We start from the raw sequence: 53,976 nt of genomic DNA, 5'->3' as shown, positions 1-53,976 counted from the left end.
GGTTAGGTACTTGCGCACGGTGTTGCGCGATAAACCCGTTCGTCGGGATATTTCCCGAATGCTCATTCCATCTCTCAGGTGCCACCGCCTGATCACACTTAATAACGCCACGTTGATCACTCCTGTGCCTCCTGCTCAATGCTGAGCAGGACAGTTTGACTACGTGGGTCAAATTTGGATGCAAATACCTAGGTTTAGTGGCTCACTATTGGATGCAATTCAACAAGCAGAGAATCTTTTGATTAATACGCTTTCATACATTGCTACTTACTATGAGGAAAATGGCTGCAATGATCCAAGCCTAAACGTGCCTACGAGCACTTCAAAAGTTTGGAGTCCCCCTGCTGAATGGCTAAAGAAACACCCAGAAGAAATAGAAAAATAGCGTTGTGCATCAACAAAGAAATGAATTGAGGCAAGCAAGGTGATGAAAAAGAAATTGTCGACTCTTGAAATGAAAGCATTGGTTTTTATTGTTTTGGAGAGTCAAGCTTTTGCAAAGAATCAAAGAACTCACTTTGTAACAACAGATGAAGTCACCAAACACATTAAGCTTGAACACAGCGAAGGAATGAAGGTAATTGATTCTTTGAGAGCAGAGACCTATGTTTGGTTACGAAAAAGACTATCAAGTGGATTAACTGGCAACGGATATGACGGCTCATTGTTCGCTGAGATAAACCCAACTGAAGTAGGCACATCAAGAGCAATGAAATATCTACGTGTTGATAAATGAGGTCGAATATGAATGGACGAGTTGTGCGTGTTGAGCAGTTAGTTAAAGATGTTGACGTAGTGGTGCAACCGTCCTTCATGATTAGGGAAACGTTTAGAGATCCAGAGAGTGTTCATATCGACCAACTTGGGATGGAGCCACTACCTGATGATGTTGTCGATGCGTTGCTTGCAGAGGCGGATCAATTATTTAAAAAGTAGTTCCAGATTCACTCAAGAACAAATAGATACAGTCTGCAACGACCTTAAGGACAACTTCTGGAATGAAGATGCCAGAGTCATCTGTAACAGCTTTGGTGCCTACATATTCCTTCACGCTCAGGCACAACTCGCAGAACCATACATAGGCAATGTCTTGTTGCTATCACCCATAGTTGGTGAGTTTGCCAACAACGATGAAGCCATGCCCATGAATTTCCTGCCGCCACGCTCCACACGATTGATGGAACTGGCTCAAGCAGGTTCCTATCCAACACCAAGACATTGTGAGGTGCACGTTGGTTCTGAAGATTGGCAAGCCAATCCAGACAATGTGACCAAGTTCGGAGAGTTGGTTGGTATCCCAGTTCACGTGGTGCCCAATGGTGGTCATAACTTGCCCCATTCCTATGTGGGAGCAATATTGGACAAGTTTCTTAAGTCTTAACTTGCTATCTATGTGTGTTGTCGCACATCACTAGCCAAGTTGGTATGACTTATTGGGGCAGGTATCGATGCATCTAAGTTATGGCATCAGCCCATGGGAGCATTGATATCAAGCACCAATGACACCGTATCCACTGTCAAAGGCATCAGGGAGTGCTTCCCACAGTTGATTGATATACCAGTGAGTGATGCTATGGGGTTCTCAACGCTGGAAATCGGTCAGGAGCCGTGGAGCAGCGTGTTGATGAATGATGACTTCCACATTGGTATCAGCGTCGAAGCAGTCAAGGGATGTTATGTAGCCATCTGGCGTATCAGCCACATTGGTATCACTGTGGGACACGCTGTTTGTATGTGTTGTATCTGTGCCGGAGCAATCAAACTTCCGGCTTGCCTGTGGTAATTAATGTGGGAATAATTCACATATCTCACGGGAAGCCTTGAAACATAAGGCAGCTGGTGCCCCCGACATGCTTTGTATAGCAACATAACAAGCACACGCTGAAGATAGCAATAGAACCTTAATATCACCTCTTGATGATATTTCTTGGTTGTTGTTACTACTTGAAGCGTAGCCTCTACTGTTGCCCAACAAGCGTCTGAATCAGTTTTCAGAACTTTGTGTCTCGACTAGGTCTTTCTGCGAGGTTTCACCGAGGCAGAAAACCTGCCATTGGTTCATGAGTAAGCGTCGACGTTGAACCATTTTTGCTCGGTTGTAGGCAAGAACTACCGCATCTCCCGCTTGATGAGCCAACGCAGCTTCTGCAAGTTCGGGACTAAATTCAGTTTCATCACTCACCCAAGTTCTAAAGGTCGCACGTGCAGTTCCATGGGTTGTGAGCCCCGACTTATACCGTCGGCACAACATCAACATAGTCATGTTGGAAAGCGGTTGACCACTGATTGAAAACAAATATTCACTGTCTGGGTCAAACAGTTTTGCCTCTTCAAGGATTTCTAATGAACGTGAGCACAGCGGCACTTGATGCTCCTTTCGCATCTTCATTCGAAATTTGGGAATGGTCCACAAGTCATCCACGATTTCTGTTCGTTTGGCATACAAGGTTTCTCCTGTTCGACAAACATTAAGAAGCGTGAATTGCAACGCTAATGAGCCAACTGAACTCTTATGGCGTAAGTAACTCATAAACGCTGGCATCTCTTGATACGGCAAAGCCTCGTGATGTTTTACATCACGACGAACGGACGGAAGAATATTTTCTAAATGGTTCTTTAGGTCAGCGGGGTTGGCTTTTGTCCTTAAACCCCGAGTTATCGCCGCCGAAAAGATGCGTTGCAGACGTGCACGAAGTTTGGATGCTGTCTCATTCTTGGTGATCCAGATTGGGGTCAAAATTTCAACTATGTCGTCTGTAGTGATTTCCTCCAGAGTCATATGCCCAATGGTCGGAAGTGCGTATGTTGCTATTGAATTTACCCAACGCTCATACTGCCTTGGACCACTCCACTCTGGTGAAATCGACTCAATATATTCATCCGAAAAACGTCGAAATGTGATGGAATGCTGAACCTTGCGTTTTGCCTCTTTGGAGGCTTGAGTCCTCGCTTCGATGGGGTTCACTCCATCCATAATCATTGCTCTCGCCTTTAGTGCCTTTTCCTTTGCTGCGGCAAGCGTAACAGTTGGAAATGACCCCATTGAGTAGTCATATCGACGACCATGAAGACTAAATCGAAGCACCCAATACTTCTTTAAATCTGGGCGAACCCAAAGTAACATCCCTCGCTCTCCAGGTATTGAGTAGCGTTGGGGTTTATCGAGACCGTTGAGCGTCCGTGAGTCAGTTGATTTCTTCTTCATCTCTATCCATGTCAAAAACGAGTAATCGTTCCCACAGGAGTCGAGACACAAAGTTCTGAAAACTGATTCAGACGCTTGTTGGGCAACAGTAGAGGCTACGCTTCAAGTAGTAACAACAACCAAGAAATATCATCAAGAGGTGATATTAAGGTTCTATTGCTATCTTCAGCGTGTGCTTGTTATGTTGCTATACAAAGCATGTCGGGGGCACCAAGTTCAAGTTTGTAACTAAACAGAATTCATTTTTGTAGCCTTTGTCTCAGAGTGGTGCACGATCAGGGAATTTCCTAGGCATCGTTTGCACAAAGCAATTGCGACAACCGCGAAAACACTGAGCAAAACTGGCACAATGCACCCGTTTTAATAAGGAAATGACATGAACAAAACTGAATTGATCGAAGCAGTGGCAGCACACACCGAATTGACAAAGGCCGACGCTGGCCGCGCTGTCAATGCCATTCTCGAAGTGATCACACACGCTGTGGCCAAAAAAGACGACGTGCAATTGATCGGCTTCGGCACGTTCAAAGCTGCTGCTCGCGCTGCACGCACTGGCAAAAACCCACGCACTGGCGAAGCTTTGAAAATCGCAGCTGCTGTGGTGCCTCGCTTCACTGCTGGCGCAGCGTTCAAAGCTGCTGTGAACACCAAGAAGAAGTAATTCTTCGCGTTCACGCACAAAAGCGGCATCGGGCAACCGAGCCGCTTTTTTCTTTTTCCAAATGAATCAAAAGACAAACATGTTCACACACGTTTTTTTAGGTGCTCAAGACCTCGAAGCCTCACGCAAGTTTTATGACGCAGCCCTCGGCGCGCTGGGCCACGCGCCAGGCGCAGGTGCAGGCAGCCGTTACGTGTACCGCACACCCACGGGCACCTTTGGCATCACCACCCCCATCAACGGCGAGCCAGCTACCTTTGGCAATGGCAGCACCTTTGGGTTTGCCGCCAAGTCGCAAGCCGAAGTGGATGATTTTCACGCCGCAGGCGTGTCCAACGGCGGCGTGACCTGCGAAGACCCACCAGGCCTGCGCACCAACCCCGCGTTTAGCTACTACATCGCTTACTTGCGTGACCCATCGGGCAACAAGATTTGCGCGATGTGCCGTAGCTAAATCAATCGTATCAAGCCTGACGCATCTCCCGCAGCTCTGCGTTGGCATGGCGCAATCGGTCGGCAATGGCCAAGGCCACCGCACGCATGACGCTGATGCTCATCACCGGATCGCCTGCCGCCACGGTGGCAAAGGCTTTGCGGTCGATGGCAATCAGCTCGGTCTCACGCGTGGCATACACATCGGCCGAGTGGGCGCGGCCATCTAAGAACGACATCTCACCAAAGAACTGACCACGACTGAAGGTGGTCAAGTGAATGGTTTTGCCATTGGCCAATGGCAAGCTCACCTTCACCTCGCCTCGGCTGATCAGCATCAGCTCATGGCCCGTTGAGTCTGCGCCAAAGATCAACTCACCCGCCTCAAACACATGGTGTTGGGCACAACGCTCCAGCGCGGCAATTTCGTCATCGTTTAAGCCATGGAAGAGTTCAAACTTGCCCAAGGGGATGCCCTCTTTAGACACATGGGCGTGGCCGGCCAGCACCAAGGTTTCGTCTTCAATCCATTCCAGCGCTTCGTCAAACTCATCAAAAATCTTGGCTGTACTGTCAGACAACAAACCGATGTGGTCCACATACGAGCGTAAGTCGCGCCCACTGGGCAAACGCTCGGGCACACGGGTCAGCACCAAACGCGCATGACGCTCAGACAGCATGTTACGAATGCGCTCAATCATGTGGCCTGCGGTCATGTCCATGGACTGCACGCGCATGAAGTCGAGCACCACAAACTTGGCCTTGCTCAACTCCGGCTCGATCGCGGTGTAGAGCTGATCGGTGGTACCAAAGAACAAGCTGCCTTGCAATTCAAAAATCACCGTGTGGCTACCCGTCTCGGCCAACACGTCACGCTCACGCTGGCCACGCACGCGTGACGAGAACATGGTGTTGCCAAACGATTTACGGCGAATGGTGGTGGTATGAATTTGCTCACGCAAGAACAACATGATGGCCATGGCCACGCCCACGCCTGAAGCGGCAATCAAACTCACGGTGTTGGCCACGATGACCACAATCAAGATGACCGCGAAGTCGAGCATCGTGTCTTTGGCTTTGAGCAGTTGCAGCGAATGCCAGTCGATCATCTTGAAGCCGATGACGATCAACAAAGCAGCCAAAGCAGCCACCGGCACCCAAGCAATGAGCGAGGTCAATAACAAGATGGCCAACAGCGACCACACGCCTTGGAACACACCCGACAAATAGGTGGTACCACCGCTGGCCTTGTTCACCAAAGTCGCGCCCATGGTGCCAGCACCGGGTGCGCCGCCAATGAGAGAGGAGGCCAAATTGCCCAGGCCTTGGCCAATGAGTTCTTTGTTGGAGTCGTGGCGTGAACCGGTCATGGCATCGAGCACCACACAGGTCTTGAGTGTGTCGATGGACAGCAACACGGCCAGCGTGATGGCAGGAAATGCAATCTGTGTCCAATGTGGGAAACCAGATTCGCTCAAGCTACGGAAGGGGTCGAGCAAGGACTCAAAGAACCCTTCGCCCCCCACCGCCAATGGGCCAATGATGAATGGGTTGTCGTGCAAGTTGCGCAATTCAGGCCAAGCGCTGAACGCCAACAACCAATACGAGGCCATGCCACCCAACAAACCCACAATCACGGCGGGTACCTTGGTGGAAATGCGCGGTGCCAACAGCATGAAGGCCGCCGTTGCCGCCCCCACGATCAAGCTAGGCGCTTGCCATAGCTCCATCGCGTGCAAACCTTGCCACCAGTTCATGCCCTTGGGCAGCGCCATCCACTTGGGCAATTGGCTCATGATGATGATGAGGCCCACACCGCTGAGGTAGCCGCTCACCACGGGAAACGGCATGTACTTGATGAGCTCACCAATGCGCAGCAAACCAAACGAGATTTGCACCAAGCTGCTTACAAACGCCACCAAGAACAAAGTGAGCACCACCGCCCCCACACCGCTGCCCTGCTGCGTCATTTGAATGGTCAGTGCAGAAAGCACTGCAGCTGCTGGTGCACAAGGTGCCGAGATGAGCCGTTGCGTACCACCAAAGGTGGCGGCAATCAAGCCCAGTGCGGTCACACCCAGCATGCCTGCCAACGCCCCCTTGGCACCAAACTCGGCACCCAGCGGCGAGAAGATGGTCACACCAAACGCAATGGCCGATGGCAGCGCCACCAACATGGCAGCAAAGCCGCCCCAAATATCGCCAGATAAATTGGCGCGCGATAGTTTCAATTGAGCGGTAGTCATTCCTCAAGGTTATCACCATCCATCAAGCACTTTTCAGTCGCACAGAAGACTGCTTGCGGGTAATCACGCAAGTCAGTTGTCACAACACAGGCACCATATGCATCACGCCTTTAGGCGCGCAACCCCCTCACTTGAAAGACACGATAGATGGAACGGTTCAAACAAATCACCTATGAAGAGTTGGCACCTGAGGTGCGCCCACTGGCCGACGATATTTTGAAAGTTTCAAGCGCCGCTTTAGGCGGCCCCTACAACGCCTTGCTGCGCAGCCCTGACATGGCGCGTCGTTGTTTTGATTTCTTAGATTACCTGCGCTTTAGAACATCGGTCAGCAAACGCCTCAATGAATTTGCCATCCTGATTCAAGCCCGCATTGCCAACGCACAATACGAATGGTGGGCGCATGACCCCATCGCGCAACGTGCGGGTCTGTCCACACACATCATTGAACAGCTGCGCCAATGCAAACGCCCAGAAGGCATGCAAGAAGACGAAGCTTTGGTGTATGACTTTTGCATCCAGCTCACCCTCAACCACCGCGTGCCCGATGCGCTGTGGCAAAAGGCCGTCGCTGAAATGGGTGAGCAAGCCGTGGTCGATCTCACCGTGCTCTCTGGCACCTATGTGATGGTGTCGATGTTGCTCAACGCCACACAAGTGGGCATCCCCAACGGAGGTGCTGAGCCCTTAGAGGTGTTCTCACCGCTCGACACTCGCCAGCGGTTGTTGGCTTAAATTGGTTTTATCCATCAGGAGATTTCTATGATTTCACGCCGTCACATCGCGGTTGCTGCCAGCATTCTTTTGGCATCCTTCGCCACCTTTGCACAAAACAACACCGTGCGTTTGGTGGTGCCTTTTTCCACCGGCGGCCCCACTGACATTGCCGCACGCGTGATTGCACCCTTGTTGTCAGAAGCCATGGGCAAGACGGTCATCGTGGACAACCGTGTGGGAGCGACCGGGGCAATTGGCGCAGAGTTTGTGGCGCGTGCACCGGCTGACGGCAACACGATTTTGTTTGGCACCAGCAGCATCATGGCGGCCAACCCCGCGCTCATGCAAAAACTCTCGTATGACCCCGTGCGTGACTTCGCAGCGGTCAGCACAGTGGCCACGATTGAAAACATTTTGGTGGTCCACCCGTCGGTGCCAGCCAACAACGTGCAAGAGTTGGTGCGCTATGCCAAAGACAATCCGGGCAAGTTGTTCTACGGCTCATCCGGCATTGGCAGTACCTACCACTTGGGTTCTGAAATGTTTGCCAACATGACCAAGACACAACTGGGTCATGCACCCTACAAAGGACAAGGCCCCGCCGCACAAGACTTGTTAGCTGGCCACATTCAAATCATGTTTGATGCCTTCAATTCGGCTGTGCCCAACATCAAGTCGGGTCGGGTCAAAGCATTGGGCATCGCCAGCGCCAAACGTCACCCCGAGTTACCCGACCTGCCCACCATCAGCGAGCAAGGCGTGCCAGGCTATGCCACCACGATTTGGCTGGCCTTCTTCTTACCAGCTAAAACACCCACTGCCATCGTCGACAAAATGAACCAAGACCTGCGCAGCATCATGCAGCGCCCCGATGTCAAAGAACGCTTCAACAAGCTAGGCATGCAAGCCACTAGCTCGAGCACAGGTGAACTGGATGCATTGCTGAAGCAAGAACTGACGCAATGGACCAAAGTGGTGAAAGACGGCAACATCAAACCTGAGTGATTGCAAAAGACGCGTTGACCTACATCAAGCACGAATAGACGATACGAGTGTCTAATGCATCATCACTTAGGAGAAACATATGACAGCAAACGTTGGCGGCATTGACCGCATTCTGCGCATCGTCGCGGGCTTGGTCCTCATCGCATTGGCCGCCACGGGTGTGGTGGGTGCTTGGGGTTATTTGGGCGTCATCGTGTTGGCCACGGGTGTGTTCCGCTTTTGCGGCGCGTACACCTTGCTAGGGCTGAACACTTGCCCCATGAAGCCTGCACAAGAAGAGCCAGCCAAGTAAAAGGCTATCGCTTCACACCAGCCTCAGCGCCTTCAAGCGGCTGAGGCTTTTTTACGCGCCAACCACAGCAAGCCTGCACCCGTGATGAGGACAGGCACCAACGAACCCCAGTTGAGCCAAGCCCAACCTTGCGTGGTCACCAACGCACCCGAGGCAAACGAGGTGAAAGCCATGGTGGCGAACACGCAAAAGTTAATGGCGGCTTGGGCGCGGTTTTTCTCTTGCGGTGTGTAGGCTTGCATCGACAACGTGGTGCTGCCCGTGAATAAAAAGTTCCAACCCACACCCAACAAAAACAAAGCCACCAAGAACTGGTGCAAGTCCACGCCTGAGAGGGCAATGGCAATACAAGCGATGTTGAGCAACACGCCCACGCCCATGATGGGCAACACGCCAAAGCGTTTGATCAGATGCCCCGTCACAAAGCCCGGTGCAAACATACCAATCACATGCCACTGCAACACCCACGCGGTGTCTTCAAACGGGAAACCACACACTTGCATGGCCAGCGGTGTAGCTGCCATCAACAAGTTCATCACGCCGTAACCCAGAGCAGCCGCCAAGGCCGCTACAAAGAACACAGGCTGACGCATGATTTCGCCCAATGGACGACCACCCGTGTCATCCGCTTTCACAACGGGTGCGGGTGGAAAGTGGATGAAGCTCATCACCGCCATCGACAGCACGGCCACCCCCATCAACGCCACATACGCACCTGCGAACGGCATGCCAAACAAACTCTTGGTTTGAATGGCGAGGTTCGGGCCAATCACAGCGCCAATCAAACCACCCGCCATCACCAACGACACGGCCTTCTCGCGGTAGTCGGGCTTGCACAGCTCAGCAGCCGCAAAGCGATAAAGCTGGCCATTGGCGCTGTAGTAACCGGCCACCACCGTGGCCGTGACCAACAGCCAAAAGGATTGCGACAGCACTGCGAACGCACCCAATGCAGCTGACAGCAAAGCCACCAACAAGCCCAATTGAAACGAACCTTTGCGGCCAAAACGTTGCTGTGATTTGGCGACCAAGCCCGTGCTCAACGCGCCGCCCACCACATAGCCCATCACGGGCAGTGTTGCCATCCACGCCTCGGGCGCCAAACTCAAACCCACCAAACCATTGATGGCAATGAAGGTGACGTTGTTGGTCAGGAACAAACCCTGCGCGATAGACAGCAAAACGAGATGACGGTTCATAACGACCCAAACAATGAAAGAGAAACCAAGCCAGCCGACATGGCCAAACCATGCAACACAGCCGCTGCAATCGTCAAAACAATGGCAGGTGCCAAACGTACAGGTTGCTCTGCATTCTTTAGAAGCATCACAAATGCCGCCAGCGACAGGGGCATAGACACCAAGCCCCACAACGCAGGCTCAGGATGGATGAACAGCCGCACCCCGACCAACAACCATGCATACGCCAAACAGGCAAACGCAAGATACATCCAAGCAACACGGCGTGGACCGAAGCGAACCACCAAAGTCCGCTTACCCACTTGTGCATCAGCCTGTGCATCTGGGAAACCGTTGATGACCAAGATGTTGCCTACCAACAAAGCAAAGCTCAGCGCCACCGCCGCAGGAATGACAAAGAATTGGCCGCGCTGCACATAGTCAGCGCCAACCACCACCAAACCCCACGTCAGGGCCACCGTCAGCTCGCCCAAACCTCGCTTCATCAAAACCAAAGGCGGCGCAGAGTAAGCCCACCCCAAAAACAAACCTGCCAGCCCTAACCACACCAGGCCACCACCCGTCTTCACCGCCAGCAACAAGCCGCAGGGAATCAACACCATGATCAAGGCGCCTGCCAAGTTGTGGGTGTCTTGCGTGGTCACATGTCCGTTTTGAATGAGGCGTGCACCACCCGTGAACGGAAATAAACCGTGACTGTTGGCATCGTCCGCACCATTGAGGGCATCGTGGTAATCGTTCAGCACATTGGCCGCCGCATGCATGAGCACAGCCAACACCAAAGTGGCCAAAGCGGTCCACACGTTGGGGCCGTGTCCGCAAGCCGCAGCCACAGAGGCACCCAACACACACGCCACGGCTGTGATCACCAAGAAGCCGGGGCGCGTCATCTGCACCAGCGTGCGCCAGGGCAAGGACTTCTGATCGGTCATGGCGCCATGGTTTCCCATGCCTTCAACGCCTCCGAGGCATACATCAACGCAGGGCCGCCGCCCATGTAGACACACACGGCCAAAGTTTCTTCCAACTCTTCACGTGTGCAACCCACGCGATGCAAAGCTTTCACATGAAAACCAATGCAGCCCGAGCAGTGCTGTGTGATGCCAATGGCCAAGGCCATCAACTCTTTGTGTTTCTCGCTCACAGCACCGGTGGCCATAGCCGCTTTGGCCAATTGACCAAAGCCTTGCATGGCCTCGGGTTGCGCCTTGCGCAACTCAGTCATCGATTGGCTGATGTTCTTGATGAGGGTGGGATGGTCAAACGTGCTCATGGTGACTCTCGTTGCGTTTATTCAAAGGAAGGCTGTGCGGGCTTGAACACGTCATGGCCTGCAGCCTGCCACGCATCAATGCCACCTGCGATGGATTGGATATGGGTGTAGCCCATCTGCGCCAAAGACTGTGCACACAGAGCAGCACGACCACTGGTTTTGCAATACAACACGATGGTCAAGTCACGCGATTGCAACTTGGGATTACCCGCCATCTTGAACTCCAACATGCCACGTGACATGTGCATGGCACCGGGCAAATGACCGGCAGCGTATTCATCCGCTTCACGTACATCAATCAAAACATCACAAGCTTGAATCGCTTCAACAGCTTGATCCACAGAAATTTCTTCAACTGATTTTTTAGCTTCAATCACCAAATCGTGGGCTGTTTTCATGCGACTCTCCTTGCTGTGGTGGAACGTTTTTTGGCAACCGTGGCCAAAGGCCAGGCTTGCGCTAAATGCTGCTGGGTGATGCGATCACACACCAAATCGCACAAGGCGTAAATGGTGGGATCTGCAATTTGGTAATACACGCTGGTGCCACGGCCTTCACGCTTGACGAAGCCTTGTTGCATCAACACCGCCAAATGGCGCGACATATTGGCTGCGGTGTAGCCGCAGGCCTCGGCCAGTTCGCCTACGTTGTGCTCGGCTTCGCGCAGCAAATTCAAGATGCGCAACCGTGTGGGCTCTGCCAAGGCTTGGAAGTAGCTGGCCACACGGTCAATGGCTTGTTCTGGAAGTTGGTTCATGTTTTCGATTGTAGACATAATTCAGTTATTGATTATTTAATTGTTTGGTTAAATAATTGATGAATTATTTATAGAATGAGCACCATGACTGATTCAAACCTTCGCATCTCTGGCCGTTTGGCCCGTTTGTTCCAAAGCGCGCAAATCACACCGCTGCTGGCTTTGGTGTGTTTTCTGCTCGGCGTCTTTGCCGTCATGGTGACGCCACGTGAAGAGGAACCCCAAATCAACGTGACCATGGCCAATGTGCTGATCCCCTTCCCGGGCGCATCGGTGAAGGATGTGGAGCAAATGGTGTCTGGCCCTGCCGAGCAGGTGCTGTCGCAAATTGCCGGCGTCGAACACGTCATGTCAGTCTCACAGCCCGGCATGTCGGTGGTGACCGTGCAATACAAGGTGGGCGTGCCGCGCACCGAAGCCTTGGTTCGTTTGTATGACACGGTCAACTCACATGCTGATTGGCTACCCAAAGGTTTGGGCGTGTTGCAGCCCCTCATCAAGCCCAAAGGCATTGACGATGTGCCCATCGTGTCGCTCACCTTGCACGGCAAGGACACGGATCTGAGTGCCTTTGAACTTGAGCGCATTGCGCAAAACATTGAGATCGATTTGAAGCGCGTCAAAGGCACACGCGAGGTCACCACCGTGGGCGGCCCATCACGCGCCATTCAAATTGACATCGACCCTGCACGCATGCAAGCCGCTGGCATCACCGTACCTGAGCTGCGCATGGCTTTGCAAGCGGCGCATTTGGGCGCACCGGTGGGTGATTTGTTGGTCGGCCAACAAGCCATTGCGATTGAATCCGGTCCGTTTTTGAGCAGCGCCAAAGATGTGGCCAGCTTGGTGGTGGGCGTGCGTGCGGGTACACCTTTGCACGTGCATGACATTGCCCAAGTGCGCGATGGCGGTGCTCAAGCCAACACCGCCGTGTGGCACGGTGTGGCAGGCGCCAAGCCTAGCGAACGCACCGCAGTGACCATTGCCATCACCAAGAAGCCAGGCGAAAACGCCATTGAGGTGGCTGATGCTGTGTTGGCACAAGTGGCCACACTCAAGCAAAGCAAGATTCCACAAAACGTGGAAGTCACCACCACGCGCAACTACGGCGAAACCGCGAATGACAAAGCCAAGAAGCTGATTCAAAAGCTGCTGTTCGCCACAGCCTCTGTGGTGGCCTTGGTGTTCATTGCCTTGGGTCGTCGCGAAGCTGCCATTGTGGGTACTGCTGTGATCTTGACCTTGACGGTCACTCTGTTTGCCTCGTGGGCTTGGGGCTTCACGCTCAACCGCGTGTCGTTGTTTGCGCTGATTTTCTCGATTGGTATCTTGGTGGACGACGCCATCGTGGTGGTGGAGAACATCCACCGCCACCAAGGTTTGTTCCCTCACAAAACCCTCACACAAATCATCCCTGGTGCGGTGGATGAAGTGGGCGCACCCACCATCCTTGCCACCTTCACCGTCATTGCCGCTTTGTTGCCCATGGCGTTTGTGACTGGTTTGATGGGGCCGTACATGAGCCCGATCCCAATCAACGCGAGCATGGGCATGTTGTTGTCGCTGGCTGTGGCTTTTGTGGTCACACCTTGGTTGGCACGCATTTGGATGAAAGCCACACCCGTGCACGGCGCTGAGGATGACAGTGCATTCAAACAATGGCTCAAGCGTTTTTTCCATGGCGTGTTTAACCCCTTTTTGAACGACGCCTCTGGCCAGCGCAACCGTTGGAGCCTAGGTGCTGCTGTGCTCGGTGCGATCGTGGTATCGGTGGCCTTGCCAGTGGCTGGCTTGGTTGCCTTGAAGATGCTGCCGTTTGACAACAAATCTGAATTCCAAATCGTGGTCGACATGCCTGCGGGCACCCGCGTGGAGGAAACCGAAAAAGTCTTGCGTGCCTTGGGTGCTCACTTAGCCACCGTGCCAGAGGTGACGCACTACCAAGCCTACGCGGGCTTAAGCGCCCCCATCAACTTCAACGGTTTGGTGCGCCAATACTATTTGCGCAGTGGCGGCAACGTAGGTGACATCCAAGTCAACTTGCAAGACAAGCACTTGCGCCAAGCGCAAAGCCACATCATCGCCATGCGCGAGCGCCCTGCCCTGCAAACCATTGGCCAACAGTTCAACGCCAATGTCAAAGTGATTGAAGTGCCACCAGGCCCACCCGTGTTGGCCCCCATCGTGGCCGAGGTGTATGGCCCCACAGACGAAGGCCGTAATCAAGTGGCCAAATCTGTGCGCGCGATGTTCAGCGCACAACAAGGCGTGGTCGATTTGGATGACAGCACCATCAGCGCAGCGCCTCGCCAAGTGCTGTTGATCAATCGCCAAAAGGCCGCGCAAATGGGCGTGTCGCAACAAGCCATCGTCAGCACCTTGCGTGCGGCATTGGCGGGTGAGTCGACCGTGTACGCACACGACCAAAACAAATACGCAGGTGCCATCGTCATTCGCTTGGCCAAGAGCGAGCAAGACTCGTTGGACAAACTGCTCAGCCTTGGCGTGCGTAACTCGCAACGCGAAATCGTTCCCATTCGCCAGCTCGTCACCATCAGCGACACCCAGCGCGAACAGCCTATTTATCACAAAGACTTGCTGCCCGTCACCTACGTGGTGGGCGACATGGCTGGCAAGGTCGACAGCCCGCTGTACGGCATGTTTGGCATGCGCAGTGGCTTGAGCCAAATCCAAGCCCCCAATGGCAAACCTGTGGACGAATACTTCATCCAACAACCGACCGACCCGTATCAACACTACGCCGTGAAGTGGGATGGTGAATGGCAAATGACGTATGAAACCTTCCGCGACATGGGTGCTGCCTATGCCGTGGGTTTGGTGCTCATTTACTTGCTGGTGGTGGCGCAATTTGGCTCTTACCTCGTGCCACTCATCATCATGGCACCTATTCCGCTCACCATCATTGGTGTGATGCCAGGCCACGCTTTGTTGGGTGCCCCGTACACGGCTACCTCGATGATTGGCATGATTGCCTTGGCTGGCATCATCGTGCGTAACTCGATCTTGTTGGTGGACTTCATCCGCTTGCAAGTCTCGCAAGGTGTGGCGCTGAAAGACGCGGTGGTGGCCTCGGCCATCACCCGCGCTCAGCCCATTGTGTTGACCGGTTTGGCCGCGATGATGGGTGCGTTCTTCATCTTGGATGACCCGATCTTCAACGGCTTGGCCATCTCGCTCATCTTCGGTATTTTTGTCTCGACCGCACTCACCTTGTTGGTGATTCCGTTGCTCTATTTCATGGCTTTCAAGAACAAGCCTGCTTCTGTCATTTCTGGAGAACACGCATGAAACGCTTGCCCCTCATTGCCGCACTCGCCTTGGCTGGCATCACCTCTGCTGCACACGCCGCCGACTTGATGGGTGCGTGGCAAGCAGCCCTTGCCCGTGATCCGGAAATCGCAGCCGCACGCGCCTTGCACGAGCAGGCCACGTTCAGACAAGAACAAGCCAAAGCCTTGTGGGCACCCATGGTGTCCGCTGGTGGTGCTGTCGGCATAGGCGGCGCAGACAGCCGCACCAAGGGTGCAGAGGCCATGGGCCAAAGCGATGTGACATTCAAAACAAATGTGAATGCAGGCGCTCTGACACGTGCCAGCATCGGCGCACAAAAAGCATGGATCAGCCCAGAGCGCGAAGCGCAAAGCAAGCAGCTCGAGCTGTCCGCACAAATCGCACAAATCCAATGGCAGCAAGCCCAGCAAGCCCTCATCATGCGCACGGCACAACGCTACTTTGATGTGGTGGGCGCTGAGCAAACCCTCACCGTGCTGCAACGCCAGCAAAAAGCCATGCAGCAAGCTGCGGCTGAAATCAGCAAGCGTCAATCCGTGGGCGACGCCAGTGTGATGGACGTGCAAGAGGCCAACGCCCGTGTGTCTGAAATTCGCGCCCATGTGCTCACACACGAGAACAACTTGGCCAACAAGAAGGTGGCCTACCGCCAATTGACAGGCCAAGAGCCCACTCAATTGCTGCCCATCGGCAATATCAATCTGACACCACCCAACTTGGCTGATGCCAACACCTGGGTGCAACGCGCCAAACAGCAATCCCCCAGCCTCCAAATGATGGGCTTGCAACAGGCCATCCAAGGCCAAGAAGCTAAACGCGTCAAAGCAGGCAACGCAATGACTGTGGATTGGGTGGCACAAGCGCAAATGGACCGACTATCAGGCCAAGGCATGTATGGCAACGCCAGTAACCAAATGGCGCAATACATGGTGGGCATTCAGCTCAATGCCCCACTCAGCACGGGCGGCATGGTGGCATCACGCGAGCGCGAAGCCTTGAAGCAAGTCGAAAAATTGCGCTACGACCAAGATGCGGTTGAGCAACAAGTCGAGCAACAGGTGCGCGACGCGTGGCAAAGCCTGAGCACCGCGCAAGCACGCTTGCAAGCCTTGAGCCAATCCGAGCAAGCCAGCAAAGCGCGCCTCACATCCACCCGTCAAGCACACCGCACCGGTGCGCGCACCACCAATGAACTGTTGGGCGCTGAGCATGATGCGGCACAGGCCGAACTGGCCGTGGTGCAACTGCGCATTCAAACTGCGATGGAGCAGCTGCGCTTGTCTGCCGCGAGTGGTGAATTGGGCGAAGCCCAGCTACGCCAAGTGAATGCTTGGCTGAAATAAATACGCTTGCTGCGTGTTGGGTCACTCACAGCAGGGAAATCCCTTGAGACTCTGACAAGTCGGGGTTGCTAGAATTTATACATAAGCAACTAGTGAATTACCAATTTCAGAGGATAGACATGAAAAAAATAGCCGCCGTCGCGTTCATCGCTTTTGCCTCAACAGGCGCCTGGGCCAACGCTGACTTAGCCAAAAAAAATAACTGTCTGGCTTGCCATGCAGTCGATAAAAAAATTGTCGGCCCAGCCTACCAAGACGTGGCCAAGAAATACGCGGGTCAAGCAGATGCCGAGGCCACATTGGCTAAATCCATCAAAGCTGGCGGCAGCGGCAAATGGGGCCCCATCCCAATGCCCGCACAAGCTCAGCTGAGCGATGCGGACGCAAAGGCCCTTGCTGCATGGGTCTTGGCCGGCGCTAAGTAATACGACAGATACACGTACCTTGATGAGCTTCCCTCGGGAAGCTCTTTTTTTAGCACCTTGCATAGAAAGAAGAAGATGAAACTCAATATCACCCACCTCCTTGCCGCCCTCGGCTTGGCCGCCTTGAGCCTCAACAGCGTAGCCGCTGAGCCTGAATACCTGCGCATCATTGGCACTGACACCAAGTTCGTTGTCAAAAACGCCAAAGGCGAAGAGCGCGAGATCCGTCGTGTGATGACGCCATGCGCCAAAAACAAAGGCTGGTTACAGCCCTTGGTCCCAGTGCCAGGCGTGAACCCTGTGACTGAGATTGAAATGCTCAACGCCATGAATGACCGCGATGCCATGTTGGTCGACATGCGTGAACCCGAAGACCGTGCCAATGGCACCATCCCCGGCTCACACCACATCGTCTACACCGAAGTGGCCGCACGCATGGACGAGCTGGGCTGCAAGAAAACAGCCAAGGGCTGGGACTGCGCAGGCGCCAAGAAAGTGTTTGCTTTCTGCAATGGCCCCGTGTGCCCACAAAGCCCTAGCGCCATTCTGGCTATGACACGCGATGGCTTCCCAGCCTCCAAAATTTATTACTATCGCGGTGGTATGTTGGACTGGTCAGCATTGGGCTTCCCAGTTCTTAAAGGCGATTTCTAAAGAGGCACTTCATGCACACCAATTGGATCCAAGACACACAGGCCCTGCTCAACAGCAAGGATGAATCAGCCCCCACACGCCGCTTGGCGCTGCAAACCGCATTGGGTTTGGGTTATGCCGCATCGGCCGCACCGTTGATGGCACAAACCGCCGTCAAAACATCCAGCGAAGGCTTGATCGAAGGCGAAGTGGTGATTGATGTCAACGGTTTCAAAATGCCAGCCTACCGCTCGGCCCCCAAAGGCAAAACCAATTTGCCCGTGGTCTTGGTGATTTCTGAAATTTTTGGTGTGCATGAATACATTGCCGACGTGACGCGTCGCTTTGCCAAAGCAGGCTACTTGGCCATTGCACCTGAGTTGTTTGTTCGCCAAGGCGACCCCAGCTCGTATGGCGAAATGGGCAAGCTGATCGCTGAGGTCATCTCTAAAGTGCCAGACGCCCAAGTCATGGGCGATCTGGACGCCACTTTGCAGTGGGCCAGCAAAAACGGTGGCAACGCCAACCGCGCAGCCATCACCGGTTTTTGCTGGGGTGGACGCATCACATGGCTCTACGCCGCGCACAACCCCAAGCTCAAAGCTGGCGTGGCTTGGTACGGTCGCGTAGAAGGCCAAACCAATGCCAACAACCCCAAGCATGCGGTGGACTTGGCCGTCCAATTGAAAGCCCCTGTGCTGGGCTTGTACGGTGGTGATGATGCCGGCATTCCTGTGACATCCGTCAACAACATGAAAGAAGTGTTGGCCCTGTCTGCCAGCCGTGGCAACAAAGCAGCCAAAGCCTCAGAGTTTGTGCTGTACCCCGATGCACCGCACGCCTTCCATGCAGACTATCGCCCCAGCTACCGCGCCGCACCTGCGACGGATGGCTGGAACCGAGCGCTTGCTTGGTTCAAGCAATACGTCTAAGTCCAAGGCTTAGGCGACAAACACCCGCGCTTTGCGCGGTGTGAGCACCAAGGTCTCACCCTCTGTAAATCCCTGCTCGTAAAACTGCGATGCAGGGATTTGCGCTTCAATGATCTGCTGATCTGAGGGCCCGTCGCCCTCTGCGGCCACCAGCTCTAAGCGCGCAATCGGCCCCACGACGATGGCACGGGTCAGTTGGGCCACGATGCCTTCATCACCGGATGTGTAGCGGCGCACATCCAAGTCATGCGGACGCACATACGCAAATGCTTTGGCATCTTGTGTGTCATGGTGCTCAGGGCTAGCCACGCGCACGGTTTGGTCTTCCACACCGATGTGCATTTCGCCTTCGTGGGCACGACCATGAAACAAGTTCACATCGCCCAAGAAGCCATACACAAATGGGCTGGCAGGGTGCTCCCACACCTCTTGCGGGCTGCCCACTTGCTCGACATTGCCCTTGTTCATCACCACCACACGGTCGGCCAACCAATCGGGTTTCACGAGACTCAGCAAGTCGTGCACTTTTAAATTAACTGTGGCTCACCATAAGTTCGCCACTGTCTACACCGTTGATCGGTGAACTCATTCTGGTAGGTACTGAACATACGCCCTGGCATTCCCCCAAGTACTTTAGGCATAGGTTAATGTTGAAGATTTTCAGCTCAACTTTGCCAAGCTTTAACGATTGAATTCTTAAAGAAGCACATAAACCAAATACGTGTTAAAGTAATTCATCAATTACTTAACTAATGAGGGGTGACTTTTGCGACCCAAGCTCAAAACTGAAGATCGGCAAGCCGAGTTAGTAGCCGCTGCTTTGCTTTTGGCTGCAACTAAGAGTCCCAGTGAAATTACTACGGGTGACTTGGCAAATGTCATTGGAATCACTCAAGGCGGTGTGTTTAAGCACTTTGACAGTAAAGAGGCTATCTGGCTTGCTGCTATCAAGTGGGCGCATCAAGATCTAATGAAAAAAATGATGCTGGAAGCCAAAGTAAGAAATCAAACGGCCCTCAGCTCCCTAAGAGCTGTGTTCATGGCTCATATCAGCTTTGTTCAGCAATATCCAGGCGTTCCTAGGTTGATCTTTCAGGAGCTTCAGCATCCCGAGCAGACCCTTCTTAAAAAGCGGGTTCAGCTGCTTATGACTGACTATCATCAATTGATTTCTGGCCTCCTTGCACAAGCTCGCAAGGATGCTGAGATTTCACCTGAAGCTGATTTGCAAGCAGCTGTGGTTCTGTTTATTGGCGCAATTCAAGGCTTGGTGATTCAGTCACTAATTACTGGCAGTCTCGAAAAGATAAAACAGCAAGCAAAAACAGTATTCAGCATTTATGAGGCGGGACTTCTTGCTTCTTCCGCGAAAAAAGCAGGGACGTCCAAATGAAAATTCCAAAATTAAGCAAGCAACAGGTCGTAATGGTTGCAGCAGCTGGTCTGGTGCTGATCACGATTGGTTTCGTGGCTTTTCGCATGGGACCGTTAGCACCAACAAAAATTACTGTCATCCAAGTTAAAAAAGAGAGCCTAACCCCCTCTGTATTTGGAATCGGCAGTGTGGAGGCTCGTCAAAGTTGGCTTATGGGGCCAACCGTAGCTGGTCGTGTGTTGCGAGTACACGTGGATGTGGGGCAGGCGGTAAAAGCAGGTCAGTTGCTGGCAGAAATGGACCCAGTCGATCTAGACCAACGCTTGAATGCACAAGAAGCTGCTTTGTCGAAAGCATCTAGCGTAGAGATGGCCGGTAAAGCTCAAGTCGCTGACACCAAGGCAAGACGAGAACTTGCTAACGCAAATTTGAAGCGTTATGAAGAATTAGCAAAACAAAATTTCATTAGTCCTGCGGCTTTAGAGGGACGAGATCAAGAGTTGCAATCTGCGGATGCGGCGTATCAAGCTGCTCAAGCTAACCTGCAAGCCGCTAAGCAAGAAACCTTGCGTTTGCAGGCTGAACGAACAGCGGTTGCTTTGCAAAAGCAAAACACCAAATTGTTAGCACCAGCTGATGCCGTCGTAATTAGCAGAGATGCTGAATCGGGTAGCACGGTTGTCGCTGGGCAACCTGTTCTTAGGTTGGCTAATCCATCCAGTTTGTGGATCAAGTTGCGTGTAGACCAAGGGCGATCATCTGGTCTTGAAGTTGGGTTGCCTGCGCAGATCGTACTGAGATCTAGTCCTCAGAACTCGCTCTTAGGCAAGGTTGAACGGGTGGAACTACAAGCGGACGCTGTAACTGAAGAGCGAATTGCTCAGGTCGCCTTTGAGCAAATGCCGCCATCTTTATCTATTGGTGAAATGGCTGAAGTCACACTTAACTTAAAGGAAGCAACGGACGCAATAGCTATACCGCAAGCCAGTGTGCAAACTTATCAAGGTCGTTCAGGTGTCTGGCGAGTCATTGATGGCCGACTTGAGTTTGTGCAAGTGCAATGGGGCGCTGCCAGCCTTGATGGTCGAGTTCAGGCAATTCAAGGGCTGGCTTCAGGTGACACCGTGGTCGTTTATAGCGAAAAGGCACTGTCTGAAGGTGCTAACTTTCGTGTGGTGGATGCTTTAGTTAAAAAGATTAAGCCATGATTAATCTCGCTGCACGCGACATTCAACACAGCTGGGCTAAGTTCGTTTTAACAGGCCTAGGTCTAGGCTTGCTGATTGGCGTCACGCTAACAATGGCTGGTGTATTTCGCGGCATGGTTGATGATGCGCAGGCGTTGCTCAACAACAGCGGCGCTGATTTATGGGTAGTTCAAAAAGACACCCAAGGCCCTTATGCAGAAGCCTCTAGTCTCAAAGACGATGTGGTTCGAAGCATTACGGGAATGCCGGGTGTCGACATGGCATCCAACATCACTTACTTCACCATGCAGGTTAAAACTGTTGGGGGTAAAGAAGCGAGAGCCATGGTTGTTGGTATCGAGCCAGGAGCCAAGGGGTTACCGGGGCAACCCAGCTATTTGTTAGCAGGGCGTCACCTCATGCTTAGTCACTACGAGGCGGTTGCTGATATTAAAAGTGGGTTGTCTATAGGTGACAAAGTTGAGATCCGACGCCACACCTACGAAGTAGTAGGACTGACACGTCGCATGGTGTCATCGGGCGGGGACCCTATGGTCTTCATTCCACTCAAGGATGCGCAAGAAGCGCAGTTCCTCAAAGACAACGAGGCAATCGTGAACGACCGTGTGCGAACTGCCGTAAATGGTGCGTTCAATAGACCAGCAGTGCCCGGTTTGCTAGAAGCTGTACAAAACTTACAAACCAGTAGTCGTAATGTCAATGCGGTCTTAGTGCGAGTGTCAGATGGGTGGTCTGCCGATCATGTGGCTGAACCTATTCGCCGCTGGAAGCATCTGACCGTATTCACTCGCGCAGACATGGAAGAAATCCTGATTGAAAAATTGATTGCAACATCAGCCAAACAAATTGGTATGTTTCTAGTCATTCTTGCTGTCGTGAGTGCAGCAATCGTGGCTTTCATCATCTACACGATGACACTTGGGAAAATTCGAGAGATTGCTGTTCTGAAATTGATTGGTACACATAACGTCACCATCGCGGCCATGATCTTGCAGCAAGCATTGGGTTTAGGTGTGATCGGGTTTGTGGTGGGCAAAGTTGCTGCCACGATTTGGGCACCGGTATTTCCTAAGTTTGTTTTGCTTCTGACGCAAGATGCGATTGTGGGTTTTGGGGCCACGATGCTTATCTGCGCATTGGCTAGCACGATGGCTATTCGTGTTGCCTTACTTGTTGATCCGGCTCAGGCCATCAGTTGAGGTGTACGAAATGACATACAAAACAGGTGGCATCCATATTGAAAACCTACGCAAAGTCTACGGGCATGGAGACACTGCGGTCGAGGCTTTGAAGAACGTCAACATGCAAGTTTCTGCGGGTGAGGTGGTTGGACTTGTTGGCCCTTCTGGCTCAGGTAAAAGTACGCTTCTCAAATGCTTGGGGGCCATCATTGAGCCCACGTCGGGGCGAATGACTTTGGGCGATGAAGTTATCTATGACAACGGATGGAAGATTCCAGATTTACGAACCTTGCGACGGGATCGTATTGGTTTTGTGTTCCAAGCGCCTTATCTGATTCCTTTTTTGGACGTGACAGATAACGTTGCTTTATTGCCAATGCTGGCTGGTGTTCCCAATGAACTTGCAAGACAACGGGCGCTTGAGTTGTTGACATCTTTAGATGTGTTGCACCGCGCAAAGGCTGAACCATCTCAGCTATCTGGAGGTGAGCAGCAACGAGTGTCCATTGCTCGCGCGTTGGCCAACAAGCCGCCTGTAATTTTGGCTGATGAGCCTACAGCCCCTCTTGATAGCGAGCGTGCTCTTTCTGTGATTCGAATTCTGAATGACATGGCCCGTCTTGCACAGACAGCCATCATCGTCGTAACACACGATGAAAAGATCATCCCAACCTTCAAACGCATCTATCACATTCGTGATGGACAGACGGTTGAGGAAAAAGGTGAGGGACGCTCTCTTGAATAATTTATGAGAGCACAGTTTTATTTTTAATTGGAGTGAAAAATGACCGTCAATAAACTAATCAGCATCATGGCAGGCTTCATGGTGACACTGGGTTTAGCCCTTGCTCATTTAAATGGACAAGTTGATCTGAGTTCGCCTGGCTGGCTGTGGCTTTGCGCATTTGTTGGATTGAATTTGTTTCAATCTGGATTTACAGGATTTTGTCCAGCTGGGAAGATATTTAAGGCACTAGGAATTAAAGAGGATGGAAATTCCTGCTGCGTTTAATCAGTACACCATAGGCCAGTTTTGCTGCTACCTAAATGGTCCATATTCCGTTAATCGCTAGTCATCTCAGCTTTCAACATGTCGTTGGGTAACTGACGCAGGCACTCCTCCATGACTTGCTGAAAAAGCTTGAGCGTGGTGGAATGTTCCTTGCGCGTTTGCGCAGAAGGGCCATCCCATAAAAGGGATTACTCATGGCTGGCGTATCAGGCAAGCAATCGACTTTATAGCTGGGTGAGTTGTCGTTGGCGCGGGGTGTGAAAACCGTTTCTCAAAAACAGCTAATTATTAGAATGTGTTTACGTTGAATCATTGTGTTCCCTTTGAATCCATCTAAATTTGCGATGGCTGGATTCTTGGCGCAGCTACGCCAAAAGGAAACGACAGAGTTATTGGTAGTTAATTACCGAAACATCTAAGCCAGTGTCAAAGCGCGTTCAAAGGGATTTTGAGGTACGACACGCCGTTGTCGTCTTTGGGCGGAAACTCACCCGCACGGATGTTGATTTGCACCGCAGGCAAGATCAGCACGGGCATGGCCAAGGTGGCGTCACGCGCGGTGCGCATGCGCACAAACTCAGCCTCGTCGATGCCGTCGTGCAAATGGATGTTGTGGGCCCGTTGTTCAGCCACCGTGGTTTCAAAGCGCACGGCACGGCCTTCAGGCGGGTAGTCGTGGCACATGAACAAGCGGGTGTTGTCTGGCAAGCTCAAAATTTTTCGCGTGGAGGCGTAAAGCGTTTTGGCGCAGCCACCGGGAAAGTCACAACGTGCCGAGCCCACATCGGGCATGAACAAGGTATCGCCCACAAACACTGCATCGCCCACTTGGTAGGCCACGCACGCGGGCGTGTGTCCCGGCACATACAAAACTTTGGCGCTTAAGTTGCCAATGGCAAATGCTTCATCCACTTGCAGCAAATGGTCAAACTGTGTGCCGTCTTCTTTGAAATTGGCTTCTAAGTTGAAGACACCTTTGAACACACGTTGCACCGCGGTGATGTGGTCGCCAATGGCTGTTTGTCCGCCCAACTGCGCTTTGAGATAAGGCGCTGCGGTGAGGTGATCTGCATGGGCATGTGTTTCTAGTATCCATTGCACTTGCAGATTTTTCTCACGCACAAATGCAATTGCTTTGTCAGCCGACTCGGTGCTGGTGCGGCCAGACTTTGGGTCGTAGTCGAGCACCGAGTCAATGATGGCGCACGCGCTGCCTTCTTTCTCGTACACCACATAGGTCACGGTCCAAGTGGCGGCATCAAAGATGCCGTGGACGATGGGGTTAAAAGCTGCAGGCATAGAAAGGCTCTGGTTCATAAGGGCACAATAATATAGGTAACTTTAGATATACGAATAAACCATGCACATCGACTGGCTTCATTTCACACCTGGGTCGTCCCTGCTGGGCGGCATTCTGTTGGGTATCGCGGCAGGTGCGCTGTTTTTAAACAGCGGACGCATCTTGGGCATCACCGGTATTTTGGAAGGCGTGCTCAAGCCAAGGTCTGACGACGCGCCATGGCGTTTTGCTTTTCTGCTCGGCCTGCTTGCAGCGCCTTTGGCAGCCAAGCTCATCTTGCCTGCCGACTTCTTGCATGCCCCTCGCATCGATGCCAACTGGGCCATGGTGATCGTGGCGGGCTTGTTGGTCGGTTTTGGCACACGTTGGGGAGCGGGTTGCACCAGCGGCCATGGCATTTGCGGCTTGAGCCGTTTGTCTGTGCGCTCATTGGTGGCAACCTTGTCGTTCATGGGCACAGGCTTTGTGACCGTGTTCGTCATTCGCCATGTGTTGTGAGGAGCCAGCGATGCAACGCGTGATTGAATTTGTGTTGGGCCTCACCTTTGGCCTCGGCTTGTTAATTTCAGGCATGACCGACCCCGGCAAAGTGCAAGGCTTTTTAGACTTGGCGGGCGCGTGGGACCCCTCGCTGGCGTTTGTGATGGGCGGCGGCGTACTGGTGGGTTTGCTTGGGTTTGGCTTGGCCAAGAAAAAGAGCATCAGCCTCTCGGGCGCATCTTTTCAATGGCCTGAAATGACGCAAATCGACCGTCCCTTGGTGTTGGGCAGCTTGATGTTTGGCATTGGCTGGGGCTTGGCAGGCTTTTGCCCAGGTCCGGCGCTGGTGGCTATGGCTGCGGGCAACGACAAAGCCTTGGTGTTTGTGCTGGCCATGATGGCTGGCATGGCATTGTTTGAACGTTTCAAAAAAAGAGACAATTGAAGGCTTTTACCGCCACTGACCACTGGGGATTTTTGTGAATTTGACCGACTTGATTGAAACCTTCGGAGACCACTCGGTCTTGGCCATGGGTGGCGCGCTCATTGGTTTGATGTTTGGTTTTTTTGCCCAACGCTCCAAGTTTTGCGCACGGGCGGCTGTCATTGAATGTTGCGAAGGCGCTTTGGGCTCGCGTTTGGCCGTTTGGTTATTGGGTTTTGCAGTGGCCATTTTGGCGGTGCAAACCATCGTGGTGGTGGGCTTCTTGAAACCGGAAAGCTCTCGCCATTTGGGCGCACCAGGGAGCATCTCAGGCGCAGTGGTGGGTGGCCTGATGTTTGGCATGGGCATGATCATGACGCGCGGCTGTGCCAGCCGTTTGCTGATTCTGTCGGCCAACGGTAATTTGCGCGCCCTGCTCTCGGGCTTGGTGTTTGCTGTGACGGTGCAAGCCTCGATCTCGGGCTTATTGGCACCAGCGCGTCAGTGGATCACGTCGTTGTGGATGGTGGAAGGCGGTCCTGATCGCAACCTGCTGAACCTGACCACATCATGGATGGGCTTGGTTGTCGGTGTTGCGATGGGAGCCACAGCACTTTGGCGCTTGCGCGTCAACGACGACAAGAACGGCCACACATGGAACTGGGCCGGTGCGTTGGTGGGCTTGGCCATTGCTTTGGGCTGGGGCTTCACACAGCTGGTGGCCAGTGTGTCGTTTGAACCTATTGCCGTGCAAAGCCTGAGCTTCAGCTCACCCTCTGCGGAATGGCTGATGCGCAGCTTGTCTACCGCGACTGCGCCGAGCTTTGGCTTCGATGCAGGTTTGTTGCCAGGTGTGTTTATTGGTTCGTTGGTGGCCAGCGTGATGTTTGGTGAATTCAAGTTTGAAGGCTTTCAAACTGAGAACAAACTGGGTCACTATTTGACAGGCGCCGTATTGATGGGCTTTGGCGCTGTCATGGCGGGCGGTTGCACTGTGGGCTCAGGCATGAGCGGGGGTGCTATCTTCTCGAACACCGCGTGGCTCACACTGGTGTCCATCATCTTGGGGGCTGGATTGACTTACAAAGCGCTCAAGTCAATCAACAGCCCCATTTAAAAATCGTTTACTGCGCGGGGCAGCAAGCCTCGCCATCTTTGGCACCGAGCTTGCGCAAGATGATGGCCATGGGGCAGAAATTGGTGAAACCAAACTGAAACAAATTCAGCCCCACAAAGGCTGTGAAGGCCAGGGCCCAACGGCTCACAAACACGGGGCTTTCCTCAATCCCCAAAGCCAGCGACACCATGATGAACAAGCCAGCGATGACTCGGATGTAACGTTCGACTGTCATTTCATTAACTCCAATTTTCAAAAATTTTTAGACCGCAGCAAAGCCGGGGTTAGGTAACACGCCTTCAAGCTTGGGCGTGTTGAGCTTGCGCTTAGACACTTTGCCGCCGCTGGCTTTGAGCCATTGCTCAGCCACTTCCCACACTTGCTTGAGGTTTTGGTTTTTCGCGTCTTCAGACACGGGTGCCCAGCCTGCCACTTTGTATTTCTTGTTGGCATCGATGAGCTTGCCCTTGAGGCGCATCTCACCGATGCGGCTGCCCATTTTTTCATTGGGTTTGCACACGTATTCGAGGCCACCCACGCGCACCATGTCACCACCTTGTTGGTAGTAAGGATCGGGGTTGAACAAGTTGTCGCACACGTCTTCGAGCACGGTCTTGATGGTCTCGCCCGTCATCTCAGTCACAGTGGCGTACGAGTAGGTGGTCGCAGTCATGTCCATCAGCCATTCACGCGTGATGGCTTGGCCTGGCAAGAGTGATGTGCCCCAACGGAAGCCTGGCGAGAACGCCATGTCTGCGCCTTGCACATCCATCAATGCATCGAGCAACAGTTGATCGCCCGTGCCGTTGAAGTTGCCACGGCGGTACAGCGTACCTTCTGTGATGGCCAAGGTCTCGTTCAACTTAGCCTCGTAGGGTGCGCGGATCTTGTTGATGAGCGCATCCATCTCTTTGTCGGCGGGCAACATGTTGGAGAAGATGGGCAACAGCTTGTAGCGGAAGTCCGTGATTTTTTTGTTCTTCACTTCAAAGTCGAGCACGCCCAAGAACTTGCCGTTAGAGCCTGCGTTGGTGACGATGGTCTTGCCGCCTTTGTTGTTCACCAAAGTCGCGACTGGCATGCCGTCGTGGGTGTGACCACCCATGATGGCGTCGATGCCGCTCACGCGGCTGGCCATCTTCAAGTCCACGTCCATGCCGTTATGCGACAGCACAACCACCACCTGCGCACCTTTGGCACGGGCTTCGTCAACCATCTTTTGCATGTTTTCGTCTTGAATGCCAAACGCCCAATCGGCCACCATGTAGCGTGGGTTAGCAATCGGTGTGTATGGGAAAGCTTGACCGATGATGGCGCAAGGCACGCCATTCATTTCGCGGATGACATAAGGCTTGAACACTTGGTCGCCAAAGTCATTGGTCTTGACGTTTTGCGCCACGAAGTCGACCTTGCCAGCAAAGTCTTTGTTCACAATTTCTTGCACGCGTTCCATGCCGTAGGTGAATTCCCAGTGGCCGGTCATCACGTCTACGCCCAGTAATTTACAGGCGTCAACCATGTCTTGCCCGTTGGTCCACAACGAGGTAGCTGAACCTTGCCATGTGTCGCCACCGTCGAGCAACAACGCGCCGGGGCGGCTGGCTTTGAGTCGCTTCACCAAAGTGGCCAAATGCGCGAAACCACCCACTTTGCCGTAGCGCTTGGCGGCCACTTCAAAGTTCAAATAGCTCATGCCATAGGCTTCGGCGCTACCAGGGCGAACGCCAGCAGTTTTGAACAAATGCTCGCCCACCAAATGGGGCAACTGGCCTTTCATACTGCCAATGCCAAGGTTGACACTGGGCTCGCGGAAATAAATGGGCTTGAGCTGCGCGTGGCAGTCGGTCATGTGCAGGAATGAAACCTGACCAAACTTAGGAATGTCATACAGACCCCGAGCGGCCACGCCTGCATCGGCCTGCGCAAAGGCATTCATGTTGAGGCCAGCCATGGAGCCAGCACCCATGACTTGCATGAATTCACGTTTGGTTAAGTTCATATCAGTACCTACTTATTTAACTTGTGTAAAAAAGCCGCAGATGAAAAGCTCATGCTGCGGCCATTTAGAGATTACTTGTTGACAGGCGACGCGGGGTCGAGCAACAACGCCATCACGTGTTTGATTTGCACTTCGGTCAAGATGCCTTTATGCGCAAAGCGTGGCATGTTGGAACACGCGTTGTAAGCACGCGCGTTTTGCAGCTTGCCCCAGGTGTATTCCACGATCGGCTTAGCCGCTGCGCTGTTGGGATCTGTCACACCACGGATCTTGCCGTAGTTGTACAAGCTTGGGCCCAAGGTGCCGTAGGACAACTCAGTCTTGCTGATTTGGTGGCAGTTGTAGCAATTGCCGCCATTGACCGAGTCGGCCTTGTCAGTCCAAGTTTTACCAGCACCGCTTTGTGCCACTTTTTCGCCTTCTTTGAAGTCGCCCAAGTATTTGCCATCGGCAGGTGCCTTGATGGTTTTCATGTTGCGGGCTTCAATCTCGGCAGACACTTTGGCATCCAAAGCTACGCCGGTACGGTCGGCTTCGGCGCACAAGCGGTTGTCTTCGTCGAGGTTCAAACGGTCGAGTTTGGCTTGGCCTTGATCGCGGAATGAGCGACCCAAGACGTCTTGAGTCAATTTATCGAGATCGGCGCTCGAAGGCATGGGCGTGGTGCATGCAGTCAGCAAGGCCACAGCGGCAGCGCCCAAAGCGATTTGATATTTGCGGTTCATTTTTCGTTGTCCTTATCGTTTGATCGCGGGCGCGATGGCTTCGCCACCTTTGCCGTTCACACCCATGTACACGCCCAAGGCGATGGTGGCGTCGCTGCCAAACAAGGGGTAAGGGAAACGTTGTTGACGGTAACAGTCGTTCAAGCGCAACTGAGCGCCCCACATTTGACCGTTGGACACTCGGTAAGCGGGCCAGGCACCGAAACCGTTGCCAGCGCCTGGGTTCTTGGTCAGGTTGGGCAAGTCTTGCAAGCGGATGCGTTTGTCATCTTGGCTGTGGCATGTGGCACACGCAAAGTCATGCGTGCCGCCACGCATGAAGAACAGGCGTTGGCCCACTTCATACATCTTGCGTTCTTCCACATGGCTTTGTGAGAGGTTGAACTTCATGCCTTTGGATTCGCCAGCAATCCAAGTCGCCAATGCGGTGACATTGCTTTGCTCGCCTCGGCCAAAAGGTGTCTTGGCAATTTCTTCACCGTTGAAGCCTTGCAACTCTTGCATGCACGTCACCAAACGTGACTCAAGGTCTTGCACTCGGCCGGTGTCCGAGAAGTAACGGGGCAACTCGACCCACGCACCTTTGACCACGCCTGCGCCTTTACCCAAATCACATTTTTCAAGCGATGCTTTTTTGGGGCCGCGTTTTTGCTTCCACAGGTCTTCACCTTTGGCTTCAAACAACTCAGCAGGGTTGCCGTCTTGCAACATGGCGCGGTATTCCGCGATGCTGTCGGTCGACGACTTTTGGGCGAACGCAGCGGCCGACAAGCCGATGAGCCCTAAAGCGATTACTAGATTCTTCATTCGTGTCTCCACTGCGTTCTTGTTGATTACGAAACGGTTGCTTCGTCAGAGCGTGTGTCGCCCTTGTTGTCTTTCCAAGTGATGCCCACTTTGTCGCCGGCTTTGGCGCCTTTGATGGTGAACTGCAAGAAAGGGTTCTTAGACACAGCGGGGCCCCACTCGGCGGTCATCACAACTTTGCCGTTCAAAGTCGCGGTCACGTCTTGGATGTGCCATGCGGGAATGATTTTTCCGGTGCCGTCTTTGCGTTGACCGGATTCCATTTCGTGGCTCATCAAGACACGGATGGTTGCTTTATCGCCAGCTGCTTGGGCGCGAATGCGCATTGGATCTGCCATGGTGTTTCTCCTGAAATTTCTAAATTAGCCGCCGCAGCCGCCGAGTGTCACTTTGACTTCCTTCTTGGCGAAGAAAGCTTTGCCGTCGTTGGTAATCGCAATGGCGTACACGTCAGACGATTGGCCCATCTTGGCACGTGTAGAGAAGTTGGCTTCCACTTCAGGCGACACGTTGAACATAGCGATCAAAGCAGATGGGTTTTTCTCAACCAACAACAAGACGCGCTTGACGTTGCCCAAGCTGGTGCTCACACCCAATGGCACCACAGCGCCGTTTTCGGCGATGTCTGGACCCGTGATGGTGACGTCTTTGCTTTCCACGGGGGCTGCGCCACCCATGGCTTTGACGGCTTCGGCCACGCTTTTGGCGTCGAAGGCTGCTTTGTCAAACGCTTGCGCGTAGTGTGGGAACAGGCCTGTAGAGGCCAAGAGGCCTGCCACAGCGGCGCTGTGCTTGAGGGTCTCGCGACGAGTTTGCATGTAGTGCTCCTAAAAATACTTAGATGTTATTTTGCCGCACCGGCAGCGAGCCAGTTGGCAATCAGTTTGATGTCTGCCTCGGGGGCAGATTGTGCAGGCATGGGGATAGGCCCCCACACGCCTGCGCCGCCTGCCTTGATTTTGCCTGTCAAGTACTCAGCCTTGCCTGGATACTTTTTGGCTATGTCGGAAAAGCTGGGACCCACCACTTTGGTGTTCTGTGCGTGACAGGCCGTGCAGTTGTGTTTACCTAACAAAGCCAACGCGGGATCAGCCACTTTGACTGCGGGTTTAGGCGCAGCAGGGGCCGCGGCTGAGGAACCCGTAGCGGCTGATTTATTTTCAGGCACTGCTGTGTTCGCACCATGTTGTTGTCCCACCAAACGATTTTGGTCAGCCAAGTTGCCGTGTGCGTTACGTGCGTAATCGGGCAGCATCGACGCCACTTTGGCTTCGGGAATGCAGTCTTTCATGCACGCCACGTTAGCGGTGTCGGGTTTGGTAGTGCCGTTGAACTCTTTGCCTGACCACATCGCATGCTGGGTGGTCATGCCGTTTCGGTTAGGCATACGCTTTTGCACTTCAGCGATGTTTTTGTCTGACAACACAAAGTTTTCAGGCACCACATCGGCCAAGCTCAACAGGTAAGCGGTGACCGCATACACCTCGTCAGGCTTGAGTGACTTAGGCGCTGTCCAAGGCATGGCACGGTTGATGTAGTCCCACAGTGTGGATACCGTGGCCACTTTCATCAGCGTGGTGCGGCCTGGGAAATCGGAGCGCTTCAAGTTGGCCACATTGCCGGTTTTGATGTCGTCTTTGGTTGTGCCGCCAATCAAAGGGCTGAACACTTCGTTGGACTCACCAAACACACCGTGACAGTGGGCGCACTTGGCTTCCCACAAGTCTTGGCCTTGAGCGACCGAACCTGAGCCCGCTGGCAAACCTTTGAAGTCAGGGCGCACATCGATGTCCCATGCCGCGACTTCTTTGGTTGTCGCTGGACGACCCACGCCTGGGTAGGCTGTGCTTTGTGCGCTGGCAAAACCAGCAGCAGCCAGCAAAGCTGTGGTCAAGATGACTTTACGAAACTTGGACATTCTTGACCTCGCCGTTTTCTTGCACCAACCAAGATTGGATGGCGTTGTTGTGATAAATCGAACGTGTGCCACGCGCAGCACGGAGGTGCTTGTATGTGGGTTGCACGAAACCCGTGTCGTCCGTAGCACGGCTTTGGATGATGGCGGGTTTGCCGTCCCACACCCAATCGATGTTGAAGCGTGTCAGCGCTTTGCTGAGCACTGGCGTTTCCAAACGGGCTTGACGCCAGTTGCGACCACCGTCCACAGACACGTCGACTTTTTGAATCTTGCCGCGGCCCGACCAAGCCAAGCCAGTGATGTTGTAGAAGCCTTTGTCCAGCAACACTTGGCCGCCAGAAGGCGTGGTCACCACGCTCTTGCATTCTTGGATGTTGGTGTACTGACGGTGCTGACCATCGGGCATCAAGTCCATGTAATGCACAGCTTCGTCTTTGGCAGCGTAAGGCTTGTCACCCACTTCAATGCGGCGCAGGTACTTGACCCAGCTCACACCTTGGATACCAGGCACGATCAAGCGCAATGGGTAGCCGTTTTCTGGACGCAGCATTTCGCCGTTTTGTCCATAAGCCACCAGCACTTCACCTGACAAGATCAGGCTCATGGGGATGGTGCGGGTCATGGATGAACCGTCGCCACCTTCGGCCAACACGAACTTGCCGTTCTTCAGATCTGCGCCAGCAATTTGGAGCAATGTGATGAGCGGCACACCTGTGAACTCGCTGCACGACACCATGCCGTGCGTGTATTGCACCGTGGGCACCGCCACGTTGCCCCACTCGACCGCGGTGTTCGCACCGCACTCGATGAAGTGGAAACGCGACACAGAAGGTAAACGCATGATTTCGTCCATGGTGAACACTTTGGGTGTTTTCACCATGCCGTTGATCATGAAGCGGTGCTTGGATGGGTCGATGTCCCACCAACCTTGGTGGTGACGCTCAAAGTGCAAACCGCTTGGCGTGACGATGCCGAACAACGACTGCAACGGTGCAAATGACACCGAAGCTTGCGTGGTTTGTGTCAAGCCTGGGCTTTGACGACGTTGCACGTTGGACTCGAACTTTGAAGGTACGCCGTAGCCGTTGTTGGCGGCCACGCCTTGGCCCAAGCCTGTGGCGTGCTCGGGCAGGTTCAAGATGTTTAGGTCACCGCCCTCTGTTGGCACAGGGTTGCCCTGAGCCAACGCCATCGGTGCCGCTGCACCTGCAGCCGCAGCAGCAAATGCGCTGCGAATGAAGTTGCGCCGGCCCGTCTTGCTCTCGGCAATGACGGTACGAATGCCGTCACGGTCTAAAAAATTTTCGGGCGCTTTTTGAATGCGACCCGATTGAGTGCCATCTGGTGTTTTCACAGACAGTCCTTCCACATCAGTTGTATATCAATACCCGCTAATATAAATCATCTCTGATAGGGCATCCATCGGGTTTACGCCATAAACCGAATTAGCTCAACGAAATTTGTAATGCTGTTTGTTCAGGACGGCTGCCACCGCATTGGTATCTTCAGGGAAAAATCCCAAGTTGAGCTCGGTGTTGCAGTACTCGACCATGCCACGCAAGGCACCCGCCGTGTTGATGCGGCCTTTGGGGTTATAGATGGCACTGCCATTGCCGCCCACGCGTCGAATGTGGCATTCGTTGCATTGGTTTTCGGCAATCAGCTTTTCGCCCGCTTTGAGGTCTGCATCTTTGAAGATTGGGTGCTGCTGTGCGTTGGCCGTACCTGCAGCTGTCAAAAAAATCAAGAACAAAAACTTTCTCATGACATCTCTCCTCGTTACTTTTCTTGCAAAAGCTCAGGTTGCAACACTTGGTAATGTCGGCCCAGTTTGTCGAGCGGCGTCATCACGCCGGCACGCACCAAGGCGGTCACTTCGCGGCTGACGGTTTCAAGCTTGAGATCCATCATGGCACCCATGTCGTCTCGACCAAACAAGGTGGCTGAGCCATCTTCTGACACTTCATGCATTTTGCGAATGAAGTGCAACACGCGTTGGCGCGCGCTGCCAAAATTAAGCTCGGCCAACCAATCATCCGCCAACTTCAGAGCACTTTGCCATTTCTCCATCAATTTGCGATGCAAGCGCGGACTGTTAGCGCCCAATTGATGCACCACCTCCAATGGGATACGACACAGCGACACCTCGCTCAATGCAACAGCTTGGCTGTCATAACGACCCGTCGCCAAAGCTTCAAGGCCCACCACATCACCCGGAAACAACACACGCACCACGCGCTCTCGGCCATCTGCCGTGACGCGTACCAGCTTGATCAGCCCCTTGCGCAACGTGAACACACCAAGCGCTTGGTCTGATGCTTCATATAAAGCTTGACCCGGTTGATACACCAAGTCGTCAATGGGCGCGTGGATGAGGTTGAAGTCTTGTTCGTTCAAATCAGCGAACAACACCATATCGCGGATACCGCAATTACGGCAATCCGAGGTGCCCCGCCAAGCTGATTCGGTTTGAATGGGGATCATCTACCAGTCACCACACGACGAGCCACAGCCAACTGCTCATCCAAGTAAGCGCCGTAGAAATCGGGCAGGTATGCGCCCTTCAAACGCGTCGCCACCTCACGCCCTTGAGCACCAAAGAACAACACCGTAGGCGCCAGCTTGATGCCTTGCTTGCGCACCCACGCATCCTGCGTGAGTGGCGTGCCGTCGAAATCAATCAAAGCGCGGTTGTCACGCATGTCCACTTGCACGACCTGCAAACCTGATGCGAGCAAAGGGTGCAAATAGTTTTCACGCACCACTTTGCAAAACGGACAGCCGTGCAAACTGACCATCACCACCAAAGGCTGTTTGGCCTGCAGCGCTTGTGGCAACGAAGCCTGCAATGAATCAGTCGTGGGCAAAGCAACTGGTGCCGCCATCGCATCCCACGTGGTCATGCCCGCCATACACAAGGCCAGACCTTGCAAGACCTGGCGACGAGGAAAATGTGTGGCGCGCATCACTTGGCTTCTTGTTCCATCAACAAATACGTGTTGTAAGCGTTCATGCGGTTGGCCGATTTGAAAAGAGGCATTTTCTCGAACTTCGACCAATCCGTGTTCGCGTAGGCACTTTCGAAGGGTTCCATGTCCTTGGCAGCGCGCCCCATGACCTCACGCAAGTACAACAAGTAGTCGCGCGTGAGGGTCATATCGCCCTTGGGATCGTTAGAGATCGGGCCATGGCCTGGCACCACCCAACGCGCGTCAAACTTGAGCAAACTCTGCATGGCCTCTATCCAGTGGCGGCTGTCGGCTTGGCCCACAAATGGAATGCGGTTACGAAACACCAAGTCGCCAGCAAACAAAACTTTTTGCTGCGGCAAATACACCACCAAGTCTTCGGCGGTGTGTGAAGGGCCAACGGGCTGGATGTCAAAGCGCACACCACCCACGGTCAAAACTTGAGGGCCGCTCAGCCACTCATCCGCAGGCACCAAGCGTGTCTTCTCATCCACCCAAGGCCAGAGCTCTTGACGCGAACTCTCCAAACGCAAACGCGCTGTGTCTGATGTGAGGTACTCACGCGCGGCACCGTGCGCCACGATGCGAGCCCCCAAATCTTTGAACACTTGTAAACCATAAATATGGTCAGCGTGGTAGTGGGTCAACACCACGGTGTGAATCGGCTTGCGTGTGACTTTGGCAATTTCAGCCACCAAGCGACGTGCCAACTCAGGCGAACCCAAGGCATCGATCACCACCACGCCTGCGGGCGTGACCACGAAGCCCGCATTGGAGATGAAGTTTTGATTCGCCGACGACCCCATCTCTGACACGCCTTGGACGTAATAGACGTTGGGCACGACTTGCTTGGCTTGCATCAAAGGTTTGGCCACCGCAACAGCAGGCGCAGATGTTTGCGCTTGCACCGACATGGCAAGACTTAAGCAGCCACAAAACCAACTCACGCAAAGTTGGCGCACAAAAGCCAGTTTCACAATCACTTCTCCTCAAACAGCAAGCCAGTCTAGGGTTTGACATACGTCAAGCATCGCCTCAACCAGAGCACTTAGCATAGTCCAAATATAAGCGTAGACTAAATCATATGAATCTCACTGCACTGAATGAAACTTATGGTGAATCCGTTGTCTTAGCCGTTGGCGGCTGGGTCATTGGCCTGTTGTTTGGTTTTTTTGCCCAGCGCTCTAAGTTTTGCCTGCGTGCGGCGGTTGTGGAGTTTTGGCACCATCAATTTGGCGAAAAACTCTCGGTTTGGTTGCTCACTTTTTCTGCCGCAGTCATTGCCATTCAAAGCCTGATTGTTTTAGGCAACCTGGATGTCAGCACAGCACGTCAGCTGGCCACACGGGGCAGCTTGTCCGGCGCACTGGTTGGCGGCTTGTTGTTTGGTGCAGGCATGATCATGACGCGTGGGTGTGCCAGCCGTTTGCTCATCTTGTCAGCCAACGGCAACTTGCGTGCTTTGCTATCGGGCTTGGTATTTGCCGTCACGGCGCAGTCAGCGCTGTCAGGCGCACTTTCGCCCTTGCGTCAAGAGATCACCAACCTTTGGACGGTGGAGGGCGGCAGCAGTCGTGACCTGCTAGCCATGCTCGGTCTGAGCCACACCGCAGGCTTGGTCATCGGGTGCGTTTGGTTGTTGGCGGCGCTGTACTTCACCACACGCACCACGCAGCGGGCATGGATGTGGATAGGCGGCATTGGCACCGGCTTGAGCGTGGCCATGGCTTGGTGGTTTTCGTACAGCGTGTCTAAAGCCTCGTTTGAAGTGGTACACATTCAAGGCATCACCTTCAGCGGCCCATCTGCCGAGTGGCTCATGCGCGTGCTGGCCCCCAATCCCCCGGCAATTGGCTTTGACTTTGGTTTGTTACCGGGTGTTTTCTTGGGCTCATTCTTTGCGGCGTGGTTGGGCAAAGAGCTCAAACTCGAAGGATTCAAAGACGGCTATGCCATGCGCCGCTACATCGTGGGTGCCATCTTCATGGGTTTTGGTGCCATGCTGGCTGGCGGTTGCGCGGTCGGTGCTGGCGTGACGGGTGGCGCCATTTTTGCGCTGACCGCTTGGCTAGCCTTGATGGGCATGTGGATGGGCGCAGGCTTGGTTGACCGATGGATGGATCCGCCGCCAGCGAGCGCACCCACGTTGGTGCAACCTTGAGTGGTGACTGATTGATTCGAATTCTTACGTTATAGTTTTCAGCGTACTGGCCAAACGCCATCACTGGGTTAACCCCGTGATGGCGTTTTGCCATTCTGGATATATTACCGATCACTGATTAATTTAATTCGCTCAACGAGGTTTCGATGAAAACAACATCTCCCCACTTGCTGCGTCTGCTGGCTGCCACAGCCTTGATGCTGGCTACAAGCGTCGCATCACACGCCCAAGACAAAGCCACGCAGCTGCACAACCGCGCCACCGCTGCCATGTGTGCCAACTGCCATGGCACCGAAGGCCGCACCATCGAAGGCTCAGCCATTCCCTCGTTGGCTGGCATGCCCAAAGACTACATGGTGTTGCAAATGAAAGCCTTCAAAGAAGGTACACGTCCTGCCACAGTGATGCACCAAATCACCAAAGGCCTGACCGATGCCCAAATCGACACCATCGCCAATTACTACGCTGCTACCAAGCGCTGATCAAGGATTCATCATGAAACGTCGCAGTTTTGTTCAAGCCTCTATGGCTCTTGGTTCTTTTGGCGCACTGGGCAGCATGGTCGGTTGCGCATCGGTGGGCCGCGTGCCCGAAAAAGCACGCGTGGTTGTGGTGGGCGGCGGCTACGGTGGCGCAACAGCTGCCAAATACGTACGCATGCTGTCGAACTACCAAATCGATGTCACCATGATTGAACCCAGTGGTGCGTTTGTGTCCTGCCCCATCTCCAACTTGGTGATTGGTGGCAGCAAGACCATGGCTGACATCACCACGCCCTACGACAAGCTCTCTGGCAAACACGGTGTCAACATCGTGCGTGACTATGTGGCCAGTGTGGATCCCCTCAAAAAGACAGTCACCTTGGCCAGTGGCCCCAGCATTCGTTACGACAAACTCGTCATGTCTCCTGGCATTGACTTGATGTTCAACACCATCGAAGGGCTGAAAGAAGCGCAAGCCTCAGGCCAAATTTTGCAAGCTTGGAAAGGTGGCCCAGAAACCTTGGCCCTGCGCAAGCAACTGGAGTCAATGGACGACGGCGGCGTGTATGCCATCACCATTCCTGAAGCGCCCTACCGCTGCCCACCCGGCCCGTACGAACGAGCCAGCCAAGTGGCCCATTACTTCAAACAACACAAACCAAAATCCAAAGTGCTGATCTTGGATGCCAACCAAGACGTCACATCCAAAGGTCCGCTGTTCAAGAAGTTCTGGGCTGACAACTACAAGGGCATCTTGGAATACATGCCACAGCACAAAGTCGTGGCGGTGGATGCCAAGACCAACACCTTGAAGTTTGATGTGCAAAACGATGTCAAAGCCAATGTGCTCAACGTGTTGCCTGCCATGCGCGCCGGTGGTATTGCCGTGCAATCAAGCCTGGCCAACGTCAACGCACGCTGGTGCGGTGTGCACTACCAAACCTTTGAGTCCACGCAAGCCAAAGACATTCACGTCATCGGCGACTCCATCATGCTGGCCCCGCTCATGCCCAAGTCGGGTCACATGGCCAACTCGCATGGCAAGGTCACAGCCGCGGCCATCGTGGCGCAGTTGTCCGATATGCCTGTCAACCCAGCACCATTCCTCAGCAACACTTGCTACAGCTTTGTGAACGACAAGTTGGTGGTGCACGTGGCATCGGTTCACCAATACGACGCCAAAGACAAGACCTACAAAACCGTGCCAGGTTCGGGCGGTGTGTCCTCAGCACCTAACGAGCTGGAAGGTATTTACGCGTGGAACTGGGCGCAAAACATTTGGGCCGACAGCTTGATGTGAGAAATTTCATGAACATCTTTAAATACCTCTCCCACACTTTCGCTACTTTGTTGCTGGCATTGAGCTTTGGCTCGGTGCTAGCACAAGACATCAAAGTGGTCTACCACGTCAACACCGGCGTGGACACCGCTGCTGCCATCTTGGGCAATGTGCGCAACCACTTGAACGCAGACGCCACAGCCAAAATTGTGGTGGTCACACATGGCCCGGGCATCGACTTTTTGTTGGATGGCGCCAAAGACAACAAAGGCCGCGAGTTCAGCGGCATGGTGTCTGACTTGTCTGGCAAAGGTGTGCAATTTCGCGTGTGTAACAACACGTTGACCTCACGCAACATTGACGCCAACAAAGTGTCGATGGATGCCAAGATTGTTCCCTCGGGCGTGGCTGAAGTCGCCCGCTTGCAAGCCAAAGAAGGTCACGTGTATCTCAAGCCTTAAGGCCCTGATGCGTCCATCCAAAGAGCCGCATTCGCGGCTCTTTTCATTTCAAGCTCAGATATACGGTGTTGCCCGTACGTGAGTCATCGAATTTTCAAATGCTGTGATTTTTTCTACAGTGAGGCATGTGCAAACTCGTGCATTTGTTCCACACCAAAGAAAGCCTTACATGACACCCGTTGTGACACAAGTTCTCGTGAAGAAAAAGAAGCAACAAGCGCTTGCACGCCCAACAAGAACTCAAGAAGACCCCATCAACGAGCAGCAGATGTACTACAAAGATGTGGCTGGATTTTTCATCTTCTTATTGGTCGTTTTCACCGTGCTGATGATTTCGCTTTATACCTGAGGCGAGGTGAATCAACCCACGGTAGATAGAGGCATCAATGTTCCCAAATATTCAAAATGTGCCAGCGCTTTCTCTGCTGGCTCAATGAATTTCACACGGCGGTCGACCGTGTCGACAACCACACGGATCAATTCAGCATCTCGCAAGTTGTCAATTTTTCGGCTCACCGCAGACGGGCTGAGGAACAGTTCGTCTCGCAATTCCAGGGCTTGCATCATGGATAAAGGCTGATGCATCGCATATCGAACCGCAATGATTTCAAGCAACCTTTGCTCATCGGGTGGAATCAACAAAGGTTTTTGATCCGATAACCGAGCCTTGTGCACGGCCAATAAAAAATCTAAATATTTGAGTTTGACAGGTGCAAGCTTTGCACCTTGTTGCGGATCAGTCATAGAGATGACTGTAGAAACAATTCGCAATTTTGAAAATTCGATAAGCCACGTACGGGCTAGGCCGTACACCCAAAAGAATTAATGGGCACGCTCGATGTTCATGCGAACCAGCTCGGCCAATGTCTTGGCACCTAGTTTCTCCATCACGCGTCCTTTGTGCACTTCCACCGTGCGTGGGCTGATACCCAGCAAAGCACCCGCCTCGCGATGTGTCATGCCTTGGGCAATCGCCGTCATCACTTCACGCTCACGAGGCGTCAGCGTTTCAAACGACTGGATTCGAACGGTCGCCACCGCATTAGATTTGAGCCGCTCAAACGCACGTTCAATGGCGTCAAGCAACACCGGCATGACGACCGGTTTTTCAAGAAAGTCCACCGCTTGATTCAAAAAGGCGCGGCGCATCACATCCACATCAGCAAAGGCCGTGAGGAAAATCACCTCGACAGAGTGAGGCAGACCGCCTAACTTCTCCTGCAAATCCAGCCCACTCATGCCAGCCATATTCAAATCCAAAACCAAGCAGCAAGGCTTATCAGGCGCAGCGCTGAGAAAAGCCTCACTGCTTTCGTAGGTACGGCAATCAAACTCTTTGAGCCCGAGCATGATGGACAAGGAATCGCGCACAGACGCATCGTCGTCCACGATACAAACCAAACGGCTCTCATTCATCGACGCAATCTCCAAGGGGAAGAAGGATTTGAAAACATTTCTCAGGGTGCGCTTGGTAACGCAACACACCCCCGTTATTTTCAACCAATGAGCGACTCACCGACAAACCCAAACCCAAGCCATCTTTTTTCTTTGAATAAAAGGGCCTGAACACTTGGTCAGCCGCATCGGCATCTAACAAGGCACCGTGGTCGATCACACGGATGCTCAGCATCTGCTTTTCATCTGCACTGATGTGTACCGTGACTTGCCCCCCAGAGGGCGAGGCATCAATGGCATTCTTCAGCAAATTACCCAAAGCGGTGCTGATCTGTACACGGTCTACCAACACATGGTCTTCACGGTGTGTGTAGGCCGTCACCAAAGCAACCTCTGCCTTGGCCGCTTTTTGGGCGAAACGCGCCACGCACTCATCCACCAAGTGCCTGACTGAGGTGTCTTGCAAAGACGATGCGCCCGAAATGAAATAACTGCGCAAGCCCCGCACAATGTCTGTCGCACGCAAGGCCTCATTCACCACATTGCGCAGCATGGTGACAAGTTGCGTTTGCTGTGCATCTGTCATTTTTTCTTTTTGCAACTCGGTCAGCATGAGCGCCGATTCCGCATAAGCACTCAAAGCACTCATGGGTTGGTGCAGCTCATGCGCCAAGGACCCAGCCAACTCACCCGCCGCCACCAGTTGCAAACTGTCACGCAAGCGCTCTTCTGTGCGCAAGCGTTCATCCACCACTGTGCCAATGATGAGCCCCGTCAATGACAAACTGAGCATGACAATTTGCATGTCCATCAAATCAGCCGGTTGCACACCCACGCGCGTGGCAGAGAACACCAAAGGCAACTGAATGAGCGCTGCGACCAACGTGGCACCCGGCAGCGAATACGTCGCAGCAATCAAACCCAACACAAAGAACAGCGAGAAGAAATACTTCATCTGGTCTTCAATGGGCAATGTAAAAATCAGCCACAAACAAATGGCCAAGCCCAGCATGAGCGCCCAAAACAAAACACTGCGAAACATGTGCAGGTATTGCGCATGACGTCGCTTGTCAGCCGCGACAAAAAATAACGGCAACAACACCATCAAGCCCAACAAATCACCAATGAAGAAGCGGTGCACCGCGCCTAAGAAATCATGCGGTGACAACACACCAATCCAAGTCTGCGTGCCCACATACGCCATGGCAGTGAGCAAGGCGCCACCAAGAATCACACTGCCCAACACGAAAGCATCATGCCGATTGCGCAGCGCCGTGCGCTCTGCCAACGCCCATCGCAACGTGAAAGCGATCGCCGCGTAGCAGGTCACCAACACCGCATTGCCCAGCACCATGGCAGGTGACAAAAACAAAGTGCCACGAACCAAACTGTCAGACAGGCACAACGTGAGATAAACCCATGTCATCCATGAATTGCCAGCCCAAAAAAGAAACAACACCTCCAGCGCCGCAGGAGGGTTCCACGGCGTGATGTTCAGGTCACCAATGGGGTGGATGTAGCTGAGCTTGTCAACCGCAAAAAACAAGCACGAAAAAACCAGCGCGATGGCGATTTTTTTGAGGTTCAGCATCCCATGTTCAATGTGACAAATCGCTGTCAATGGCGATTTGCGTACACACCGCACGGCACAGCGTGACGACGCGCTCATTGATGATGCGGTAATAAATTTGCACCCCTTCGCGGCGACGTCCCAAAATTTTGGCTTTGAACAAGGTGTTCAAGTGCTGCGACATATTGGGTTGCGTGGTGTCGATTTCTTCAAGCAACTGCCCCACGTTTTTTTCTTCGTTGCACAAGCAGTTGATGATTTTCAAACGCATAGGCGCTGACATGACACGAAAGGTCTCGGCAGCCAAATCAAACATCACATCCAAATCTGCGCCTTCGGTGACAGCTTTTTTCGACGCCTTCGCAGAGGTCTTCACTGTTTTGGCGGCCACAGCTTGGGTGATCGTTTTTGCTTTGACGGGGGATGGGGTGGTCTTTTTGGTTGCCATAGGTTTAAAAGGATATCACTTGCACAAATCAGCGACTGAAGTTTGCAAGCTTTGCGCCCACTCGCGGCGGTTGCGACCATCGGCGTTTTGCTTGTCACCATAGCGCACTTGCGCAACCAAAGGTGGCGCACACAGCGTGCGCCACAACGAGCTGATCAAGGTGTCATGGTCGTGGTAGCAAGGGGCCAAGCTGCGTTCTTGCGTGTGTGCATCCATGAACTGCAGCGCCACGGGTTGAATCGGTGCTTCGGCAGAAATGGCGGCTTGCAACAAATTGGCATGAAACGGCAACACCGTGATGCCGTCGCCCGTTACGCCCTCTGGGAAAACCGCTAACACTTGGCCTTCACACAAAGCACGAGCCATTTGGTGCACCACGCGCATGGCATCGTTACGTGAGCCACGCTCGATGTAGAGCGAGCCACCGCCTGTGGTGAGCGCGCCCACCAAAGGCCAATCGCGGATTTCAGACTTCGCCACAAAGCGGCAATGGCAAGCGGCGTGCATCACCAAGATGTCGAGCCACGAAATATGGTTGGCCGCCATCAACACAGGGCCCTGCGCTGGATGACCTTTGACACGCACTTCAATGCCAATGATGGCCAACATGCCACGCGCCCACACCTCGACCGCGCGGGCTTGTTGCTCGTCGCTGAGTTTGGGGAATGCGGTGCGCACCATCCAATAGCCACACAAGACCTGCACGATGACACGCAGGAACTTGGCACTGGCGTGCAAGCTGCGCATCAAGCCGCTTGGTAAGCCACGCGGCCCGCCACCAAGGTTGCTTTGACGCGCGCGGGCAAAGACATGCCCGTCATGTCAAACGCAAACGGTGTGTGCTTGCCTTGGCTGTGCAGTGCATCGGGTGTGACGTGCCATTCGACCGTGGGGTCAAACACCACGAGGTCGGCCACGCCGCCCACATGCAACTGGCCCAAGCTGGTGCTTTGACCTTGCACTTTGCCCAACACTTTGGCGGGCTGTGCGGTCAGCACATCGAGCGCACGCAACACGCTGACCTTGCTGTCTTGCGCCCACTTGAGTGAGAGGCTGAGCAACAGCTCCAAGCCCGTCGCGCCAGACTCGGCTTCGGCAAATGGCAGGGCCTTGCCATCGTTGTCGACCGGTGTGTGGTCAGACACCAAGGCATCCAGGGTGCCATCGGCCAATGCGGCACGCAAAGCTTCGCGGTCGCGCTGTTGGCGCAGCACAGGCGTCACGCGTGCGCGGCTGTCGAAGTAGCCAATGTCGTGGTCGCTCAGGTGCAGTGAGTTGATGCTCACGTCAGCTGTGACTGCCAAGCCTTCTTTCTTAGCAGCACGCACCAACTCGACGCCTTCAGCGCTAGAGATGCGACACAGGTGCACACGGGCTTTGGTACTGCGCATCAGCGCAAAGATGGTGTGCAAGGCAATAGTCTCTGCGGCCACTGGCACGCCGCCCAAACCCAAACGGGTGGCGAGCGGGCCGCTGGCTGCAACGCCTTTGCCCAAATGCACTTCTTGCGGGCGCAGCCACACGGTGTAGCCAAAGGTAGCCGCGTATTGCAAAGCGCGTTGCAACACTTGGGTGTTTTCCAACGGCACTTCGGCTTGGCTAAAGCCCACGCAGCCTGCATCGGTGAGGTCTGACATTTCGGTCAGCACTTCGCCCTTCAAACCGCGGGTGAGCGCGCCCAGCGGGAACACGCGTGCGCGGTGCAGTTTCTCGGCGCGGAACTTGAGCATTTCAATCAAGCCTGGCTCGTCCAACACGGGGTCGGTGTCGGGTGGGCACACGAGGCTGGTCACACCACCGGCCACAGCGGCCATGAGCTCGGAAGCCAGCATGCCTTCGTGTTCGTAGCCGGGTTCGCGCAAACGCACTTGCAAGTCCACCAAGCCGGGGGCGACGATGCAGCCCTTGGCATCGATGGTTTGTTCAGCTTTGAAGTTCGTGGGCAATTTCTCGCCCGTCTTAGCGATGGCTACGATGTGGCCATCGGCCACCGCGACATCGGCAGTGTGGTCAAAGCCAGAGGCTGGGTCGATCACGCGACCGTTTTGAATCAGGATGTTCATGCTTCATTCCCCGCCACGATCGACATCACGGCCATACGTACAGCAATACCAAACGTCACCTGCGACAAGATGACACTTTGCGGGCCATCGACCACGGCAGATTCAATCTCCACACCTCTGTTGATGGGGCCCGGGTGCATCACGATGGCGTCGGGTTTGGCCAGTTGCAACTTTTCTTGCGTGAGGCCAAACGATTTGAAATACTCTTGGCTCGAGGGCAACAATGCGCCGCTCATGCGTTCGTTTTGTAAGCGCAGCATGATGATCACATCGCAGCCCTTGATGCCTTCTTCAAGGTTGTTAAACACCCGCACACCCATGGCGGACAAGTCGCTAGGCACCAAGGTCTTGGGGCCGACCACGCGCACTTCGGCACAGCCGAGTGTGGTGAGCGCGTGAATGTCAGAGCGCGCCACACGTGAGTGCAACACGTCGCCCACGATGGCCACCGTGAGGTTGGCAAAGTCGCCTTTGTAATGACGGATGGTGTACATGTCCAGCAAACCCTGTGTGGGGTGTGCGTGACGACCGTCACCAGCGTTGACCACGTGCACATGGGGCGCGACGTGTTCGGCAATCAGGTAAGGCGCACCCGACTCGCTGTGGCGCACCACAAAAATGTCGGCAGCCATCGCGCTCAGGTTGGCGATGGTGTCGAGCAACGACTCGCCTTTGGCTGCGGATGAACGCGCGATGTCCAGGTTGAACACGTCTGCCGACAAACGCGTGGCTGCGATCTCGAACGTGGTGCGTGTGCGTGTGCTGTTCTCGAAGAACAAGTTGAACACGCTCTTGCCACGCAAGAGTGGCACCTTCTTCACTTCGCGGTCGTTGACCGAGACGAAGTTGGCTGCGGTGTCGAGGATGTGCGTCAAGATATTGCGCGACAAACCTTCAGTGGAAAGCAGGTGAATCAGCTCGCCGTTTTTATTGAGTTGGGGGTTGCGTTTGTAAAGCACTTTGAATTAGCCCTTCACTGAGAAATTAAATTGGCCGTTGTCATCTTTGGTCAGCGCCAGCGATTGGGTGGCGGGCAGCGCCACGCGGGCTGCCGCGTAGTCGGCCTGAATGGGCAGCTCGCGGCCACCCCGGTCGACCAGCACAGCCAGCTGCACATGGGCAGGACGGCCGTAGTCAAACAACTCATTGAGCACGGCTCGAATGGTGCGGCCGGTGTACAGAACGTCGTCGAGCACGATGAGGTGTGCGCCGTTCACTTCAAACGGCAACTTGGTTTGGCCGCCATCGGCTAGGCCGCGTTGTGCAAAGTCGTCACGGTGCATGGCGGATGAAATGCTGCCGGCCTCGCCTTCGAGCTTCAAGTCCTTTTGCAAACGTGCAGCCAACCAAGCACCACCCGAGGTGATGCCCACCAAACGCGTATTTGCTGTGAGCATGCTGCGCACACCTTTGAGCAGCTCTTTGTACAAGCTCTCCGCATCCAGCATGAGGTTTCCGTGGGTACTCATAAGTTCTCTCGAAAAAATTGATTGAGGATGATGCAAGCCGATGCAGCGTCTGCATCTTTGGCGCCTTGGGCTTTTGCTTCGGTGGTGCTGTAACGCTCGTCCACTTCAAACACAGGCAGGTTGAAGCGGCCGTTGAGTTGGCGTGCAAATTTTTTGGCCTTGGCCGTGTTCTCGTGCGCCGCACCGTCAGGGTGATATGGCACACCCACCACCAGTGCGTCGGGCTGCCACTCGGCAATGCGTTTGGTGATAAGGGCCCAGCGTGCATCGCCTTCGGCATTGACCGTGGCTTGCGGTTGGGCTTCGCGCAGCATGCGGCTGCCATAGGCCACGCCGGTGCGTTTGACACCGAAGTCAAACGCGAGGAAAGATTGAAAGTGCGCTGGTACAGCTGGCTTTGGTGCAGAGACCAAAGGTGCTGCCGCTTGTGTGGTCACATCCAGCGCTGCGGTCATGAGTGCCCCACTTCGTTGGACAACATCCAAGGCTCGAGGCCCAGCAGCTTCATGGCACGTGCGTAGCGCTGCTCCACGGGTGTGTCAAAAATCACCGCCATGTCGGCGCCCACAGTCAGCCAACTGTTTTCAGCCAACTCCGACTCCAGCTGACCTTCACCCCAAGCTGAATAGCCCAGAGAAATCAGCACGCGTTTGGGGCCAGCGCCAATCGACAAAGCTTCGAGCACGTCTTTGGAAGTGGTCATCTCCAGGCCATCGAGGATGGTCATGGTGGAGGCGTAGACAGATGCTTTGTCGCTCACGGCGCTCAAAGCTGCGGCTTCTTGGGCGGCTTCGGTGGCAGCTTTATTTGCCTCTTGTTGCGCAGCCTCTGGAGCGGTGGCCGGTGGCGTCACTGCTACAGCCTCGCCTACATGCTGCACCTCATGACTCCACAAGGCATCGTGCAACACAAAGCCGCGCTCGGTGTGCACGGGGCCACCTTGCAACACAGGGGCATTCATCAGGTCTTGGCGATGCAAAGGCAGGTCGACTTTTTCAAACAACTCTTTCATCGACAACTCGCCAGGTTTGTTGATGACCAATCCCATCGCCCCGCGTTCGCTGTGCTCGCACACATAGACCACACTTTTGGCAAAAATCTCATCCTCCAAACTGGGCATTGCAATCAAAAAATGATGCGTCAGGTTGATGGAGAGAGAATCAGCGGTCATATGCCAATTTTAAAGGGTGAACATGCCTAAGCTCTCGCCTCATTCACCTCACGTCGACAAAGGTCTGATGTGGTTTCGACGCGACCTGCGCGCCTTTGACAACGCAGCGCTGTTTCACGCGCTCAAAAGCTGCAAGCAAGTCCATTGCGTGTTCGTGTTTGACAAGGCCATTTTGGACAGCCTGCCCCGCGCGGACCGCCGCGTGGAGTTCATCCGCGAGTCGCTGGTGGCGCTGGACGCCGAGCTGCATGCTGTGGCAGGCCAAGCCGGTGCGGGCCTGATCGTGCGCCACGCCGTAGCGGCTGACGAAGTGCCACGCCTCGCCCACGAACTGGGCGTGCAAGAGGTGTTTGCCAACCACGACGACGAGCCAGATGCATTGACCCGCGATGCCCAAGTGCGTGGCGGCTTAGCCAACTTTGGTATTGGTTTTCAAACCTTCAAAGACCATGTGATTTTTGAGCGCAGCGAGGTGCTGACCCAAATGGGCAAGCCCTACGGCGTGTTCACGCCCTACAAAAACGCATGGCTGCAAAAGGTGAACGACTTTTATTTGAAGTCCTACCCCGTGGGCAAATACATCAAAGCCTTGGCAGCGCGGCCCAAGGCCTACCAAGTGCCCGTGCCTAGCTTGGCCGACATTGGCTTTGAAGCCACCAACCTCAGCAGCCTCCACGTGCCCACCGGCAGTCCCGGCGGCTTGGCCCTGTTTGAAGATTTCTTTGACCGCATGGACAAGTACGACGAAACCCGTAACTTCCCCGCCATCAAAGGCCCCAGCTACTTGGGCGTGCATTTGCGCTTTGGCACCGTGTCGATTCGCCAACTGGCATCCACCGCCTACAAGCGCATGTTGGTGGGCTCAACCGGTGCAGAGATTTGGCTATCCGAGCTGGTGTGGCGCGATTTTTATCACCAAATCTTGCACCACCACCCGCGTGTGGTGACGGGGGCGTTCAAGCCCGAATACAACGACATCAAGTGGGATCACCACAAACATGCCAAAGAGCTGTTTGCCGCCTGGTGCGAAGGCCGCACCGGTTACCCGTTGGTGGACGCAGCGATGGCGCAAATCAACCAAACCGGCTACATGCACAACCGCCTGCGCATGGTGGTGGCGAGCTTCTTGACCAAAGACCTTGGCATTGATTGGCGCTGGGGCGAGCGCTACTTTGCCGAGCACCTGAATGACTTTGACCTCGCTGCCAACAACGGCGGCTGGCAGTGGGCCAGCTCCAGCGGCTGCGATGCACAGCCCTACTTCCGCATCTTCAACCCCACCAACCAAAGCGAAAAGTTTGACCCCGAAGGTAAGTTCATTCGCCGCTATGTGCCCGCGCTGGCGAAGCTCAACAACAAAGCCATCCACGCGCCGTGGTTGGCCAAACCTTTGGAATTAGAAGAAGCGGGGTTGGTGCTGGGGCGCGATTACCCAAGGCCCATCGTCGATCACGCCGAGGCGCGTGCGCACACGCTGGAGCGGTATGCAGTCGTGAAAAAGGTGAAATAAGGAGCGAAGCAGGAGATCAAAGGCTAATCGCCCCGACAGCGCGTAAGCGCTGTCACTCTCTTTAGTCGCAGTAGATCAAAGCCTATTCGCCTTTGAGGGCTGCCAATACTTGCGCCTGCGGCTCGCGCATGCTGCCCACTGCAAAGTGCTGCAGCAAGCGACTCACCTCTTGGGCGCCGCTCAGGCTGGTTTTGATGTCGTCGGCCACGCGCTTGGCGCGCAGGCGGGCCAGTTGCACCGCCAATGAATCGGCCACTTGTTGCACCGCAGTCAGCTGCACATCTAGCGCGAGCTGAGCCATGGTTTGCACATCCAGTTGCACCTCGACGGGCATGTCGGACTCAGGAGACTCTGACCAATCGTTGAGGATGCTGACCAAGCGCTGCGAAATCACATCGGCCTGCTCTAAAAACAGCAGATGGTTAATGACTTGCAAGCTGTCGTCGATGGGTTTGTCATGCTCGTTGAACTGCTCGCGCAGCTGCAAACCACTCAGCACCTGCGAGGCGGCACTGGCCTCGGACTCTTCAATGCTGCGGTTGGGGGCCAAGCGCAGGCCTTCAAAAAAATGGGTGGCCAGCGACCAAAAAGTGCGCCAGCCGGGCATGGTCTCAGCGTCTAGCTGACGCTGACACAGCAGCTCCAACTGTCTGGCCGCATGCGTATCCACCGCTGGGCGCTGGCGCAGCAAGGCCAACACATGGCTTTCAAACTGCGCACGAACGTCCATGGTGATTAGATTTGCACCATTTCAAAATCTTCTTTGCGTGCGCCGCATTCTGGACAGGTCCAGTTCATGGGCACATCGGCCCACGCGGTGCCAGCAGCAATGCCGTGTTCGGGTGCACCAGCCTCTTCGTCGTAAATCCATCCACAAATCAGACACATCCAGGTATTAGCCACAGTATTTCTTTCGTCAACGCATAGAATGAAAAGCATTGTATCGACCCACTCATGGCGCCAGAAAACACCCCTCTCTCCACCGAAATTGCCTTGTCTGACGAGACCAGTGGCGCGCCCCCGTGCGTGCTGGTGTTCAACGCCAACGACCCCAGCGGTGCGGGTGGCTTGTCAGCTGACGTTTTGGCTGCCGGTTCTGTGGGCGCCCACGCGCTGCCCGTGGTGACGGGCGCCTACATGCGCGACACGGCTGAAATTTTTGACCACATCGCCTTTGACGACGACGCCGTGGCCGAACAAGCCCGCAGCGTGCTGGAAGACATGAGCGTGCAAATCATCAAAGTAGGTTTTTGCGGCAACCCAGACAACCTGAGCGTGATTGCCGCAATCAGCACCGACTATGCCGAAGTGCCCGTCATCGCATACATGCCCAACCTCTCGTGGTGGGAAGACGAAAAGATTGACGCTTACTTAGACGCCTTTCGCGAACTCATACTGCCCCAAACCACCGTGCTGGTGGGCAACCACAACACCTTGTGGCGCTGGCTGTTGCCCGACTGGAGCAACGAGAAAAGCCCCAGCCCACGGGACATTGCACGCGCCGCCGCCGAAGTGGGCGTGCCCTATGTGTTGGTGACGGGCATCAACCACCCCGACCAACACATTGAAAACGCCTTGGCCACCGCCCACACCGTGATGGTGAGCGAACGCTTTGAACGCTTTGACGCCGTGTTCTCGGGCGCGGGCGACACCCTCAGCATCACGCTGGCGGCCGTGTTGGCCGCAGGCACCGACCTAGAGCTGGCCACCCGCGAAGCGCTGAACTACCTCGACCAAAGCCTCAACAACGGCTTTCGGCCTGGCATGGGCCGCATCGTGCCTGACCGCATGTTTTGGGCCGAAGAAGATGAAGAAGGCGAAGAAACAGATGGTCTGCCAGCTACCGCAGAAGACTTCTCGCTGCCACGCCACGAAACCAAACATTGATACCAAAGACCATGACCGATTTGAACCAAACCCTGTTTGACCGCGCTGCCAAAGTCATCCCCGGTGGCGTGAACTCGCCTGTGCGCGCGTTTCGCGCCGTGGGCGGCACACCCCGCTTTGTGCAACGCGCACAAGGCGCTTACTTTTGGGATGCCAATGGCCAAAAGTACATCGACTACATCGGCTCTTGGGGCCCCATGATTTTGGGCCACGGCAACGCGACGGTGCTGGAGGCTGTTCAAAAGGCTGCCTTAGATGGTTTCTCATTTGGCGCCCCCACCGAGCGCGAGATTGAACTGGCTGAAGAAATTTTGAAGCATGTGCCTTCTATGGAAATGGTGCGCTTGGTCAGCTCGGGCACCGAAGCGGGCATGAGCGCCTTGCGCTTGGCACGCGGCGCAACGGGCCGCAACAAGTTCATCAAGTTTGAAGGCTGCTACCACGGCCACGCTGATGCGCTGTTGGTCAAAGCAGGCTCTGGTCTCGCCACCTTTGGCAACCCCACCAGCGCAGGCGTGCCACCAGAAGTTGTGCGCGACACCTTGGTGCTGGAGTACAACAACATCCCCCAACTCGAAGAAGCATTTGCCCTGCACGGCAAAGAACTGGCCTGCGTGATGATTGAACCCATCGCCGGCAATATGAACTTTGTGCGTGCATCAGTCCCATTCATGAAACGCTGCCGCGAGCTGTGCACCGAGTACGGCGCACTGTTTGTGTTTGACGAAGTGATGACCGGTTTCCGCGTCGCGTTGGGCAGCGCCCAAAGCGTGTACGCCAAACTCATTCCTGGCTTCAAGCCCGACGTGACCGTGCTGGGCAAAGTCATTGGCGGCGGTATGCCGTTGGCCGCGTTTGGTGGCCCGCGCGCCATCATGCAGCAGCTGGCACCTGCTGGCCCTGTGTACCAAGCAGGCACCCTCAGCGGCAACCCGGTGGCCACCGCTTGCGGCTTGGCCACCTTGCGCGAAATTGCCAAGCCTGGTTTTTACGAAGCATTGGGTGCGCGCACACAAAGCTTGGTTGATGGCCTTACCGCAGCCGCGGCGAAAGCAGGCGTGCCATTCAGTGGCGACTGCCAAGGTGGCATGTTTGGTTTCTTCTTGTTGCCCGAATTGCCACAAAACTACGCCAAGGTCATGACCAGCGACAGCCCCAAGTTCAACAAGCTCTTCCATGGCTTGCTCGACCGTGGTGTGTACATCGCACCTGCGTTGTACGAAGCAGGCTTTGTGAGCGCAGCACACACTGAAGCTGATATTGCACAAACTGTGGCCGTAGCCGCTGAAGTGTTTGCACAGCTATGAAAAAACTTTTGCTCGCCTTAGCCGTTGTGGCCGCTGCGCCTGCAGCGCTGGCTGACATTTGGATCAACCCAGGTTTTTATTCGCACCATTTCGACAAATCAAAAAACCTGAACAACAGCAACACGGGCTTTGGCGTAGAGGCCACCATCAGCAGCACTTACTCACTCACAGCGGGTGTGTTTGAAAACAGCAACCGCGCCACCTCGCATTACGTGGGTGCGTATGTCATGCCATTCAAAGTCGGTGCGCTCAAAGCAGGCGCTGCAGTAGGAGCCTTTGATGGCTATCCCAAAATGCGCAACGGTGGCTGGTTTCCAGCAGTGGTGCCCACCATGGCCATCGAAGGTCGACGCGTCGGCTTGAACATCAGCTTGATTCCCAAAGTCAGCGACAACGTCAACAGCGCTATTGCCTTTCAACTCAAATTCAACATCGCGCCGTAAGGCGTTTTCTTCTCTCGTCCTTCCCGGGCGCATTTCCCCACAAGGACTTTCATGAAAAAAACATTCCAGCTCCAAGTCGAAGGCAAACACCCAGAGCGTTTGCTTGAAGCCATCAAGCACGACATTCGCAAATACCTCAAGCGAGAGCGCCGTCGCGATGTACCCGAAGGCGCAGACTTCTGGGACTTCGATTGCAAATTTGGCTTGACCGAAGAAGCCGCCGAAGTGGTGCACTTGGCCAACGTCATCACCTGCATCGACAACGCTGTGGCGAATCAAGCCACACAGTTTTATGTGGAGCTGCTGGCCAAGCCCGGCGTGCGCACCAAGCGCCCTGCCAGCGAAGCGCTGGAACATCAAGAGCGCCACGCCTTTGACGGCTTGGATGATGACAACAACGATTGATCATGGATGGATGCTTGCGTTGATTGGCAAGCCACCACAAAAAAGCCACCTTCTCAGGTGGCTTTTTTTCGCTCGTTCAAAAGCTCCATGCTTATTCGTTTGATGAGTCAGCTTGCGCTGCCGCTGCAGCCGCACGCAGCTTGTCTTTCTTACTAGGCCGTGAACCTTTGATGCCGCCCGTGCCGTCATTCAGTGGTGATGCCGGTGGCGGTACTTCGATCGGCTCAAAGCCTTCCAGCACTTCAACGGGTAGTTGCACTTGGGCACGCTTTTGAATCAGCTGCCAATGCGCGAACGTGACCGCCGTCACAAAGCTCACGGCTTCGCCACTGGCACCCGCACGGCCTGTGCGACCAATGCGGTGGGTGTAGTCAGTGGCTGAGCGTGGCAGGTCGTAGTTGACCACCACGGGCAGCTGCGCAATGTCGATGCCGCGTGCCGCGAGGTCGGTGGTGACCACCACTTCCCAGCGCTCTTCCTTGAACTCGGCCAGCACATCTTGGCGTGCGCCTTGGCTCATCTCGCCATGAAACGCAGTGGCAAACACGCCCGCTTTGTAGAGCTTATTGGCCACATGCTCACACGCGTAACGCGTGGCAACAAACACCAACACACGCTTCCACGCATGGGTTTTGATGAGGTGACGAAGCAAGGCGGTGCGGCTTTTTTCGTCCACTTGAATTGCGCGTTGCGCGATGTCGGGCGCATGCGCTTCGGTGTGGGCAATGGTGACGCGCTCGGGGTTGTGCAGCAGCGCTTCGGCCAAGGTTTGCACCGCGGGCTCGAAGGTGGCGCTGAACAACAAGTTTTGTCGCTTGGCAGGCAGCAGCGCCAAGATGCGTTGCAACTCTTCGGCAAAGCCGAGATCGAGCAAGCGGTCGGCTTCGTCCAACACGAGGTGCTGCACTTGGCCGAGGTTCAGAGCGTTGTGGTCGACGATGTCGAGCAAACGGCCGGGGGTAGCAACCACCACATCAG

The 53,976-nt window shown here is 54.3% G+C and carries 65 protein-coding genes and 1 pseudogene (1 of these 66 running past the window's edge); 31 read left to right on the top strand and 35 right to left on the bottom strand.

Features of this window, described 5'->3' with window-relative positions:
- Positions 1 to 120 (bottom strand): sigma factor-like helix-turn-helix DNA-binding protein (locus C5F52_RS26825; protein ID WP_146100175.1); only part of this gene is annotated, 120 nt, incomplete at its 3' end.
- Positions 121 to 427: 307 nt separating this feature from the next.
- Here C5F52_RS26825 and C5F52_RS29800 point away from each other — a divergent pair.
- The 3 genes from C5F52_RS29800 (at position 428) to C5F52_RS29790 (ending at position 1,783) form a co-directional block, all read left to right on the top strand.
- Positions 428 to 736: a hypothetical protein gene (locus C5F52_RS29800; protein WP_146100174.1), complete on the top strand. Its 309-nt coding sequence runs from the start codon at positions 428 to 430 to the stop codon at positions 734 to 736.
- Positions 737 to 883: 147 nt separating this feature from the next.
- Complete coding sequence (locus tag C5F52_RS29795; RefSeq protein ID WP_146100173.1) at positions 884 to 1,381, top strand: hypothetical protein; 498 nt, start codon at positions 884 to 886, stop codon at positions 1,379 to 1,381.
- A gap of 93 nt (positions 1,382 to 1,474) precedes the next feature.
- Positions 1,475 to 1,783 carry a hypothetical protein gene (locus C5F52_RS29790; protein ID WP_146100172.1) on the top strand — a complete coding sequence of 103 codons (309 nt, stop codon included), beginning with the start codon at positions 1,475 to 1,477 and terminating at the stop codon, positions 1,781 to 1,783.
- Between the two features lie 201 nt (positions 1,784 to 1,984).
- On the opposite strand, the gene C5F52_RS26815 is transcribed toward C5F52_RS29790, so the two are convergent.
- On the bottom strand, positions 1,985 to 3,205 hold the full coding sequence (locus C5F52_RS26815; protein ID WP_104801426.1) for a site-specific integrase: 1,221 nt from the start codon (positions 3,203 to 3,205) through the stop codon (positions 1,985 to 1,987).
- 376 nt (positions 3,206 to 3,581) lie between these two features.
- On the opposite strand from C5F52_RS26815, the gene C5F52_RS26810 reads away from it, so the two are divergent.
- Both C5F52_RS26810 and C5F52_RS26805 read left to right on the top strand, forming a co-directional pair.
- The gene (locus C5F52_RS26810) at positions 3,582 to 3,866 is read left to right on the top strand and encodes an HU family DNA-binding protein (protein ID WP_104801425.1); all 285 of its coding nucleotides are present in this window, start codon (positions 3,582 to 3,584) and stop codon (positions 3,864 to 3,866) included.
- Positions 3,867 to 3,945: 79 nt separating this feature from the next.
- Positions 3,946 to 4,320, top strand: coding sequence for a VOC family protein (locus C5F52_RS26805; RefSeq protein WP_104801443.1), 375 nt, complete (start codon positions 3,946 to 3,948; stop codon positions 4,318 to 4,320).
- A 10-nt stretch (positions 4,321 to 4,330) separates the two neighbouring features.
- On the opposite strand, the gene C5F52_RS26800 is transcribed toward C5F52_RS26805, so the two are convergent.
- Positions 4,331 to 6,544, bottom strand: coding sequence for a SulP family inorganic anion transporter (locus C5F52_RS26800; protein WP_104801424.1), 2,214 nt, complete (start codon positions 6,542 to 6,544; stop codon positions 4,331 to 4,333).
- Positions 6,545 to 6,691: 147 nt separating this feature from the next.
- Between C5F52_RS26800 and C5F52_RS26795 the strand changes: the two genes are divergently transcribed.
- The 3 genes from C5F52_RS26795 to C5F52_RS26785 all read left to right on the top strand — a co-directional run bounded on the left by C5F52_RS26795 (position 6,692) and on the right by C5F52_RS26785 (position 8,558).
- Positions 6,692 to 7,279, top strand: a complete 588-nt coding sequence (locus C5F52_RS26795; protein ID WP_104801423.1) for a carboxymuconolactone decarboxylase family protein — start codon at positions 6,692 to 6,694, stop codon at positions 7,277 to 7,279.
- Positions 7,280 to 7,306: 27 nt separating this feature from the next.
- Positions 7,307 to 8,266 carry a tripartite tricarboxylate transporter substrate binding protein gene (locus C5F52_RS26790; RefSeq protein ID WP_104801422.1) on the top strand — a complete coding sequence of 320 codons (960 nt, stop codon included), beginning with the start codon at positions 7,307 to 7,309 and terminating at the stop codon, positions 8,264 to 8,266.
- A gap of 79 nt (positions 8,267 to 8,345) precedes the next feature.
- Positions 8,346 to 8,558 carry a DUF2892 domain-containing protein gene (locus C5F52_RS26785; RefSeq protein ID WP_104801421.1) on the top strand — a complete coding sequence of 71 codons (213 nt, stop codon included), beginning with the start codon at positions 8,346 to 8,348 and terminating at the stop codon, positions 8,556 to 8,558.
- 32 nt (positions 8,559 to 8,590) lie between these two features.
- Here C5F52_RS26785 and C5F52_RS26780 read toward each other — a convergent pair whose 3' ends face one another.
- Genes C5F52_RS26780 through C5F52_RS26760 form a run of 5 tightly spaced genes read right to left on the bottom strand, consistent with a single transcriptional unit; the run spans position 8,591 to position 11,787 of the window.
- Positions 8,591 to 9,757: an MFS transporter gene (locus C5F52_RS26780; protein ID WP_104801420.1), complete on the bottom strand. Its 1,167-nt coding sequence runs from the start codon at positions 9,755 to 9,757 to the stop codon at positions 8,591 to 8,593.
- Positions 9,754 to 10,707 (bottom strand): prenyltransferase, encoded by a 954-nt coding sequence (locus tag C5F52_RS26775; protein WP_201747098.1) that lies wholly within the window; start codon positions 10,705 to 10,707, stop codon positions 9,754 to 9,756. Before C5F52_RS26775 ends, C5F52_RS26780 begins: the two co-directional genes overlap by 4 nt.
- Positions 10,686 to 11,030 carry a carboxymuconolactone decarboxylase family protein gene (locus C5F52_RS26770; protein WP_104801419.1) on the bottom strand — a complete coding sequence of 115 codons (345 nt, stop codon included), beginning with the start codon at positions 11,028 to 11,030 and terminating at the stop codon, positions 10,686 to 10,688. The genes C5F52_RS26775 and C5F52_RS26770 overlap by 22 nt, the downstream gene beginning before the upstream one ends.
- A gap of 17 nt (positions 11,031 to 11,047) precedes the next feature.
- The gene (locus tag C5F52_RS26765; RefSeq protein ID WP_104801418.1) at positions 11,048 to 11,428 is read right to left on the bottom strand and encodes a rhodanese-like domain-containing protein; all 381 of its coding nucleotides are present in this window, start codon (positions 11,426 to 11,428) and stop codon (positions 11,048 to 11,050) included.
- Positions 11,425 to 11,787, bottom strand: a complete 363-nt coding sequence (locus C5F52_RS26760) for a helix-turn-helix transcriptional regulator (RefSeq protein ID WP_104801441.1) — start codon at positions 11,785 to 11,787, stop codon at positions 11,425 to 11,427. The genes C5F52_RS26765 and C5F52_RS26760 overlap by 4 nt, the downstream gene beginning before the upstream one ends.
- 84 nt (positions 11,788 to 11,871) lie before the next feature.
- Between C5F52_RS26760 and C5F52_RS26755 the strand changes: the two genes are divergently transcribed.
- From C5F52_RS26755 to C5F52_RS26735, 5 genes are all read left to right on the top strand, one after another.
- Positions 11,872 to 15,096: an efflux RND transporter permease subunit gene (locus tag C5F52_RS26755; RefSeq protein ID WP_104801440.1), complete on the top strand. Its 3,225-nt coding sequence runs from the start codon at positions 11,872 to 11,874 to the stop codon at positions 15,094 to 15,096.
- Positions 15,093 to 16,442 carry a TolC family protein gene (locus tag C5F52_RS26750; protein WP_104801417.1) on the top strand — a complete coding sequence of 450 codons (1,350 nt, stop codon included), beginning with the start codon at positions 15,093 to 15,095 and terminating at the stop codon, positions 16,440 to 16,442. Before C5F52_RS26755 ends, C5F52_RS26750 begins: the two co-directional genes overlap by 4 nt.
- Before the next feature lie 119 nt (positions 16,443 to 16,561).
- Positions 16,562 to 16,867, top strand: a complete 306-nt coding sequence (locus C5F52_RS26745; protein WP_104801416.1) for a c-type cytochrome — start codon at positions 16,562 to 16,564, stop codon at positions 16,865 to 16,867.
- A 75-nt stretch (positions 16,868 to 16,942) separates the two neighbouring features.
- The gene (locus C5F52_RS26740; protein WP_104801415.1) at positions 16,943 to 17,521 is read left to right on the top strand and encodes a rhodanese-like domain-containing protein; all 579 of its coding nucleotides are present in this window, start codon (positions 16,943 to 16,945) and stop codon (positions 17,519 to 17,521) included.
- An 11-nt stretch (positions 17,522 to 17,532) separates the two neighbouring features.
- On the top strand, positions 17,533 to 18,432 hold the full coding sequence (locus C5F52_RS26735) for a dienelactone hydrolase family protein (RefSeq protein ID WP_104801414.1): 900 nt from the start codon (positions 17,533 to 17,535) through the stop codon (positions 18,430 to 18,432).
- A 9-nt stretch (positions 18,433 to 18,441) separates the two neighbouring features.
- On the opposite strand, the pseudogene C5F52_RS26730 reads toward C5F52_RS26735, so the two are convergent.
- Positions 18,442 to 18,921: pseudogene (locus C5F52_RS26730) on the bottom strand (TOBE-like domain-containing protein); the annotation flags it as partial.
- Between the two features lie 277 nt (positions 18,922 to 19,198).
- Here C5F52_RS26730 and C5F52_RS26725 point away from each other — a divergent pair.
- The 5 genes from C5F52_RS26725 to C5F52_RS26705 are packed head-to-tail and all read left to right on the top strand — an operon-like array spanning position 19,199 to position 23,208.
- A complete protein-coding gene (locus tag C5F52_RS26725; protein ID WP_104801413.1) occupies positions 19,199 to 19,825 on the top strand; it encodes a TetR/AcrR family transcriptional regulator in 627 nt (208 codons plus the stop codon).
- Positions 19,822 to 21,015, top strand: coding sequence for an efflux RND transporter periplasmic adaptor subunit (locus tag C5F52_RS26720; protein WP_104801412.1), 1,194 nt, complete (start codon positions 19,822 to 19,824; stop codon positions 21,013 to 21,015). Before C5F52_RS26725 ends, C5F52_RS26720 begins: the two co-directional genes overlap by 4 nt.
- Entirely contained in the window at positions 21,012 to 22,214 is a 1,203-nt protein-coding gene (locus C5F52_RS26715; protein ID WP_104801411.1) for an ABC transporter permease, read from the top strand. The genes C5F52_RS26720 and C5F52_RS26715 overlap by 4 nt, the downstream gene beginning before the upstream one ends.
- Positions 22,215 to 22,224: 10 nt before the next feature.
- Complete coding sequence (locus tag C5F52_RS26710) at positions 22,225 to 22,941, top strand: ABC transporter ATP-binding protein (protein ID WP_104801438.1); 717 nt, start codon at positions 22,225 to 22,227, stop codon at positions 22,939 to 22,941.
- A gap of 39 nt (positions 22,942 to 22,980) precedes the next feature.
- Positions 22,981 to 23,208, top strand: a complete 228-nt coding sequence (locus C5F52_RS26705) for a DUF2892 domain-containing protein (RefSeq protein WP_104801410.1) — start codon at positions 22,981 to 22,983, stop codon at positions 23,206 to 23,208.
- A 426-nt stretch (positions 23,209 to 23,634) separates the two neighbouring features.
- Here C5F52_RS26705 and C5F52_RS26700 read toward each other — a convergent pair whose 3' ends face one another.
- Positions 23,635 to 24,507, bottom strand: coding sequence for an MBL fold metallo-hydrolase (locus C5F52_RS26700; RefSeq protein WP_104801409.1), 873 nt, complete (start codon positions 24,505 to 24,507; stop codon positions 23,635 to 23,637).
- Between the two features lie 61 nt (positions 24,508 to 24,568).
- Between C5F52_RS26700 and C5F52_RS26695 the strand changes: the two genes are divergently transcribed.
- From C5F52_RS26695 to C5F52_RS26685, 3 genes are read left to right on the top strand one after another with little or no spacing between them, the layout of a single operon-like run.
- A complete protein-coding gene (locus C5F52_RS26695; RefSeq protein ID WP_104801408.1) occupies positions 24,569 to 25,006 on the top strand; it encodes a YeeE/YedE family protein in 438 nt (145 codons plus the stop codon).
- Positions 25,007 to 25,016: 10 nt separating this feature from the next.
- A complete protein-coding gene (locus C5F52_RS26690) occupies positions 25,017 to 25,433 on the top strand; it encodes a YeeE/YedE family protein (protein ID WP_104801407.1) in 417 nt (138 codons plus the stop codon).
- Between the two features lie 34 nt (positions 25,434 to 25,467).
- Positions 25,468 to 26,529: a YeeE/YedE family protein gene (locus C5F52_RS26685; RefSeq protein WP_236658022.1), complete on the top strand. Its 1,062-nt coding sequence runs from the start codon at positions 25,468 to 25,470 to the stop codon at positions 26,527 to 26,529.
- Positions 26,530 to 26,536: 7 nt separating this feature from the next.
- Here C5F52_RS26685 and C5F52_RS26680 read toward each other — a convergent pair whose 3' ends face one another.
- From C5F52_RS26680 to C5F52_RS26625, 12 genes are all read right to left on the bottom strand, one after another.
- Positions 26,537 to 26,764 carry a DUF2892 domain-containing protein gene (locus C5F52_RS26680; protein WP_104801406.1) on the bottom strand — a complete coding sequence of 76 codons (228 nt, stop codon included), beginning with the start codon at positions 26,762 to 26,764 and terminating at the stop codon, positions 26,537 to 26,539.
- Positions 26,765 to 26,791: 27 nt separating this feature from the next.
- The gene (gene soxB, locus C5F52_RS26675) at positions 26,792 to 28,528 is read right to left on the bottom strand and encodes a thiosulfohydrolase SoxB (RefSeq protein ID WP_104801405.1); all 1,737 of its coding nucleotides are present in this window, start codon (positions 28,526 to 28,528) and stop codon (positions 26,792 to 26,794) included.
- A gap of 71 nt (positions 28,529 to 28,599) precedes the next feature.
- Entirely contained in the window at positions 28,600 to 29,253 is a 654-nt protein-coding gene (gene soxX, locus C5F52_RS26670; RefSeq protein ID WP_104801404.1) for a sulfur oxidation c-type cytochrome SoxX, read from the bottom strand.
- A gap of 12 nt (positions 29,254 to 29,265) precedes the next feature.
- Positions 29,266 to 30,060, bottom strand: coding sequence for a sulfur oxidation c-type cytochrome SoxA (gene soxA, locus C5F52_RS26665; protein WP_104801403.1), 795 nt, complete (start codon positions 30,058 to 30,060; stop codon positions 29,266 to 29,268).
- A 26-nt stretch (positions 30,061 to 30,086) separates the two neighbouring features.
- Entirely contained in the window at positions 30,087 to 30,398 is a 312-nt protein-coding gene (gene soxZ, locus C5F52_RS26660) for a thiosulfate oxidation carrier complex protein SoxZ (RefSeq protein WP_199220168.1), read from the bottom strand.
- Between the two features lie 24 nt (positions 30,399 to 30,422).
- Positions 30,423 to 30,878 (bottom strand): thiosulfate oxidation carrier protein SoxY, encoded by a 456-nt coding sequence (gene soxY, locus C5F52_RS26655; protein ID WP_104801402.1) that lies wholly within the window; start codon positions 30,876 to 30,878, stop codon positions 30,423 to 30,425.
- Between the two features lie 26 nt (positions 30,879 to 30,904).
- Positions 30,905 to 31,978 carry a c-type cytochrome gene (locus C5F52_RS26650; RefSeq protein WP_104801401.1) on the bottom strand — a complete coding sequence of 358 codons (1,074 nt, stop codon included), beginning with the start codon at positions 31,976 to 31,978 and terminating at the stop codon, positions 30,905 to 30,907.
- A complete protein-coding gene (gene soxC, locus C5F52_RS26645; RefSeq protein WP_236658021.1) occupies positions 31,962 to 33,332 on the bottom strand; it encodes a sulfite dehydrogenase in 1,371 nt (456 codons plus the stop codon). Before soxC ends, C5F52_RS26650 begins: the two co-directional genes overlap by 17 nt.
- A gap of 96 nt (positions 33,333 to 33,428) precedes the next feature.
- On the bottom strand, positions 33,429 to 33,743 hold the full coding sequence (locus C5F52_RS26640; RefSeq protein ID WP_201747097.1) for a hypothetical protein: 315 nt from the start codon (positions 33,741 to 33,743) through the stop codon (positions 33,429 to 33,431).
- 14 nt (positions 33,744 to 33,757) lie between these two features.
- Positions 33,758 to 34,462, bottom strand: coding sequence for a Crp/Fnr family transcriptional regulator (locus C5F52_RS26635; protein WP_104801400.1), 705 nt, complete (start codon positions 34,460 to 34,462; stop codon positions 33,758 to 33,760).
- Complete coding sequence (locus C5F52_RS26630) at positions 34,459 to 34,944, bottom strand: thioredoxin fold domain-containing protein (RefSeq protein ID WP_236658020.1); 486 nt, start codon at positions 34,942 to 34,944, stop codon at positions 34,459 to 34,461. Before C5F52_RS26630 ends, C5F52_RS26635 begins: the two co-directional genes overlap by 4 nt.
- Positions 34,944 to 35,861, bottom strand: coding sequence for an MBL fold metallo-hydrolase (locus C5F52_RS26625; RefSeq protein WP_236658023.1), 918 nt, complete (start codon positions 35,859 to 35,861; stop codon positions 34,944 to 34,946). The genes C5F52_RS26630 and C5F52_RS26625 overlap by 1 nt, the downstream gene beginning before the upstream one ends.
- A 170-nt stretch (positions 35,862 to 36,031) precedes the next feature.
- On the opposite strand from C5F52_RS26625, the gene C5F52_RS26620 reads away from it, so the two are divergent.
- From C5F52_RS26620 to C5F52_RS26600, 5 genes are all read left to right on the top strand, one after another.
- Positions 36,032 to 37,108: a YeeE/YedE family protein gene (locus tag C5F52_RS26620; RefSeq protein WP_104801398.1), complete on the top strand. Its 1,077-nt coding sequence runs from the start codon at positions 36,032 to 36,034 to the stop codon at positions 37,106 to 37,108.
- 146 nt (positions 37,109 to 37,254) lie between these two features.
- Positions 37,255 to 37,590 carry a c-type cytochrome gene (locus tag C5F52_RS26615; RefSeq protein WP_236658019.1) on the top strand — a complete coding sequence of 112 codons (336 nt, stop codon included), beginning with the start codon at positions 37,255 to 37,257 and terminating at the stop codon, positions 37,588 to 37,590.
- 13 nt (positions 37,591 to 37,603) lie between these two features.
- Positions 37,604 to 38,890 carry an NAD(P)/FAD-dependent oxidoreductase gene (locus C5F52_RS26610; protein ID WP_104801397.1) on the top strand — a complete coding sequence of 429 codons (1,287 nt, stop codon included), beginning with the start codon at positions 37,604 to 37,606 and terminating at the stop codon, positions 38,888 to 38,890.
- Between the two features lie 8 nt (positions 38,891 to 38,898).
- Complete coding sequence (locus tag C5F52_RS26605; RefSeq protein WP_104801396.1) at positions 38,899 to 39,330, top strand: DsrE family protein; 432 nt, start codon at positions 38,899 to 38,901, stop codon at positions 39,328 to 39,330.
- A 127-nt stretch (positions 39,331 to 39,457) separates the two neighbouring features.
- Complete coding sequence (locus tag C5F52_RS26600) at positions 39,458 to 39,679, top strand: hypothetical protein (protein WP_161499774.1); 222 nt, start codon at positions 39,458 to 39,460, stop codon at positions 39,677 to 39,679.
- A gap of 11 nt (positions 39,680 to 39,690) precedes the next feature.
- Here the strand turns inward: C5F52_RS26600 and C5F52_RS26595 are convergent, their stop codons facing one another.
- From C5F52_RS26595 to C5F52_RS26550, 10 genes are all read right to left on the bottom strand, one after another.
- Entirely contained in the window at positions 39,691 to 40,074 is a 384-nt protein-coding gene (locus tag C5F52_RS26595) for a MarR family transcriptional regulator (RefSeq protein WP_104801394.1), read from the bottom strand.
- Positions 40,075 to 40,152: 78 nt separating this feature from the next.
- Positions 40,153 to 40,746 carry a response regulator transcription factor gene (locus tag C5F52_RS26590; RefSeq protein WP_104801393.1) on the bottom strand — a complete coding sequence of 198 codons (594 nt, stop codon included), beginning with the start codon at positions 40,744 to 40,746 and terminating at the stop codon, positions 40,153 to 40,155.
- Positions 40,739 to 42,316: a sensor histidine kinase gene (locus tag C5F52_RS26585; RefSeq protein ID WP_161499773.1), complete on the bottom strand. Its 1,578-nt coding sequence runs from the start codon at positions 42,314 to 42,316 to the stop codon at positions 40,739 to 40,741. Before C5F52_RS26585 ends, C5F52_RS26590 begins: the two co-directional genes overlap by 8 nt.
- Before the next feature lie 7 nt (positions 42,317 to 42,323).
- Complete coding sequence (locus C5F52_RS26580) at positions 42,324 to 42,611, bottom strand: metalloregulator ArsR/SmtB family transcription factor (RefSeq protein WP_104801433.1); 288 nt, start codon at positions 42,609 to 42,611, stop codon at positions 42,324 to 42,326.
- A 147-nt stretch (positions 42,612 to 42,758) separates the two neighbouring features.
- Complete coding sequence (locus C5F52_RS26575; protein WP_104801391.1) at positions 42,759 to 43,490, bottom strand: 1-acyl-sn-glycerol-3-phosphate acyltransferase; 732 nt, start codon at positions 43,488 to 43,490, stop codon at positions 42,759 to 42,761.
- Positions 43,490 to 44,806, bottom strand: a complete 1,317-nt coding sequence (locus C5F52_RS26570) for a dihydroorotase (RefSeq protein ID WP_104801390.1) — start codon at positions 44,804 to 44,806, stop codon at positions 43,490 to 43,492. The genes C5F52_RS26575 and C5F52_RS26570 overlap by 1 nt, the downstream gene beginning before the upstream one ends.
- Positions 44,803 to 45,765, bottom strand: a complete 963-nt coding sequence (locus tag C5F52_RS26565; protein WP_104801389.1) for an aspartate carbamoyltransferase catalytic subunit — start codon at positions 45,763 to 45,765, stop codon at positions 44,803 to 44,805. Before C5F52_RS26565 ends, C5F52_RS26570 begins: the two co-directional genes overlap by 4 nt.
- A 6-nt stretch (positions 45,766 to 45,771) precedes the next feature.
- Positions 45,772 to 46,275 (bottom strand): bifunctional pyr operon transcriptional regulator/uracil phosphoribosyltransferase PyrR, encoded by a 504-nt coding sequence (gene pyrR, locus C5F52_RS26560; protein ID WP_104801388.1) that lies wholly within the window; start codon positions 46,273 to 46,275, stop codon positions 45,772 to 45,774.
- Positions 46,272 to 46,730 (bottom strand): Holliday junction resolvase RuvX, encoded by a 459-nt coding sequence (gene ruvX, locus C5F52_RS26555; protein WP_104801387.1) that lies wholly within the window; start codon positions 46,728 to 46,730, stop codon positions 46,272 to 46,274. The genes pyrR and ruvX overlap by 4 nt, the downstream gene beginning before the upstream one ends.
- The gene (locus C5F52_RS26550) at positions 46,727 to 47,446 is read right to left on the bottom strand and encodes a YqgE/AlgH family protein (protein ID WP_104801386.1); all 720 of its coding nucleotides are present in this window, start codon (positions 47,444 to 47,446) and stop codon (positions 46,727 to 46,729) included. The genes ruvX and C5F52_RS26550 overlap by 4 nt, the downstream gene beginning before the upstream one ends.
- Before the next feature lie 67 nt (positions 47,447 to 47,513).
- Between C5F52_RS26550 and C5F52_RS26545 the strand changes: the two genes are divergently transcribed.
- Positions 47,514 to 48,956 carry a deoxyribodipyrimidine photo-lyase gene (locus C5F52_RS26545; RefSeq protein WP_236658018.1) on the top strand — a complete coding sequence of 481 codons (1,443 nt, stop codon included), beginning with the start codon at positions 47,514 to 47,516 and terminating at the stop codon, positions 48,954 to 48,956.
- An 82-nt stretch (positions 48,957 to 49,038) separates the two neighbouring features.
- On the opposite strand, the gene C5F52_RS26540 is transcribed toward C5F52_RS26545, so the two are convergent.
- Positions 49,039 to 49,686 (bottom strand): hypothetical protein, encoded by a 648-nt coding sequence (locus C5F52_RS26540; RefSeq protein ID WP_104801384.1) that lies wholly within the window; start codon positions 49,684 to 49,686, stop codon positions 49,039 to 49,041.
- 5 nt (positions 49,687 to 49,691) lie between these two features.
- On the bottom strand, positions 49,692 to 49,895 hold the full coding sequence (locus C5F52_RS26535) for a rubredoxin (protein WP_104801383.1): 204 nt from the start codon (positions 49,893 to 49,895) through the stop codon (positions 49,692 to 49,694).
- A 15-nt stretch (positions 49,896 to 49,910) separates the two neighbouring features.
- Here C5F52_RS26535 and C5F52_RS26530 point away from each other — a divergent pair, with 15 nt between their 5' ends.
- The 4 genes from C5F52_RS26530 to C5F52_RS26515 are packed head-to-tail and all read left to right on the top strand — an operon-like array spanning position 49,911 to position 52,998.
- A complete protein-coding gene (locus tag C5F52_RS26530; protein WP_104801382.1) occupies positions 49,911 to 50,843 on the top strand; it encodes a bifunctional hydroxymethylpyrimidine kinase/phosphomethylpyrimidine kinase in 933 nt (310 codons plus the stop codon).
- Positions 50,844 to 50,854: 11 nt separating this feature from the next.
- Complete coding sequence (gene hemL, locus C5F52_RS26525; protein WP_104801381.1) at positions 50,855 to 52,150, top strand: glutamate-1-semialdehyde 2,1-aminomutase; 1,296 nt, start codon at positions 50,855 to 50,857, stop codon at positions 52,148 to 52,150.
- Positions 52,147 to 52,593: a hypothetical protein gene (locus tag C5F52_RS26520; RefSeq protein WP_104801380.1), complete on the top strand. Its 447-nt coding sequence runs from the start codon at positions 52,147 to 52,149 to the stop codon at positions 52,591 to 52,593. Before hemL ends, C5F52_RS26520 begins: the two co-directional genes overlap by 4 nt.
- Before the next feature lie 51 nt (positions 52,594 to 52,644).
- A complete protein-coding gene (locus C5F52_RS26515) occupies positions 52,645 to 52,998 on the top strand; it encodes a DUF6172 family protein (protein WP_104801379.1) in 354 nt (117 codons plus the stop codon).
- Positions 52,999 to 53,089: 91 nt separating this feature from the next.
- Here the strand turns inward: C5F52_RS26515 and C5F52_RS26510 are convergent, their stop codons facing one another.
- Positions 53,090 to 53,976 carry the 3' portion of a DEAD/DEAH box helicase gene (locus tag C5F52_RS26510; RefSeq protein WP_104801432.1) on the bottom strand. 391 nt of this gene lie beyond the right edge of the window, so only the last 887 of its 1,278 coding nucleotides appear in the window; the start codon falls outside the window, past its right edge; its stop codon occupies positions 53,090 to 53,092.

Source organism: Limnohabitans sp. TS-CS-82 (assembly GCF_002943475.1).
The sequence above is the reverse complement of the archived record's forward strand: the minus strand, read 5'-3'. Positions and strand labels throughout refer to the sequence as shown.

Coding starts and splice junctions, on each gene's coding strand:
- C5F52_RS29795 (WP_146100173.1), top strand. CDS start 884: ATGATGTTGTCGATGCGTTGCTTGCAGAGGCGGATCAATTATTTAAAA.
- C5F52_RS26620 (WP_104801398.1), top strand. CDS start 36,032: ATGAATCTCACTGCACTGAATGAAACTTATGGTGAATCCGTTGTCTTA.
- C5F52_RS26770 (WP_104801419.1), bottom strand. CDS start 11,030: ATGAGCACGTTTGACCATCCCACCCTCATCAAGAACATCAGCCAATCG.
- C5F52_RS26750 (WP_104801417.1), top strand. CDS start 15,093: ATGAAACGCTTGCCCCTCATTGCCGCACTCGCCTTGGCTGGCATCACC.
- C5F52_RS26755 (WP_104801440.1), top strand. CDS start 11,872: ATGACTGATTCAAACCTTCGCATCTCTGGCCGTTTGGCCCGTTTGTTC.
- C5F52_RS26575 (WP_104801391.1), bottom strand. CDS start 43,490: ATGCGCAGCTTGCACGCCAGTGCCAAGTTCCTGCGTGTCATCGTGCAG.
- C5F52_RS26790 (WP_104801422.1), top strand. CDS start 7,307: ATGATTTCACGCCGTCACATCGCGGTTGCTGCCAGCATTCTTTTGGCA.
- C5F52_RS26695 (WP_104801408.1), top strand. CDS start 24,569: ATGCACATCGACTGGCTTCATTTCACACCTGGGTCGTCCCTGCTGGGC.
- C5F52_RS26775 (WP_201747098.1), bottom strand. CDS start 10,707: ATGGGAAACCATGGCGCCATGACCGATCAGAAGTCCTTGCCCTGGCGC.
- C5F52_RS26715 (WP_104801411.1), top strand. CDS start 21,012: ATGATTAATCTCGCTGCACGCGACATTCAACACAGCTGGGCTAAGTTC.
- C5F52_RS26570 (WP_104801390.1), bottom strand. CDS start 44,806: ATGAACATCCTGATTCAAAACGGTCGCGTGATCGACCCAGCCTCTGGC.
- C5F52_RS26625 (WP_236658023.1), bottom strand. CDS start 35,861: ATGTCGGTGCAAGCGCAAACATCTGCGCCTGCTGTTGCGGTGGCCAAA.
- C5F52_RS26710 (WP_104801438.1), top strand. CDS start 22,225: ATGACATACAAAACAGGTGGCATCCATATTGAAAACCTACGCAAAGTC.
- C5F52_RS26745 (WP_104801416.1), top strand. CDS start 16,562: ATGAAAAAAATAGCCGCCGTCGCGTTCATCGCTTTTGCCTCAACAGGC.
- C5F52_RS26520 (WP_104801380.1), top strand. CDS start 52,147: ATGAAAAAACTTTTGCTCGCCTTAGCCGTTGTGGCCGCTGCGCCTGCA.
- soxZ (WP_199220168.1), bottom strand. CDS start 30,398: ATGGCAGATCCAATGCGCATTCGCGCCCAAGCAGCTGGCGATAAAGCA.
- C5F52_RS26815 (WP_104801426.1), bottom strand. CDS start 3,205: ATGAAGAAGAAATCAACTGACTCACGGACGCTCAACGGTCTCGATAAA.
- C5F52_RS26780 (WP_104801420.1), bottom strand. CDS start 9,757: ATGAACCGTCATCTCGTTTTGCTGTCTATCGCGCAGGGTTTGTTCCTG.
- C5F52_RS26720 (WP_104801412.1), top strand. CDS start 19,822: ATGAAAATTCCAAAATTAAGCAAGCAACAGGTCGTAATGGTTGCAGCA.
- C5F52_RS26610 (WP_104801397.1), top strand. CDS start 37,604: ATGAAACGTCGCAGTTTTGTTCAAGCCTCTATGGCTCTTGGTTCTTTT.
- C5F52_RS26635 (WP_104801400.1), bottom strand. CDS start 34,462: ATGATCCCCATTCAAACCGAATCAGCTTGGCGGGGCACCTCGGATTGC.
- C5F52_RS29790 (WP_146100172.1), top strand. CDS start 1,475: ATGGGAGCATTGATATCAAGCACCAATGACACCGTATCCACTGTCAAA.
- C5F52_RS26735 (WP_104801414.1), top strand. CDS start 17,533: ATGCACACCAATTGGATCCAAGACACACAGGCCCTGCTCAACAGCAAG.
- C5F52_RS26805 (WP_104801443.1), top strand. CDS start 3,946: ATGTTCACACACGTTTTTTTAGGTGCTCAAGACCTCGAAGCCTCACGC.
- C5F52_RS26595 (WP_104801394.1), bottom strand. CDS start 40,074: ATGACTGATCCGCAACAAGGTGCAAAGCTTGCACCTGTCAAACTCAAA.
- C5F52_RS26630 (WP_236658020.1), bottom strand. CDS start 34,944: ATGCGCGCCACACATTTTCCTCGTCGCCAGGTCTTGCAAGGTCTGGCC.
- soxY (WP_104801402.1), bottom strand. CDS start 30,878: ATGCAAACTCGTCGCGAGACCCTCAAGCACAGCGCCGCTGTGGCAGGC.
- C5F52_RS26810 (WP_104801425.1), top strand. CDS start 3,582: ATGAACAAAACTGAATTGATCGAAGCAGTGGCAGCACACACCGAATTG.
- C5F52_RS26785 (WP_104801421.1), top strand. CDS start 8,346: ATGACAGCAAACGTTGGCGGCATTGACCGCATTCTGCGCATCGTCGCG.
- C5F52_RS26680 (WP_104801406.1), bottom strand. CDS start 26,764: ATGACAGTCGAACGTTACATCCGAGTCATCGCTGGCTTGTTCATCATG.
- C5F52_RS29800 (WP_146100174.1), top strand. CDS start 428: ATGAAAAAGAAATTGTCGACTCTTGAAATGAAAGCATTGGTTTTTATT.
- C5F52_RS26615 (WP_236658019.1), top strand. CDS start 37,255: ATGAAAACAACATCTCCCCACTTGCTGCGTCTGCTGGCTGCCACAGCC.
- C5F52_RS26590 (WP_104801393.1), bottom strand. CDS start 40,746: ATGAATGAGAGCCGTTTGGTTTGTATCGTGGACGACGATGCGTCTGTG.
- C5F52_RS26545 (WP_236658018.1), top strand. CDS start 47,514: ATGTGGTTTCGACGCGACCTGCGCGCCTTTGACAACGCAGCGCTGTTT.
- C5F52_RS26800 (WP_104801424.1), bottom strand. CDS start 6,544: ATGACTACCGCTCAATTGAAACTATCGCGCGCCAATTTATCTGGCGAT.
- C5F52_RS26540 (WP_104801384.1), bottom strand. CDS start 49,686: ATGGACGTTCGTGCGCAGTTTGAAAGCCATGTGTTGGCCTTGCTGCGC.
- pyrR (WP_104801388.1), bottom strand. CDS start 46,275: ATGAGTACCCACGGAAACCTCATGCTGGATGCGGAGAGCTTGTACAAA.
- C5F52_RS26690 (WP_104801407.1), top strand. CDS start 25,017: ATGCAACGCGTGATTGAATTTGTGTTGGGCCTCACCTTTGGCCTCGGC.
- C5F52_RS26640 (WP_201747097.1), bottom strand. CDS start 33,743: ATGAGAAAGTTTTTGTTCTTGATTTTTTTGACAGCTGCAGGTACGGCC.
- ruvX (WP_104801387.1), bottom strand. CDS start 46,730: ATGACCGCAGCGCTGGATGTGACCACACAAGCGGCAGCACCTTTGGTC.
- hemL (WP_104801381.1), top strand. CDS start 50,855: ATGACCGATTTGAACCAAACCCTGTTTGACCGCGCTGCCAAAGTCATC.
- C5F52_RS26700 (WP_104801409.1), bottom strand. CDS start 24,507: ATGCCTGCAGCTTTTAACCCCATCGTCCACGGCATCTTTGATGCCGCC.
- C5F52_RS26585 (WP_161499773.1), bottom strand. CDS start 42,316: ATGCTGAACCTCAAAAAAATCGCCATCGCGCTGGTTTTTTCGTGCTTG.
- C5F52_RS26530 (WP_104801382.1), top strand. CDS start 49,911: ATGGCGCCAGAAAACACCCCTCTCTCCACCGAAATTGCCTTGTCTGAC.
- C5F52_RS26740 (WP_104801415.1), top strand. CDS start 16,943: ATGAAACTCAATATCACCCACCTCCTTGCCGCCCTCGGCTTGGCCGCC.
- C5F52_RS26580 (WP_104801433.1), bottom strand. CDS start 42,611: ATGTTTGATTTGGCTGCCGAGACCTTTCGTGTCATGTCAGCGCCTATG.
- C5F52_RS26760 (WP_104801441.1), bottom strand. CDS start 11,787: ATGAACCAACTTCCAGAACAAGCCATTGACCGTGTGGCCAGCTACTTC.
- C5F52_RS26535 (WP_104801383.1), bottom strand. CDS start 49,895: ATGCTTTTCATTCTATGCGTTGACGAAAGAAATACTGTGGCTAATACC.
- C5F52_RS26705 (WP_104801410.1), top strand. CDS start 22,981: ATGACCGTCAATAAACTAATCAGCATCATGGCAGGCTTCATGGTGACA.
- soxX (WP_104801404.1), bottom strand. CDS start 29,253: ATGAACCGCAAATATCAAATCGCTTTGGGCGCTGCCGCTGTGGCCTTG.
- C5F52_RS26515 (WP_104801379.1), top strand. CDS start 52,645: ATGAAAAAAACATTCCAGCTCCAAGTCGAAGGCAAACACCCAGAGCGT.
- C5F52_RS26795 (WP_104801423.1), top strand. CDS start 6,692: ATGGAACGGTTCAAACAAATCACCTATGAAGAGTTGGCACCTGAGGTG.
- soxB (WP_104801405.1), bottom strand. CDS start 28,528: ATGAACTTAACCAAACGTGAATTCATGCAAGTCATGGGTGCTGGCTCC.
- C5F52_RS26765 (WP_104801418.1), bottom strand. CDS start 11,428: ATGAAAACAGCCCACGATTTGGTGATTGAAGCTAAAAAATCAGTTGAA.
- soxA (WP_104801403.1), bottom strand. CDS start 30,060: ATGAAGAATCTAGTAATCGCTTTAGGGCTCATCGGCTTGTCGGCCGCT.
- C5F52_RS26605 (WP_104801396.1), top strand. CDS start 38,899: ATGAACATCTTTAAATACCTCTCCCACACTTTCGCTACTTTGTTGCTG.
- C5F52_RS26550 (WP_104801386.1), bottom strand. CDS start 47,446: ATGACCGCTGATTCTCTCTCCATCAACCTGACGCATCATTTTTTGATT.
- C5F52_RS26650 (WP_104801401.1), bottom strand. CDS start 31,978: ATGTCCAAGTTTCGTAAAGTCATCTTGACCACAGCTTTGCTGGCTGCT.